This window comes from uncultured Paracoccus sp. (assembly GCF_937873615.1).
Lineage (GTDB): Bacteria > Pseudomonadota > Alphaproteobacteria > Rhodobacterales > Rhodobacteraceae > Paracoccus.
The window spans coordinates 55,000-109,086 of record NZ_CALMYP010000004.1 but is presented as its reverse complement, the minus strand read 5'-3'; the positions used below and the strand labels follow the sequence as shown (position 1 = coordinate 109,086).

The 54,087-nt window shown below is 63.6% G+C and carries 61 protein-coding genes, 1 tRNA gene, 4 pseudogenes and 1 other annotated feature (2 of these 67 cut by a window edge); of the genes and pseudogenes, 18 read left to right on the top strand and 48 right to left on the bottom strand.

The window, feature by feature from the left end; all coding sequences use genetic code 11:
- From Q0330_RS01415 to Q0330_RS01390, 6 genes are all read right to left on the bottom strand, one after another.
- Positions 1-374 carry the start of a sugar phosphate isomerase/epimerase gene (locus Q0330_RS01415; RefSeq protein ID WP_299473241.1) on the bottom strand. The gene continues 526 nt to the left of window position 1, outside the view, so the window shows 374 of its 900 coding nt (coding positions 1-374); it begins with the start codon at positions 372-374; its stop codon lies off the left edge, out of view.
- 186 nt (positions 375-560) lie between these two features.
- Entirely contained in the window at positions 561-1,334 is a 774-nt protein-coding gene (locus Q0330_RS01410; protein WP_366518280.1) for an ATP-binding cassette domain-containing protein, read from the bottom strand.
- Between the two features lie 67 nt (positions 1,335-1,401).
- Positions 1,402-2,478: an ABC transporter permease gene (locus tag Q0330_RS01405; RefSeq protein ID WP_299473235.1), complete on the bottom strand. Its 1,077-nt coding sequence runs from the start codon at positions 2,476-2,478 to the stop codon at positions 1,402-1,404.
- 89 nt (positions 2,479-2,567) lie between these two features.
- Positions 2,568-3,512, bottom strand: a complete 945-nt coding sequence (locus tag Q0330_RS01400; protein ID WP_299473232.1) for a sugar ABC transporter substrate-binding protein — start codon at positions 3,510-3,512, stop codon at positions 2,568-2,570.
- 221 nt (positions 3,513-3,733) lie between these two features.
- Positions 3,734-4,771: a LacI family DNA-binding transcriptional regulator gene (locus Q0330_RS01395; RefSeq protein WP_299473229.1), complete on the bottom strand. Its 1,038-nt coding sequence runs from the start codon at positions 4,769-4,771 to the stop codon at positions 3,734-3,736.
- Positions 4,772-4,842: 71 nt separating this feature from the next.
- Entirely contained in the window at positions 4,843-5,856 is a 1,014-nt protein-coding gene (locus Q0330_RS01390) for a LacI family DNA-binding transcriptional regulator (RefSeq protein ID WP_299473226.1), read from the bottom strand.
- Positions 5,857-5,959: 103 nt separating this feature from the next.
- On the opposite strand from Q0330_RS01390, the gene Q0330_RS01385 reads away from it, so the two are divergent.
- From Q0330_RS01385 to Q0330_RS01375, 3 genes and pseudogenes are all read left to right on the top strand, one after another.
- The gene (locus tag Q0330_RS01385; RefSeq protein ID WP_299473223.1) at positions 5,960-6,979 is read left to right on the top strand and encodes a Gfo/Idh/MocA family oxidoreductase; all 1,020 of its coding nucleotides are present in this window, start codon (positions 5,960-5,962) and stop codon (positions 6,977-6,979) included.
- 3 nt (positions 6,980-6,982) lie between these two features.
- Positions 6,983-7,894: a myo-inosose-2 dehydratase gene (gene iolE / locus Q0330_RS01380; protein ID WP_299473220.1), complete on the top strand. Its 912-nt coding sequence runs from the start codon at positions 6,983-6,985 to the stop codon at positions 7,892-7,894.
- Positions 7,891-8,682: pseudogene (locus Q0330_RS01375) on the top strand (Gfo/Idh/MocA family oxidoreductase); the annotation flags it as partial. The gene iolE and the pseudogene Q0330_RS01375, both read left to right, overlap by 4 nt.
- A 57-nt stretch (positions 8,683-8,739) precedes the next feature.
- On the opposite strand, the pseudogene Q0330_RS01370 reads toward Q0330_RS01375, so the two are convergent.
- Positions 8,740-9,203 (bottom strand): annotated as a pseudogene (locus tag Q0330_RS01370) (transposase); the annotation flags it as partial.
- Positions 8,839-8,955: a sequence feature (AL1L pseudoknot), on the bottom strand. (Overlaps the previous pseudogene by 117 nt.)
- Positions 9,204-9,219: 16 nt before the next feature.
- Here Q0330_RS01370 and Q0330_RS01365 point away from each other — a divergent pair.
- Positions 9,220-9,354, top strand: a pseudogene (locus Q0330_RS01365) (IS3 family transposase); the annotation flags it as partial.
- 702 nt (positions 9,355-10,056) lie between these two features.
- Here Q0330_RS01365 and Q0330_RS01360 read toward each other — a convergent pair.
- The 4 genes and pseudogenes from Q0330_RS01360 to Q0330_RS01345 form a co-directional block, all read right to left on the bottom strand.
- On the bottom strand, positions 10,057-10,989 hold the full coding sequence (locus Q0330_RS01360) for a cation diffusion facilitator family transporter (RefSeq protein ID WP_108483394.1): 933 nt from the start codon (positions 10,987-10,989) through the stop codon (positions 10,057-10,059).
- Between the two features lie 43 nt (positions 10,990-11,032).
- Positions 11,033-11,281, bottom strand: a pseudogene (locus Q0330_RS01355) (hypothetical protein); the annotation flags it as partial.
- Between the two features lie 152 nt (positions 11,282-11,433).
- Entirely contained in the window at positions 11,434-11,769 is a 336-nt protein-coding gene (locus Q0330_RS01350; protein ID WP_108483393.1) for a YnfA family protein, read from the bottom strand.
- Positions 11,766-12,200 (bottom strand): helix-turn-helix domain-containing protein, encoded by a 435-nt coding sequence (locus Q0330_RS01345; RefSeq protein ID WP_108483392.1) that lies wholly within the window; start codon positions 12,198-12,200, stop codon positions 11,766-11,768. Before Q0330_RS01345 ends, Q0330_RS01350 begins: the two co-directional genes overlap by 4 nt.
- Positions 12,201-12,291: 91 nt before the next feature.
- Here Q0330_RS01345 and Q0330_RS01340 point away from each other — a divergent pair, with 91 nt between their 5' ends.
- Positions 12,292-14,520 carry a heavy metal translocating P-type ATPase gene (locus tag Q0330_RS01340; RefSeq protein ID WP_299473208.1) on the top strand — a complete coding sequence of 743 codons (2,229 nt, stop codon included), beginning with the start codon at positions 12,292-12,294 and terminating at the stop codon, positions 14,518-14,520.
- A 23-nt stretch (positions 14,521-14,543) separates the two neighbouring features.
- Here Q0330_RS01340 and arsB read toward each other — a convergent pair whose 3' ends face one another.
- From arsB to Q0330_RS01260, 15 genes are all read right to left on the bottom strand, one after another.
- Positions 14,544-15,551, bottom strand: a complete 1,008-nt coding sequence (arsB, locus tag Q0330_RS01335) for an ACR3 family arsenite efflux transporter (protein ID WP_299473205.1) — start codon at positions 15,549-15,551, stop codon at positions 14,544-14,546.
- The gene (arsJ, locus tag Q0330_RS01330; RefSeq protein ID WP_299473202.1) at positions 15,548-16,816 is read right to left on the bottom strand and encodes an organoarsenical effux MFS transporter ArsJ; all 1,269 of its coding nucleotides are present in this window, start codon (positions 16,814-16,816) and stop codon (positions 15,548-15,550) included. The genes arsB and arsJ overlap by 4 nt, the downstream gene beginning before the upstream one ends.
- Entirely contained in the window at positions 16,813-17,811 is a 999-nt protein-coding gene (locus Q0330_RS01325) for an ArsJ-associated glyceraldehyde-3-phosphate dehydrogenase (protein WP_299473200.1), read from the bottom strand. Before Q0330_RS01325 ends, arsJ begins: the two co-directional genes overlap by 4 nt.
- Positions 17,808-18,653, bottom strand: coding sequence for a helix-turn-helix domain-containing protein (locus Q0330_RS01320; RefSeq protein WP_299473198.1), 846 nt, complete (start codon positions 18,651-18,653; stop codon positions 17,808-17,810). The genes Q0330_RS01325 and Q0330_RS01320 overlap by 4 nt, the downstream gene beginning before the upstream one ends.
- A gap of 221 nt (positions 18,654-18,874) precedes the next feature.
- Positions 18,875-19,132 carry a hypothetical protein gene (locus Q0330_RS01310; RefSeq protein WP_299473194.1) on the bottom strand — a complete coding sequence of 86 codons (258 nt, stop codon included), beginning with the start codon at positions 19,130-19,132 and terminating at the stop codon, positions 18,875-18,877.
- On the bottom strand, positions 19,129-19,803 hold the full coding sequence (locus tag Q0330_RS01305; protein WP_299473192.1) for a D-Ala-D-Ala carboxypeptidase family metallohydrolase: 675 nt from the start codon (positions 19,801-19,803) through the stop codon (positions 19,129-19,131). Before Q0330_RS01305 ends, Q0330_RS01310 begins: the two co-directional genes overlap by 4 nt.
- Positions 19,804-19,879: 76 nt before the next feature.
- On the bottom strand, positions 19,880-20,170 hold the full coding sequence (locus Q0330_RS01300; protein WP_299473190.1) for a DUF6127 family protein: 291 nt from the start codon (positions 20,168-20,170) through the stop codon (positions 19,880-19,882).
- A 15-nt stretch (positions 20,171-20,185) separates the two neighbouring features.
- Positions 20,186-20,518 (bottom strand): phage head closure protein, encoded by a 333-nt coding sequence (locus Q0330_RS01295; protein WP_299473188.1) that lies wholly within the window; start codon positions 20,516-20,518, stop codon positions 20,186-20,188.
- Positions 20,515-21,054 carry a head-tail connector protein gene (locus Q0330_RS01290; RefSeq protein WP_299473186.1) on the bottom strand — a complete coding sequence of 180 codons (540 nt, stop codon included), beginning with the start codon at positions 21,052-21,054 and terminating at the stop codon, positions 20,515-20,517. The genes Q0330_RS01295 and Q0330_RS01290 overlap by 4 nt, the downstream gene beginning before the upstream one ends.
- 52 nt (positions 21,055-21,106) lie before the next feature.
- Positions 21,107-21,547, bottom strand: a complete 441-nt coding sequence (locus Q0330_RS01285; RefSeq protein WP_299473184.1) for a hypothetical protein — start codon at positions 21,545-21,547, stop codon at positions 21,107-21,109.
- A 59-nt stretch (positions 21,548-21,606) separates the two neighbouring features.
- Positions 21,607-22,887 carry a phage major capsid protein gene (locus Q0330_RS01280; RefSeq protein ID WP_299473182.1) on the bottom strand — a complete coding sequence of 427 codons (1,281 nt, stop codon included), beginning with the start codon at positions 22,885-22,887 and terminating at the stop codon, positions 21,607-21,609.
- Positions 22,888-22,896: 9 nt separating this feature from the next.
- Positions 22,897-23,745 carry a head maturation protease, ClpP-related gene (locus Q0330_RS01275; protein WP_299473180.1) on the bottom strand — a complete coding sequence of 283 codons (849 nt, stop codon included), beginning with the start codon at positions 23,743-23,745 and terminating at the stop codon, positions 22,897-22,899.
- Positions 23,732-25,024 carry a phage portal protein gene (locus Q0330_RS01270; RefSeq protein ID WP_299473178.1) on the bottom strand — a complete coding sequence of 431 codons (1,293 nt, stop codon included), beginning with the start codon at positions 25,022-25,024 and terminating at the stop codon, positions 23,732-23,734. The genes Q0330_RS01275 and Q0330_RS01270 overlap by 14 nt, the downstream gene beginning before the upstream one ends.
- A gap of 30 nt (positions 25,025-25,054) precedes the next feature.
- The gene (locus Q0330_RS01265) at positions 25,055-26,722 is read right to left on the bottom strand and encodes a terminase TerL endonuclease subunit (protein ID WP_299473176.1); all 1,668 of its coding nucleotides are present in this window, start codon (positions 26,720-26,722) and stop codon (positions 25,055-25,057) included.
- A gap of 88 nt (positions 26,723-26,810) precedes the next feature.
- The gene (locus tag Q0330_RS01260; protein WP_299473383.1) at positions 26,811-27,242 is read right to left on the bottom strand and encodes a phage terminase small subunit P27 family; all 432 of its coding nucleotides are present in this window, start codon (positions 27,240-27,242) and stop codon (positions 26,811-26,813) included.
- A 245-nt stretch (positions 27,243-27,487) separates the two neighbouring features.
- Here Q0330_RS01260 and Q0330_RS01255 point away from each other — a divergent pair, with 245 nt between their 5' ends.
- The 3 genes from Q0330_RS01255 (at position 27,488) to Q0330_RS01245 (ending at position 28,336) form a co-directional block, all read left to right on the top strand.
- On the top strand, positions 27,488-27,694 hold the full coding sequence (locus tag Q0330_RS01255) for a cold-shock protein (RefSeq protein WP_011748352.1): 207 nt from the start codon (positions 27,488-27,490) through the stop codon (positions 27,692-27,694).
- 79 nt (positions 27,695-27,773) lie between these two features.
- Positions 27,774-28,079 carry a DUF982 domain-containing protein gene (locus tag Q0330_RS01250; protein WP_299473167.1) on the top strand — a complete coding sequence of 102 codons (306 nt, stop codon included), beginning with the start codon at positions 27,774-27,776 and terminating at the stop codon, positions 28,077-28,079.
- Between the two features lie 98 nt (positions 28,080-28,177).
- Positions 28,178-28,336 (top strand): hypothetical protein, encoded by a 159-nt coding sequence (locus Q0330_RS01245; protein WP_299473165.1) that lies wholly within the window; start codon positions 28,178-28,180, stop codon positions 28,334-28,336.
- Between the two features lie 12 nt (positions 28,337-28,348).
- Here Q0330_RS01245 and Q0330_RS01240 read toward each other — a convergent pair whose 3' ends face one another.
- The 17 genes from Q0330_RS01240 to Q0330_RS01160 all read right to left on the bottom strand — a co-directional run bounded on the left by Q0330_RS01240 (position 28,349) and on the right by Q0330_RS01160 (position 40,957).
- Positions 28,349-28,573, bottom strand: coding sequence for a hypothetical protein (locus Q0330_RS01240; RefSeq protein WP_299473163.1), 225 nt, complete (start codon positions 28,571-28,573; stop codon positions 28,349-28,351).
- Positions 28,570-29,931: a ParB N-terminal domain-containing protein gene (locus Q0330_RS01235; RefSeq protein WP_299473161.1), complete on the bottom strand. Its 1,362-nt coding sequence runs from the start codon at positions 29,929-29,931 to the stop codon at positions 28,570-28,572. Before Q0330_RS01235 ends, Q0330_RS01240 begins: the two co-directional genes overlap by 4 nt.
- Positions 29,932-30,065: 134 nt before the next feature.
- Positions 30,066-30,410, bottom strand: coding sequence for an HNH endonuclease signature motif containing protein (locus Q0330_RS01230; protein WP_299473159.1), 345 nt, complete (start codon positions 30,408-30,410; stop codon positions 30,066-30,068).
- A gap of 131 nt (positions 30,411-30,541) precedes the next feature.
- Positions 30,542-30,922, bottom strand: a complete 381-nt coding sequence (locus Q0330_RS01225; protein WP_299473157.1) for a DUF6362 family protein — start codon at positions 30,920-30,922, stop codon at positions 30,542-30,544.
- Positions 30,915-31,112 carry a hypothetical protein gene (locus tag Q0330_RS01220; RefSeq protein WP_299473155.1) on the bottom strand — a complete coding sequence of 66 codons (198 nt, stop codon included), beginning with the start codon at positions 31,110-31,112 and terminating at the stop codon, positions 30,915-30,917. Before Q0330_RS01220 ends, Q0330_RS01225 begins: the two co-directional genes overlap by 8 nt.
- Positions 31,109-31,579, bottom strand: a complete 471-nt coding sequence (locus Q0330_RS01215; protein ID WP_299473380.1) for a hypothetical protein — start codon at positions 31,577-31,579, stop codon at positions 31,109-31,111. Before Q0330_RS01215 ends, Q0330_RS01220 begins: the two co-directional genes overlap by 4 nt.
- Before the next feature lie 175 nt (positions 31,580-31,754).
- Entirely contained in the window at positions 31,755-34,709 is a 2,955-nt protein-coding gene (locus Q0330_RS01210) for a toprim domain-containing protein (RefSeq protein ID WP_299473153.1), read from the bottom strand.
- A gap of 11 nt (positions 34,710-34,720) precedes the next feature.
- Positions 34,721-36,004, bottom strand: coding sequence for an AAA family ATPase (locus tag Q0330_RS01205; RefSeq protein ID WP_299473151.1), 1,284 nt, complete (start codon positions 36,002-36,004; stop codon positions 34,721-34,723).
- Positions 36,001-36,774 (bottom strand): hypothetical protein, encoded by a 774-nt coding sequence (locus Q0330_RS01200; RefSeq protein WP_299473149.1) that lies wholly within the window; start codon positions 36,772-36,774, stop codon positions 36,001-36,003. The genes Q0330_RS01205 and Q0330_RS01200 overlap by 4 nt, the downstream gene beginning before the upstream one ends.
- Positions 36,775-36,787: 13 nt before the next feature.
- Positions 36,788-36,988 carry a DUF6511 domain-containing protein gene (locus Q0330_RS01195; RefSeq protein WP_299473377.1) on the bottom strand — a complete coding sequence of 67 codons (201 nt, stop codon included), beginning with the start codon at positions 36,986-36,988 and terminating at the stop codon, positions 36,788-36,790.
- A gap of 224 nt (positions 36,989-37,212) precedes the next feature.
- A complete protein-coding gene (locus Q0330_RS01190) occupies positions 37,213-37,446 on the bottom strand; it encodes a hypothetical protein (RefSeq protein WP_299473147.1) in 234 nt (77 codons plus the stop codon).
- Positions 37,443-38,126, bottom strand: coding sequence for a hypothetical protein (locus Q0330_RS01185; protein WP_299473145.1), 684 nt, complete (start codon positions 38,124-38,126; stop codon positions 37,443-37,445). Before Q0330_RS01185 ends, Q0330_RS01190 begins: the two co-directional genes overlap by 4 nt.
- A 5-nt stretch (positions 38,127-38,131) precedes the next feature.
- Positions 38,132-38,980: an ATP-binding protein gene (locus Q0330_RS01180; protein WP_299473143.1), complete on the bottom strand. Its 849-nt coding sequence runs from the start codon at positions 38,978-38,980 to the stop codon at positions 38,132-38,134.
- Complete coding sequence (locus Q0330_RS01175; protein ID WP_299473141.1) at positions 38,977-39,465, bottom strand: hypothetical protein; 489 nt, start codon at positions 39,463-39,465, stop codon at positions 38,977-38,979. Before Q0330_RS01175 ends, Q0330_RS01180 begins: the two co-directional genes overlap by 4 nt.
- A gap of 27 nt (positions 39,466-39,492) precedes the next feature.
- Positions 39,493-39,852, bottom strand: a complete 360-nt coding sequence (locus tag Q0330_RS01170; RefSeq protein WP_299473139.1) for a hypothetical protein — start codon at positions 39,850-39,852, stop codon at positions 39,493-39,495.
- On the bottom strand, positions 39,849-40,058 hold the full coding sequence (locus Q0330_RS01165; RefSeq protein ID WP_299473137.1) for a helix-turn-helix domain-containing protein: 210 nt from the start codon (positions 40,056-40,058) through the stop codon (positions 39,849-39,851). The genes Q0330_RS01170 and Q0330_RS01165 overlap by 4 nt, the downstream gene beginning before the upstream one ends.
- Before the next feature lie 215 nt (positions 40,059-40,273).
- Complete coding sequence (locus Q0330_RS01160) at positions 40,274-40,957, bottom strand: hypothetical protein (protein WP_299473135.1); 684 nt, start codon at positions 40,955-40,957, stop codon at positions 40,274-40,276.
- 108 nt (positions 40,958-41,065) lie between these two features.
- Between Q0330_RS01160 and Q0330_RS01155 the strand changes: the two genes are divergently transcribed.
- The 6 genes from Q0330_RS01155 (at position 41,066) to Q0330_RS01130 (ending at position 45,614) form a co-directional block, all read left to right on the top strand.
- Entirely contained in the window at positions 41,066-41,743 is a 678-nt protein-coding gene (locus Q0330_RS01155) for a LexA family transcriptional regulator (RefSeq protein ID WP_299473133.1), read from the top strand.
- A 1-nt stretch (position 41,744) separates the two neighbouring features.
- Positions 41,745-42,476 (top strand): hypothetical protein, encoded by a 732-nt coding sequence (locus Q0330_RS01150; RefSeq protein WP_299473131.1) that lies wholly within the window; start codon positions 41,745-41,747, stop codon positions 42,474-42,476.
- A gap of 358 nt (positions 42,477-42,834) precedes the next feature.
- Positions 42,835-43,335 carry a DUF2924 domain-containing protein gene (locus tag Q0330_RS01145; protein ID WP_299473129.1) on the top strand — a complete coding sequence of 167 codons (501 nt, stop codon included), beginning with the start codon at positions 42,835-42,837 and terminating at the stop codon, positions 43,333-43,335.
- Positions 43,335-44,660 (top strand): recombinase family protein, encoded by a 1,326-nt coding sequence (locus tag Q0330_RS01140; protein WP_299473374.1) that lies wholly within the window; start codon positions 43,335-43,337, stop codon positions 44,658-44,660. Before Q0330_RS01145 ends, Q0330_RS01140 begins: the two co-directional genes overlap by 1 nt.
- Positions 44,657-45,061, top strand: a complete 405-nt coding sequence (locus Q0330_RS01135; RefSeq protein ID WP_299473127.1) for a hypothetical protein — start codon at positions 44,657-44,659, stop codon at positions 45,059-45,061. The genes Q0330_RS01140 and Q0330_RS01135 overlap by 4 nt, the downstream gene beginning before the upstream one ends.
- A gap of 205 nt (positions 45,062-45,266) precedes the next feature.
- Positions 45,267-45,614, top strand: a complete 348-nt coding sequence (locus Q0330_RS01130) for an MliC family protein (RefSeq protein ID WP_299473125.1) — start codon at positions 45,267-45,269, stop codon at positions 45,612-45,614.
- 516 nt (positions 45,615-46,130) lie between these two features.
- On the opposite strand, the gene Q0330_RS01125 is transcribed toward Q0330_RS01130, so the two are convergent.
- On the bottom strand, positions 46,131-46,850 hold the full coding sequence (locus Q0330_RS01125) for a hypothetical protein (protein ID WP_299473123.1): 720 nt from the start codon (positions 46,848-46,850) through the stop codon (positions 46,131-46,133).
- Positions 46,851-47,006: 156 nt separating this feature from the next.
- Here Q0330_RS01125 and Q0330_RS01120 point away from each other — a divergent pair, with 156 nt between their 5' ends.
- Positions 47,007-47,867, top strand: coding sequence for a LysR family transcriptional regulator (locus Q0330_RS01120; protein ID WP_299473121.1), 861 nt, complete (start codon positions 47,007-47,009; stop codon positions 47,865-47,867).
- Positions 47,868-48,158: 291 nt separating this feature from the next.
- A complete protein-coding gene (gene map, locus Q0330_RS01115; protein WP_271114228.1) occupies positions 48,159-48,911 on the top strand; it encodes a type I methionyl aminopeptidase in 753 nt (250 codons plus the stop codon).
- 475 nt (positions 48,912-49,386) lie between these two features.
- On the opposite strand, the gene Q0330_RS01110 is transcribed toward map, so the two are convergent.
- The 4 genes from Q0330_RS01110 to phaC form a co-directional block, all read right to left on the bottom strand.
- A tRNA-Ser gene (locus Q0330_RS01110) sits at positions 49,387-49,476 on the bottom strand.
- A gap of 41 nt (positions 49,477-49,517) precedes the next feature.
- Positions 49,518-50,099, bottom strand: a complete 582-nt coding sequence (gene phaR / locus Q0330_RS01105) for a polyhydroxyalkanoate synthesis repressor PhaR (protein ID WP_299473117.1) — start codon at positions 50,097-50,099, stop codon at positions 49,518-49,520.
- A gap of 109 nt (positions 50,100-50,208) precedes the next feature.
- Complete coding sequence (locus Q0330_RS01100; protein WP_299473115.1) at positions 50,209-50,661, bottom strand: Phasin; 453 nt, start codon at positions 50,659-50,661, stop codon at positions 50,209-50,211.
- A gap of 167 nt (positions 50,662-50,828) precedes the next feature.
- Positions 50,829-52,565 carry a class I poly(R)-hydroxyalkanoic acid synthase gene (gene phaC / locus Q0330_RS01095; protein WP_299473113.1) on the bottom strand — a complete coding sequence of 579 codons (1,737 nt, stop codon included), beginning with the start codon at positions 52,563-52,565 and terminating at the stop codon, positions 50,829-50,831.
- Between the two features lie 97 nt (positions 52,566-52,662).
- Here phaC and Q0330_RS01090 point away from each other — a divergent pair, with 97 nt between their 5' ends.
- Both Q0330_RS01090 and phaZ read left to right on the top strand, forming a co-directional pair.
- Positions 52,663-53,097 (top strand): hypothetical protein, encoded by a 435-nt coding sequence (locus tag Q0330_RS01090; RefSeq protein ID WP_299473111.1) that lies wholly within the window; start codon positions 52,663-52,665, stop codon positions 53,095-53,097.
- 40 nt (positions 53,098-53,137) lie between these two features.
- Positions 53,138-54,087 carry the 5' portion of a polyhydroxyalkanoate depolymerase gene (gene phaZ, locus Q0330_RS01085; RefSeq protein WP_299473371.1) on the top strand. The gene runs 370 nt beyond the window's last position, so 950 of the gene's 1,320 nt are visible here — the first part of the coding sequence; it begins with the start codon at positions 53,138-53,140; its stop codon lies off the right edge, out of view.

Below are 54,087 nucleotides of genomic sequence, written 5' to 3'. Positions count from 1 at the left end.
GTATGGCAGCAATAACAGGTGCCCTTGTCGGGATGCGGGCCGCGCCCGAATTCGGAGTTCATGGTGTCCACGCCCATCTCGACCGCGATCTCGATGGCGCGTTTCCAGTGGCGGACGGCGGCCTGACGCTCATCCTCGTCATTCGAGGCCCAGCGATACATGGGCAGAAGCGTGGCGATGCCGACATTGGCGTCAGACAAAGCGCGCTTGAAGGATTTCACCCGGTCGGGGAACACGCGCGGCGCCTTGAACCATTCGAGGAAATCGGCGCGGGGGGAAAGTTCGATCCACTCATAGCCCAGTTCGGCCACTTTGGACGGCAGTTGTTTCAGCGTCAGATGACGATGCATGAACGGGTCGAGGGCGATTTTCATCGGTCTGTCCTTTCATCCGGCACAGCAGGGCCGGTGCGGTGGCGGCACCGCAGGAAATCGGGGGATCGGCGCGGGGGTCCGCGCCTATTGGTAATCGGCCATGTTGTCGCGGGTTTCGGCAAATGCCGGCGCGGCGGACAGAACCAGAAGCGCCGGGATGGTCAGAAGTTTCCGCATGATCCTCTCCTATGCCGCCGTATCGTATTCGGGCTGGGTCTTGGCGCCGGTGATATAGGCCACGACATCCTCGCCATCGGTGTCTTCCTTGCGCAGGTTGGCGCAGATGCGCCCGCGCCGCCAGACCACGATCCGGTCGCACAGATCCATGACCTGCCGCATGTTGTGGCTGATCAGGATCAGGGGCTCGCCCTGTTCCTTCAGTGCCCGGATGATGTTCTCGACCTGCGCGGTCTCCTGCACGCCAAGCGCCGCCGTGGGTTCGTCCATGATGGTCAGCTTGGAATGGAAGGTCGCGGTGCGGGCGATGGCGACGCATTGGCGCTGACCGCCCGACATGTTCTGGATGGTGTTGCGGATATTGGGGATCTTCACCCCGGTCTTTTCCAGCCCGTCGCGGGTCGCCTTGTGCATGGCCTTGTAATCGAGGATCGAGAACGGCCCGAGGTTGAACTTGCGCAATTCCCGCCCGAGGAACAGGTTGTCCGGCACATCGAGGTGATCGGCCAGCGCAAGGGTCTGGAACACCGTCTCGATCCCGGCTTCACGCGCGGCCAGCGGGCCGTCGAACTCGACATATTCGCCGTTGAACCAGACCTTGCCCGAGGTCCGCTGCTCGACCGCGGTGATCTGGCGCACGAAGGTCGATTTCCCGGCCCCGTTATCGCCCATGATCGCCACATGCTCGCCCTTGCGGATCTCGAAATTGCAGTCCACCAGCGCATGCACGCCGCCGTAATGCTTGGTCAGGCCCTCGGTGCGCAGGATCACATCGCCCGGCACGGTTTCGGAATGGTGCGCAGTCGCACCCGAGATATTGGTTTGCAGATCGCTAGCCATGATGTCCCCCTTACGACCTTGTGGACGAGCGGCTCTGCCGCCATTGGTCCAGCACCACGGCGCCGACGATGATCGCGCCCTTGACCATTTCCTGGTAATAGGCGTCCAGCCTCAGGAAGGTGAAACCCGAGATGATGACCCCGAAGATCAGCGCCCCCAGCACGGTCCCGAGGATGGTGCCGCGTCCCCCCGAGAGCGAGATCCCCCCGATCACCGCCATGGCGATGGCGTCGAGTTCGTACATCATCCCCATGCCGGCCTGCGCGGTCAGGTTCTTGGCGCTCAGCACGATGGCGGCGATGCCGGCCAGAAGGCCTGCGATGGTATAGACCAGCACCTTGTGGCGGGCGACATTGATGCCCGACATGCGCGCGGCGGCCTCGTTCGAGCCGATGGCATAGGTATGCTTGCCATAGACGGTGTATTTCAGGATCAGGTGAAACAGGATCGCCAGGCAGATGAAGATGATGACCGGGCGCATCCCTGCGCCGATGGCGGCATAGCTTTCGGTCGGGAACGAGACCGGCTGCCCCGCCGTCCACCATTTCGCCACGCCGCGCGCCGAGACCATCATCCCCAGCGTCGCGATGAAGGGCGGGATCCTGGTATAGGCGATGAACAGCCCGTTGATCAGCCCGGCGGCAATCCCGCAGACCAGACCAACGACGATCGGAACGATGACCGGCAGATCGACCCAGCCCCGGTCGAAGAAGACCGCGCGGGTATTGTCCATGCCGTTGACCTGACCCACCTGGGCGAAGCTCATGGCGATCATGGCGGTCATGCCGACGATGGAGCCGGAGCTCAGGTCGATGCCGCCGGTGATGATGACCTGGGTCACGCCGATGGCGATGATGCCGATAATGGACACCTGAAGAATGATGATCTGAAGCCGCGCCTGGTTGAAGATGCCCGGAACATTCTCACGCGTGTTGAACAGAAAGCTGTCATGCATCAGCAACCGTCCGAGCAGCTCGAATGCGACGACGATCAGAACGAGTGCGATGGCGACACCGGCTTCCGCCGGAAGGGCGCGCTTCGACGTGTCGAAGCTCAGCCCGCCGACACCGTGCGAACTATCTGACATGGTTCAAAACCTCCAAGGGGACGCGGCAGGTCTGCCGGTTGTGCCGGGCGGGACAATACGCCGCCCGGCCACTTGCCAAGGCCTTCGCCTCAGTTGCTGTGAGAGAACTCGGCCATGTTCTCGGGCGTCACCAGCTTGAAGGGCACATAGACCTTCTGCTCGACGGCCTCGCCCCGGGCCAGTTTCAGCGCCGCATCCAGCGCGCCCGAACCCTGCCCCGCCGCGTCCTGGAACACGGTCACGTCAAGCTCTCCGGCGGCCATGGCCAGAAGCGCGTCCTGGGTGGCGTCGATGCCGCCGACGACGACATCCTCCATGCTGATGCCCGCCGCCTTCATCGCCTGGATCGCGCCGATGGCCATCTCGTCATTGTTCGAGATCACGGCGTCGAAAGGCGCGCCGGTGGACAGCCAGTTGGTCATCAGGTCCTGCGCCTCGTTGCGCTGCCAGTTGGCGGTCTGCTCGTCGATGATGTTCAGCGTGACCGCGCATTTGCCGCCGTCGATGACATCGTGGATATCGGCCGTGCGCTGCACCGCCGCCTGGTTCGACAGCTCGCCCATCAGGACATAGACATTGGCCTCGGTCTTGCCGGCGGCAGCCAGCAGATCGCAGACCTGAACGGTTTCCAGCGTGCCGGATTCGCGCTCGTCCGAGGCGACGAAGGCCTGACCATCGGGCAGCGTGTCGACATTGGTCGGCTGGCGGTTCACGAAGACCAGCGGCACGCCCGCCGCCGAAGCCGCGTCGGTCATCGCCTGCGTGGCCGAGGTATCTACCGGGTTCACGATGATCGCATCGACGCCCGAGGCGATGAAGTTGTTGATCTGGTCAAGCTGCTTGGCCACATCGTTCTGGGCATCCTCGACCTGGACATCGACATCGTCCATGCCCTTCGCCAGGTCCTGAATGCCGTTGCGCAGCACGGTCAGGAAGTTGTCGTCGAACAGCGCCATGCTGACGCCGACATTCTCGGCGCTTGCGCCCCCGGCGAGACCCGCGACCAGAGCGGTCGACAGCAAAATCTTCTTCATTCTCTCCTCCTAGCGCGACGCATTCAGCGTCGCAGGTATCGCTTGACCAAGCCAAACCACCCGCCCGAAAGCGGTGTTGGTGCTGCGACTTTGAACAGATCGCGGCCGGGCCTCCTTACCCGTGCCGACGCCTCAAGATTCCCGATTTGGGTCAGCGGGTCAACGAAATGCAGACCCGGAACGCATCATTCATGAGGTAAAATCAACTGGAAATGATGTAATCACCTCATGAACTCGCTTTCCGGCGTCCAGACCTGCGCCGGGAAGAAGCGCTGACCGGGGGTTTCGGCCATGCCCTTGTCCGAGGTCACGATCATCATCGCAATCAGATCCTCGGCGATCTGGCGGACCGGCGTGGACAGCACCAGGCCCAGCGTCCGGTCCTGCAATCCGGCACGGCTCTCCGGGGTCAACTCGTTCACGATCAGGACCATGTCGCCAGGCCGGCGCATCTCGCGCACGGCCTCGATGGCGCCCTCCATGCCGCCGCCCGCGCAATAGAGCCCGACCAGATCGCGATGCCGCGACAGAAGGCTGACCGTCGCCTCATAGGTCAGTTGCCGGGTTTCCATGTTGATCTGGGTATCGAGCAGGTGAAAATCCGGGGCGTTCTCGCGGAAGAAGCTGCGAAACCCGGTCTCGCGCAATTCGTGGCCGTGATAGCGCGACCCGCCGATGAACAGCCCGACCTTGCCGGGACGCGGCGACAGCCCGGCAATGAACCAGCCCGCCATGCGACCGACCTTGATATTGTTGGTGCCGAAAAAGGTTTCGCGCACCCCTTGGGCAAAATCCGACAGCAGCGAATAGACCGGCACCCCGGCATCGCGCAGCTCCTGCACGGCCCGGGTGACGAGGTGGTGGTCGATGCCGGTCGCCGCCACCGCATCGGCGCGGCCCCGAAAACTGCGCAGGATCCCGGCCAGTTCCTCGGGCGTGCCGGTCTCGGTGAAGCGGGTCGATATCTCGACCTTGCACTGGGTGCAGGCGCGGGCCTCGGCCTCGAAAATCGCCTGCACATCCTGATAGAAGGCATGGCGCGGCTTTTGCAGCACCAGACCGAGGCGCAGCCGGGGCCGGTCCGCCAGCATCCGGTTCCGGATCGCATTGGCCCCGTGATAGCCGATCTCCTCGGCCGCCTGATGGACGCGGCGGACGGTTTCCTCGCGCACATTGGGCCGGCCGTTCAGCACCCGGTCGACGGTGGCGGTGCTGACGCCGGCCACGCGGGCCAGATCGGCGATGGTCGGTCGGGCCATGATGTTCTTACCTCAAGACGGATGATGCAGATCATCACCGCGATGAGGGCATATTGCAACCGGCGGCCCGGTCAGCAGTTCTCGCGCGTGAGGATGGTTACCGGGGTGACGGTCGGCCCCGGCGGCGGGTCCAGCCGGCCAAAGGCCCCGGCAATGGCGCGCAGCGCGGCTTCGATTTCAAGCTGCGGGTTCTGGTCGATCAGCACATCGACCGCGCCGGATTCCAGCAACGACCGGCGGTTCTCGGTCAACTCATGGGCGATGAAGACGACATCACCCTGCCGCCCGGCCCGGTGCAGGGCCTCGGCAATCGCGCCGACACCGGCGCAGGAATTGTAGATGCCGCCGATCCGCGGGCTCAGGCGCAGGGCGCGCCGCACCAGATCGCCCGCGACATGGCCGCGTTCGCCGCTTTCCCGCAGCGTGGTGACCTTGCAAAGCGGATGGCGTTCGCGCAGCACGTCGCGAAACCCGGCATGGCGTTCCTGCTGGCCGATCATGGCCAGAAGCCCGGCGATGACGATCACCTCGCCGCCCTGTCGCCCCAGCAACCGGCCCATCAATTCGCCCGCCAGACGGCCCGAGCGGTAATTGTCCGGGCCCACATAGATCGCGCCGGGACAACGGATATCGGTCGCCAGCGCCACCACCGGCATACCGGCGGCGATGAACCCGTCCAGCACCCGCGCCAGCCGGTCGTCATGGGCGGCGCAGACCATCAGCGCATCATGCGCCGCACCGACCTGCCGGACCAGTCGCGCGGCCTCGGTCGGGCGGGCGGGATCGACATGAAACACCCGGATCTGGATGTTGAACGGGTTCGGGCCCCGGTTCTCGCGCGCGATGGCGCGTTTCAGCGCGGCGTGAAACACATTCGCCGGCGGCTGGATGAAGGCGGCGACGCGCAGCGTGCGCGCCTCGCGCGGGTTCAGGGCACGGTCCAGCTTCAGCCGTCGCGCGGCGGCATAGACGCGCTGCTCCTTGGCCTTGCTGACCCCGCCGCGCCCGTTCAGCACCCGATCCACGGTCGAGGCCGAGACCCCGGCCTCTCGCGCGACATCCTCGGCGGTGGTCTTGCGCGCCATTGCCTCTCCTTTGAAGAAATTTCTTCAAGAATGCCGCTTGGCGGGCCGGGCCGCAATCGCAATTCTGGACCGGCGGCCATTGGGCCCGAGGAGGAGAGACATCATGACCAAGCTTGCCTGTTTCGGCGCCGGACGGATCGGCCAGATCCATGCCGTGAACGCAGCCCAACACCCCGATCTCGACCTGGTCTGCCTGGTCGATCCCATCGCCGGGCCGCAGCGCGAGCAATTGGCGGCCCGCACCGGCGCGACGCTGGTCGAAGCCGAGGATGTCTTCGCCGATGACAGCATCGGCGGCATCATCATCGCCAGTTCCACCGACAGCCATGCCGGGCTGCTGCTGAGCGCCGCCGAAACCGGCAAGGCGGTCTTCTGCGAAAAGCCGATCAGCCTCGATTTCGCGCTGACCGCCGAGGTGGCGCAGCAGGTCGAGGCGGCGGGCATCCCCTGCATGCTGGGCTTCCAGCGCCGCTATGATCGCAGTTTCCGAGCGCTGAAGGACCGCATCGCCTCGGGCGCGCCGGGGCGGCTGGAACAGGTGGTGATGTTCTCGCGCGATCCCGCACCGCCACCGCGATCCTATGTCGAGACCTCGGGCGGCATGTTCCGCGACAGCTCGATCCACGATGTCGACATGGCCCGGCACCTGCTGGAGGAAGACATTGCCCGTGTTTACGCGACCGGCGCCTGCCTGATTTCCGACGAGATCGGCGCGGCGGGCGACATCGACACGCTGATGATCACCCTGACCACGACCTCGGGCCGGATGGCGCAGATCGTGGCCTGCCGGCGCGGCCCGATGGGTTACGATCAGCGGCTGGAGGCGCTTTGCGCCAATGAGGTGTTGACGGTCGGCAACCAGCCGCAATCGACGCTGAGCATCTCGGACCCGCAGGGCTGCCGCGCCGCGCCGCCCGAGAATTATTTCCTCGAACGTTTCGCACAGGCTTACCGCGACGAGATGCAGGCCTTCGCCGCCCTGCTGCGCGACGGCACCCCGCCTTTGGCCGGCATCCGCGACGGGCTGGAAGCGCAACGTCTGGTCGAAGCCGCCGTGCAATCGGCCCAGAGCGGTCAGGCCATCGAATTCAGCCCCGACTGGACCCCGAAGGCGAAGGGATAGGCGATGGATTTCCTGCCCGATGGTGTGCGGCTGGCGGTCAGCCCGCTGTCCTGGACCAATGACGTTCTGGAGGATCTGGGCGGCACCACTCCGGTCGAGACCTGCCTTACCCAAGCCTCCGAGGCGGGTTATCAGGGGGTGGAACTGGGCCGGCTGTTCCCGCGCGAGGCCGCCGTGCTGAAGCCGCTGCTGGACGCGCCGGGACTGGCGCTGGCTTCGGGCTGGTATTCCGGCGAGCTGGCCGTGCGCGACCTGACCGAGGAACGCCGTGCCGTAAAACCCCATGCGGCGCTGCTGGCGGCGATGGGCTGCGAGGTCATGGTCTATGGCGAGGTCGCGATGATGGCGGGCGCGGCCCCGCTGGATGCGCCGATGTCGCAGCGCCTGACCATGGCGGACAGCAGCGCCTATGCCGCCCGGCTCGGCGAGTTCGCGGCCTGGTTGCTGGGCGAATACGGGCTGCGGCTGGCCTATCACCATCACCTGATGATGGTGGCCGAAACCCTGCCCGAGATCGCCGCCATCTTCGATGCCGCCGGGCCGGAACTGGGGCTGCTGCTGGATACCGGCCATGCGGCGGCGGCGGGTTTCGACTATGCCGCCCTGATCGAACGCTTCGGCGGGCGCATCGCCCATATCCATCTGAAGGACATCCGCCCCGAAATCATGCAGCGGGTCCGCGCCGAGGATGCCAGCTTCAATGCCGGGGTGCGCGCCGGCATGTTCACCGTGCCGGGCGATGGCGCGCTCGATTTCGCGCCCATCGCCCGCTTCGTCCGCGACAGCGGCTATCGCGGCTGGCTGGTGGTCGAGGCCGAACAGGATCCGGCGAACGCGCCGCCCCGGCCCGCCGTCAGGCGCGCCATGCGCCATGTCGAAACCACCTTCCGCCAGATCACCGGAGAAAGCTCATGACCGGCAAACGACTGAATATCGGCCTCATCGGATCGGGTTTCATGGGTCAGGCCCATGCCGATGCCTTCCGCCGCGCCGGGATGCTCTACAAGGACCTTCCAGCCGTGCCGCATCTTTACATGCTGGCCGATGCCACGGCGGAACTGGCCGCCGATGCCGCCGCGCGCTTCGGTTTCGAGACCTCGACCGGCGACTGGCGCGAGTTGGTCAATGACCCGAATGTCGATGTGGTCGACATCACCTCGCCCAATGCGCTGCATCACCAGATGGCGCTGGCTGCGATTGCGGCCGGCAAGCATGTCTATTGCGAAAAGCCGCTGTCGGTGACCGTGGCCGAGGCCGAGGAGATGACCGCCGCCGCCAAGGCCGCGGGCGTGAAGACCATGGTCGCCTTCAACAACGTCAAGACCCCCGCCGCCATGCTGGCGAAACAGATCGTCGACGCCGGAGAGATCGGCACCCCGACCCGGTTTCGCGGCTGGTTCGATCAGGGTTTCTTCAACGATCCCGACCTGCCCTTTTCCTGGCGCTGCACCCGCAAGGAGGCGGGATCAGGCGCGCTTGGCGATCTGGGCAGCCATGTGATCTCGGTCGCGCAATACCTGATGGGCGACATCGCCAGCACCATCGCCCAGACCCAGACCTGGTTCCCGACCCGCCCGGTCCCGCAGGGCGCCGCCGGCTACAGCGCCCGGGCCGATGCCGACGCGCCACGACGCGAGGTCGAGAACGAGGATCAGGTCCAGTCGATGATCCGCTTCGCCAGCGGCGCCGGCGGCACCATCGAGGCCTCTCGCATCGCAGCCGGCAAGGTCTTCGGCGTCTATTGGGAAATCTCGGGCACCGACGCGCTCGATCTCGGGTCGCAGGACCGCGTCGCGCCGGGCGCGATCCGACAACCGGGCCGGATCGGCACCCTTCGCCAGGTGATCGTAGTAGGTGGACGGGGCGATCGGCAGAACCCTGCAGATCGGCTCGACCCCGTGCGCATCACGATGCGCCTCAATGAAATCCACCATCACTTAGACCGGCGGTCGAGCTCCGCCATCGCAAAATACGCTGAGGCCTTACGCAAGATCTCCTTTGCCTGGCGCAGTTCCCGGTTCTCCCGCTCCAGCGCCTTCATTCTTTCGGCCATCTCGCTGGGAACGCCTGCGCGCTTGCCGCTGTCGACCTCGGCCTTCTTGACCCAGTCGTTCAACGTGTTCGCCGAGCAACCGATCTTCGCTGCGATCAATGTGATCGCCTGCCAGCGAGATCCGTGCTGACCCTCATTGAACCGCCCCGGGTTTACCGGAGAGTAAAACACTCAAAGGATGAGCCCTATGACAAAGCAGAGATTCCCCCCCGCCTATCCGGCCGAGCTTCGCGACCGCGGTGTTCGGCTTTTTCGAGAGAGCCGCGGCGATTACGCCAGCGACACGGCTGCCTACAAGGCGATTGCGCCGAAGCTTGGCTGCGTCATGCAAGGCAGATGCCAGCTCCGGCATCGTGATGTCACCGTCCTGCGCGATGATTTCCGCGAAGAAGCTACGATGCGGATCGAGCTTTCCCTTGCCCCTGGGCCGACCTTGACGTGCCGCGCGGGCCTGTCCGGTGTGACGGATCGCAAGCCCCCAACGCGCCCCGGTGGCAGGCGAAAGCTTCAAGCGCAGCGCCGCCGCGCGCCCGCTTAACCCTTCCTCAATCAACTTCTGAAACCGCGCCCGAAGCGCATCCGGCAAAGGTGCTGACATGAACCATCCTCCCAAACAGGACGAATCACAGATCAGGCCTCAAGGGAATCCCTACGATTCAGGTTTTCGGCGGAAGGCTTTAGAGCCTCTGGACTGACCGGGGGGCGGGAAAAGTCAAACCGTCCCCGATGTAGACCGGCGGCGGGCGTCACTTTCCTGCATGTGCAAAACCAAGGCAGTTTTCCGAAGCGGTCACGCACGCGAGGCTTCATGCCCCTATGTTCCCGCCCGTTCCCCCGCCTTCCGATTTCGGCAGGAGGGACAACTGGGGGGATAATTCCGAGGTAAAATCAGAAAATCTATAGAAAACAATATGATATGAAGGTGCAATGGCGGAGGGAATGGGCCTGAAAGACAACCTTCTCCACCCTAAGTCATTGTTTTCGTTATAGTGACATTGGGATCGTTACCACACTGCAGCTCGCATCAGTCCGCATCCTCCTTTCCTCCATGTCCATAGAGGCTAGCATTCTGGTGGGCCCGATCTTGTCGCTCGAACTCGAGCGTCGAGTGCGTGATGCCGAATTCGCTCTCAAGCGCCCGCTTCATCGCGTGCTTGATGTCCTCGAGGCGATCCCATGCAGTCACCTCGACCACCACATGTGTGTCGAGCGCAGCAGCATGCTCTTCCATCTGCCAGAAATGGGCGTGGTGGATGTCAGCCACCCCGTCGATGCCACGCATCGCGGCGACAACCGCGTCGTTGTCGATGTCCGGCGGGCTGCCGAGCATCAGGGTCCGGATCGGCCCACCGATCTCGGTCAAAGCCAAGTAGAGGATATAGAGCGCGATGCCGATGGTGATCGCCGGATCGACCCACCGCATGTCGTAAAGGATGATCAGCGCGCCACCCACGATCACGGCGACCGATGCCAGGGCGTCCGACAGGTTGTGCAGGAAAAGGGCACGGATGTTCACGCTGCCCTTCTGCATCGAATAGGTGAGCAGCGCCGTCAGCGTGTCCACCACCAGCGCGACACCGCCGAGGATGACCACGGTCCAGCCAGCGACCTGGGGCGGGTCGATCATCCGCATGCCGCCCTCGTAGATGAGATAGAAGCCAACGAGGATCAGCGTGGTGTAGTTGATCAGAGCGGCGACGATTTCGATGCGGCCGTAACCGAAGGTCATCCTCTCGTCAGCGGGCCGCCGCGCGATCTTGCGCGCAGCGAAGGCGATCACGAGCGACGCCATGTCGGAGAAGTTGTGCAGCGCATCGGCGATCAGGGCGAGGCTGCCGGACAGGATGCCACCGACGATCTGGGCGACCGTCAAAAGCGCGTTCGCCCAGATCGCAATGGAAACCCGTCGGTCGCCGGACTTGGGGTCGATATGTGCGTGGCCATGGTCGTGAGACATCGTGTTCTCGCTTAAGTCTTGCCGTCATCTTGATGGACCGCCTTAGCAGGAGCCCCCCCGACACGTTAGCGGCCGCACGCTTCCATTTGTCCGAACGAGACAGGGCGAAAAGGCTGATGGCGTACACGAAGCTGTCGGAGGTGTTGTCCAGACCGTTGGCGATCAGCGCACTGGAGTCGCCCAATGCACCTGTCGCAAAAAAGCCGATGGCGATGGCCGCATTCAGCAGCAGAACCGTCCAGAGCGTACGGCGCTGACGTTCATCCGGATCCTTTGGCAGTTCTTTGGTCATCAGGTTCGCCTCCGTTCGTGCCGGCCGTCGGATCAAGGCGGCCTCATCTGCCCTGCATGCGCAAGCCACTCGATCCTCGCCAGAAAAGAAGCAGGCCTGCTGCCCCAAGAATCGGCCGAGAGGCAGTTCTAATTCCTCTAGTCGCTAGAGGTTCAAGCGCCGCGCGGGGCGAGCAGGATCAGGGCCGCGCCCGCAAGGCAAACGACGCCGCCTGTGAGATCCCAGCGGTCTGGTCGCTCGCCTTCGGCCAGCCACATCCAGGCGACCGACGCCACGATGTAGACGCCCCCGTAGGCTGCGTAGGCGCGCCCGGCGAAGGCCGAGTCAATCTGCGCCAGGAGCCAGCCAAAGGCGATCAGGCTCGCAACGCCTGGAACCAGCCAAACCGCTGAGGCGCCGAGACGCCACCAAGCCCAGATCGCGAAACAGCCCGCAATTTCGGCCAGAGCCGCGGCGGCATAAATCGCCAGGGTCGGCAGCGCCGTCATTCGGCGGCCCCGGACGTCCTGTGGTCCTGCGCGCCGCGTGAATGATCGCTCAGCACCTCGATCACGCGGCAGTCGGCCACGGTGCCCTGTGCGCATTGCGTGATCATGCGCTCGAGCTCTGCCTTCAGCGCCGTCAGCCGCGCAATCCGGGCCTTGACGGCGGTAAGATGTTTCTTCGCAATGACGTCGGCGGCTGCGCAGGATTGATCGGGCTTGTCGGAGAGGCTGAGAAGGTCCCGGATAGCCTCCAGCGGAAACCCGAGCTCGCGCGCATGTCGGATGAACGCCAGCCGATCCAGTGCCGACTGCCCATAGAGCCGCTGGTTTCCGGCGCTGCGCTCCGGCTCCGGCAGGAGCCCGATCTGCTCGTAGTAGCGGATCGTCGGAACCTTTACGCCGGCCGCCTTACCCAATTTTCCGATGGTGAGCATCAGATTGCCTCTTGAAGCTATAGCTACTAGAGATCTTACATTCCCGACTCAGTAAATACAACGTCGCCCGCTGGGCGGGTGGAAGGGCGTGATGACAGCGAGCGACAGTGCAACCTACGAGTGGACGGTTTCCGGGATGGACTGTGCGTCCTGCGCCAACAAGGTCCGGGGTGCGGTCGAACGCTTGCCGGGCGTGAGGGACGTCGACGTGGCGCTTATGACTGAGCGGCTTCGGCTAACCCTCGACGAAGGGCAGACGCCGCGCGATCAGATTGAGGCGACCGTCAAGCGGCTCGGCTACGGGATCGCGACAAAAGGGTCGAGCCCCGACCGGAAACGCTTCGTGCTGCCGACGGGCGACCGGTCGTTGTCGCCAGACGGCGCGCAGGATGGCGCAGGACGCGAGCCCGACACTGCATCGACAGAGCCCGAGAGCCAACCCGCGCCCGGTTCCCGTTGGTATCGGACCGCGAAGGGCAGACTGGTGATCGGCACCGGGCTCCTCCTCGCGGCGGCATGGGCCGTGAAACTGCTCGCTTCCCAGGACGTGGCGACCTGGGCATTCGTCCTCGCCACGCTCATCGGGGTTGCGCCAATCGCGCGCCGCGCCGTGGCGTCCGCCCGAGCGGGTATGCCGTTCACGATCGAGATGCTGATGACCATCGCCGCCACCGGCGCGCTCGTCATCAATGCAGCAGAAGAAGCGGCGCTGGTCGTCTTCCTCTTCGCTGTTGGGGAGGTTCTCGAAGGCGTGGCGGCGAACAAGGCGCGCGACGGGATCCGGGCGCTCGCTCGCCTGGTGCCGAAGACTGCGCTCCTCGAGATCGGCGGCAGGACACGGGTGATACCGGCCGACCATTTGCAAGTGGACCAGATCGTTCTGGTGCGCCCGGGGGACCGGGTCCCGGCAGACGGCGAGGTGATCGAGGGCACTTCGGGCGTCGACGAGAGCGCCGTCACGGGGGAGAGTGTGCCGAAGCTGAAGGAGCCGGGGTCCCCGGTTTTTGCAGGCTCGATCAATTCCGAGGCGGCGCTGCGTGTCCGGGTCACGAAGTCGGCCGAGGACAACACCATCGCCCGGATCATTCGTCTGGTCGAGGAGGCAGAGAGTGCCCGCGCACCGACGGAGCGCTTCATCGATCGTTTCAGCCGTATCTACATGCCCGCAGTCGTCGGGGTTGCGGTGCTGGTGGCGATCATTCCGCCCCTCGCGTTCGCGCAAGCCTGGGATACGTGGATCTACCGCGCGCTCGCGCTCCTGCTCATCGGATGTCCCTGCGCGCTGGTGATCTCGGTGCCGGCTTCCATCGCCTCTGCGCTTTCTTCCGGCGCGCGGCGTGGGCTCCTGATGAAGGGAGGCGCCGTGATCGAGGCTGCGGCGGCGATCACTCATGTTGCGTTCGACAAGACGGGGACCCTGACCCACGGACGGCCGCGAGTCACGGACGTGGTGCCGATCTCGGTATCGGAGACGGAGGTGCTGGCGCTGGCTGCCGCCGTCGAAGCGGGGTCGAGCCATCCTTTGGCGGAGGCGATCCTGGCGCGCGCAGAAGCGGCGGAAATTGCGCCCTTGGTCGCATCGGCCGCCAAAACGCTCCCGGGCCGGGGGGCCGAGGCGGTCGTGGAGGGTGACCAGGCATGGGTGGGCTCGCCACGGTTCGCGGAGGAGCACGGTGTGCTCGACGGCAGCGCGCGGCGGAGGGCGGCGAGCCTTGAAGACGAGGGCAAGACGGTCGTCGCAGTCTTCCGCCGGAGCGAGCTTGTCGGGCTCATCGCGCTTCGGGATGAGCCTCGAGAGGATGCCGCCCGTGCGGTCCAGCAGCTGAAGGCGCTCGGCGTGAGTTCGGTGATGCTGACCGGTGACAACCGACGCACAGCGGCAGCCATATCAGACGGCCTCGGCATTGAGTACCGCGCCGAGTTGATGCCCGAAGACAAGGTCGCTGCGATCCGCGAGATGGCTGCCAAGGGCCAGGTCATGATGGTGGGTGACGGCATCAACGATGCCCCTGCGCTTGCCTCCGCCAATATTGGCGTGGCTATGGGCTCCGGTACGGATGTCGCGCTTGAGACTGCCGATGCCGCGATCCTCCGCAACCGGGTAACCGATGTGGCCGGCAAGATACGGCTTTCCCGGGTGACCATGGCCAACATCAGGCAGAACGTGGTGATCGCGCTCGGCCTCAAGGCGGTGTTCCTAGTGACGACCATCCTTGGCATCACCGGGCTCTGGATTGCAATCCTCGCCGATACCGGCGCGACGGTGCTCGTCACGCTGAACGCGCTGCGGCTTCTCGCTTTCGATCCGGAGGAGACCTGAGATGCTGTTTGGCAGGTCTGGGATCATGCGAAACCGGCCCGCGTACGGTTGGCGAAGGCGACGAGCGACAGCATGACCGGCACCTCGACGAGGACGCCGACCACCGTGGCGAGCGCCGCGCCGGAGTCCAGGCCGAACAGGCTGATGGCGACAGCGACGGCAAGCTCGAAGAAATTCGACGTGCCGATCAGCGCGCAGGGCGCCGCAATCCGGTGCGGCACGCGCAGCGCCCAGGCGGCGGCATAGGCCAGCGCGAAGATCCCGTAGGACTGGATCAGGATCGGCACGGCGATCAGCGCGATGACCTGCGGCCGATCGAGGATCACCTGGCCCTGAAGTCCGAACAGGATCACGACCGTCGCGATCAGACCCACGACGCCCCAGGGTTTCACCCGGTCGCGGAAGGCGACGATTCGCTTTGGAGAGCCCAGCTGTGCCCGTGTCCAGAGGCCGGCGGCAAGCGGCAGGGCGACGAACAGGACGACCGAAAGGACCAGTGTTTCCCACGGCACGGCGATGTCGGTCACGCCGAGAAGAAACGCCACAATGGGCGCGAAGGCGAAGACCATCACGACGTCGTTCACCGAGACCTGGAGGAGCGTGTAGCTCTCGTCGCCGCGCGTCAGCTGCGACCAGACAAAGACCATCGCGGTGCAGGGTGCCGCGCCCAGCAGGATCAGACCGGCAATGTACTGCTGGGCATCCTCCGGCGCGATGAGGTCGGCGAAGACCACCTCGAAGAACAGGACGCCGAGCGCGGCCATGGTGAAGGGCTTGATCAGCCAGTTTACGGCGAGCGTGATACCAAGGCCCTTCGGCTGCTTGACGACATCCCGCAGGCTGCGCGGGTCCACGCCGACCATCATCGGGTAGACCATCGCCCAGATCAGCACGGCGACGACGAGATTGACGCTGGCCACCTCCGCCGCGGCGATCGTCTCGACCAGGACGGGCGCCATGACCCCGATGGCGATGCCCGCCAGCATGGCCAGCGCGACCCAGAGGGTCAGGTACCGCTCGAAGACGCTCATGCCGGTGTGACCTCGGGCTCCGTCGCGGTCAGGCGCCCGGCGGCGAGCGCGGAGAGACAGACCATGAGCGTGGCAGTGCCGAGCATGAGGGGCAGCCCGCCGATCTGGTAGGTGAGCCCCGACAGGACCGTTCCCAGAAGCCGCCCGCCGGCGTTGGCCATATAGTAGAAGCCAACATCCATCGTGACGCGCTCGGCCTTGGTGAAGGCGAGGATCAGGTAAGAGTGAAGCGCGGAATTCACCGCGAAGATCGCGCCGAAGGTCAGGAGGCCGGCGACCAGCGACGCCGTGAGCCAGGGCTGCGGCTCGCCCGACGCGAGCGCCGCCGCGGTTAGCGCGGCTGGAACTGCTGCAAGCGTCCACGCCCAGCCGCGGGCCTTCAGCACGAGGTCGCGCTCGGGCGTGGTGGCTGCGCGCAGCAGCTTCGGCGCCGAGGCCTGCACCGCGCCGTAGAGGATGATCCAGAGCGCCATGAAGGTGCCGATCATGAAGAAGGCGGCGCGATTGCCCTCGGTCGTGCCGTCGGACAGGACGGCGTAGAAGTAGATCGGGATGCCGACGACGAACCAGATGTCTCGGGCGCCGAACAGGAACACGCGCGCCGCCGAGAGCCAGTTGACGTTGGCGGACTTGGAAAAGACCTCGGAGAACTTGGCGCCCTTGCGCCCCTTCGGCAAGCCCGGCGGCATGGCGATCAGCACCGCGACGAGGATTGCCGCCAGCACCGCCGCCATCGCGAGGACGGCCCAGACGAAGCCAACCGTGGCGAGGAGTGCCGCGCCTAGCAGGAAGCCCAGCCCCTTAACGGCGTTCTTCGAGCCCGTTAGGATCGCGACCCAGCGGAAGAGGCCGCCGTTTTCGGTCGGCGCGAGGATCTTCACCGCCGACTTCGAAGACATCTTGGCGAGGTCCTTCGCCACCCCGCTTGCGCCCTGCACGACCATGACGAAGGCGACCGAGGCCCCGATGGCCCAGCCCGGGTCGAGTTGCGCCAGCGCGATCAGCGCCACGATCTGAAGCCCGAGGCCCGCGTAGAGTGTCGATGTCAGCCCGAAGCGCGCCGCGATCCATCCCGCCGACAGGTTGGTCACCATGCCCGCGATCTCGTAGAGCACAAACAGATAGGCGAGCTGCACCGGCGTGAAGCCAAGAGTGTGAAAGTGCAGCAGCACCAGCATCCGCAGCGCGCCGTCCGTCAGCATGAACGCCCAATAGGACGCCGTGACCGCGATGTAGGCGGAGAGGCCTTCGGGACGCTGGCTCATGAGCCGGCCCCGACCATCATCGCGACATCGACGAGACGGTGCGCATACCCCATCTCATTGTCGTACCAGGCGTAGATCTTCACTTGCGTGCCGTTCACCACCATGGTCGAGGGCGCATCCACGATGCTCGACCGCGGGTCGTTCGTGTAGTCTGCCGACACCAGCGGCCGCTCCTCGTAGCCGAGGATGCCCTCGAGCGGCCCCTCGGCAGCGGCCTTGAACAGCGCGTTCACTTCTTCGACGGTCGTCTCCCGCTCGACCTCGAAGACGCAATCGGTGATCGAGGCGTTCAGGAGCGGCACCCGCACCGCATGGCCGTTCAGACGGCCTTCCAGCTCGGGATAGATCAGCGTGATCGCGGTGGCGCTGCCCGTGGTGGTGGGGATCAGGCTGTTCAGGGCAGAACGCGCGCGGCGGAGGTCCTTCGCCGGGCGGTCGACGATCGTCTGCGTGTTCGTCACGTCGTGGATCGTGGTGATCGACCCGTGGCGGATGCCGATCGCCTCATGGATGACCTTCACCACCGGCGCGAGGCAGTTCGTGGTGCAGCTGGCCGCAGTGACGATCCGGTGTCGCGCCGGGTCGTAGATATCGTGGTTCACCCCATAGACGATGTTGGCCGCGCCGCCGTCCTTCACCGGGGCCGAGACCACGACCTTCTTCACGCCCCCATCGAAGTATGGCGCCAGCTTCGCCTCGGTCTTGAAGACGCCCGTGCAGTCGATGACCACATCCACCCCGTCCAGTGGCAGCGCCGACGGGTCCCTTGTACCGATGAACGGCAGGCGCTTGCCGTCGATGGTCACGCTGTCGGCATCGTGCTCGAACGCGGCATCCCATCGCCCGTGGACGGTGTCGAACTCCATCAGGTGCGCATGCATCGCCGGATCGCCGATCGCGTCGTTGATCCAGGCGATCTGTGCGCCGCGCTCGAGAAGCGGCTTGAGCGCCAGCTTGCCGATCCGGCCGAGGCCGTTGAGGGCATAGACAGTCATGCGCGCGCACCGGCGTCGGCCTGGCCTATATCGTCCACCGCCTTCTGGAGTGAAATGCGATCAAGCGAGGCGATCGGCAGAGCCGTGAAGACCTTGATCCGGTTGTGCAGAGCCCCGTAGGCCTGATGAAAGGCGAGGCTCTTCTGTGCGTCGGTTCCTTCGGCCTTCACGGGATCCGGCATGCCCCAATGCGCGCTGACCGGCTGGCCGGTCCAGGCCGGGCACTCCTCGTTTGCAGCCTGGTTGCAGACCGTGAACACGAAGTCGAACTTCGGCGCACTCTCGCCCTGGAACTCGGCGATGTTCTTGGCGCGAAGAACCGAGATGTCATGGCCCTTCTGCTGCAGCACATCCAGCGCAAACGGGTTCAGTTCCGAGCGCGGCCTTGTGCCGGCAGAGTAAGCCTCGAAGCGGTCGCCCGCCTCCTTCCGGAGGATCGACTCCGCGAAGATCGAGCGGGCGGAATTGCCGGTGCAGATGAAGAGCACCTTGTACTTGTGGTCGGACATGAGCTGGTTTCCTGAAGCGGATGGGAGGGAGACGGGGGAACAGAACTCCGGCCGACCGCGACAGCAGTCGAGGAGCAGGTAATCGAAGGTGCGTCGCACCTCCGTCATGGCGATCTGGTAGCGCAGCGATGTCCCGACCCGCTCCTGGGAGACCAGCCCGGCCTGGCTCAGGGCCGAAAGGTATGCTGACAGCGTCGAGGCCTTGAGATCGAGCGCCTCCGCCAGTTCCCCCGCGGGCACGGGGTCCGGATAGCGGCGCATCAGAAGCCGGAAGACGGCCAGCCGATGCGGGTGACCGAGGATGGACAGGCGGGAGGGAATCAGTTCTTCCATATTTCATGGATATCAGAAATATGGCCTGAAGCAATCGCCGTCCCGCGTCGTTACAGAAGTTTCACCCGCACACCCGCGCTTGGTCCCGAAGGACGGCGTAGTCGGCGAGCATTGCGGCGATCGCCGACCCCTCAGGCAGCAGATCGAGCTCGTCAGCTGCGCGCGCCTGAAACTCCCTGCTGTATTCCACAACCGGCGGACACATGGCCACGCCGCCTGATTCAAAACCCGCCGTCGCGCAACCGGTCAACAAGCTCGTCGCGATTACGAGGACGGCGAGCCGCAGCCTCCAGCATCTTTCGCTGAACTTCATTGGCTTTCTCCCTGGTGTTGAGGCGTTCCGCGAGGCGACCGACACGCTCGCCGGAGCGGCGCAGGGCAAGCAGGAACAGAAGGATCGCGATGGCTGTGACGCCGTAGCGAAGCATTGCGCGTGCGCATGCCGATCCGACGAGCGCAGCGAGGAGGCCGCCGATCATCGCCGCCCCCGCTTCCAGTCGTCCAGCCGCGCGTAGATCGTGACTGCTATGCCCCCGAGCGCGACGGCGATGAACACCCAACGTAGCGTGTCGAGATACGGGACCAGCGGAAGGATGGCGGTCTGGGTCTCTGCCAGGACGCCTTGCGCCACCTCGACCCCGGCTGCGCCCAACGTTGCCACGCCAGCCGCGCCACCGCCCTTCATGGTGCGGCTGGCGGCCAGCACTTCGCGCGCGGGCGGAGTCTCAGCTGCAAATGCGGTCGCCCGTACCGGGAACCGCTCGCCCCATTGGCGCGTGGGGCCGAGATCGACATGCATGAACCCCGAGCGCGGATAAAATCCAAACCCGAGGAAACCAACCGCACGTGCCGCCGTCTCGAACGCCGCCGGGTCGTGGTTCGACATGGCAATATCAAAGGCAGCGCCGTCCATGTGTTTCGAGCGCACTGCCCCGCCAACCGCGCGATTATGCTCTGGACTGCGATAGGCAGAGCGGACAATCAACGGTTTGCCGAGCCGGTCACGCAGCGCCTGCAGCTTATCAAGCGCAAGCTCGTTGATCAGCAGCTTGCCGGTGCCCCGACAGGCAATTTCAGCGGGCGAAAAGTTTGGCCAGCGCCAACTGCCATCTGGCACGTCGCGCCAGTGATCATAAAACATCGTCGTCATGGGGGGGGGCTCCAAAACAAAAAAGCCCGCCTCGAGGGCGGGTGCAGTTTGACTGATGATGCGGGATGGTGAGCGGCTACGGGCTGCCGCCGAAGATTTTGATCTTGATCGCGATGCCGGCGAGCAGCGCCAGCATCAGGCCGGTGGTGATCATCCGCACGGCGGTTTGCATCGCGGTGCGACGCACCAGCCGGATACAGTCGAGCAAGGAGCGCAGGTCACGGATATCGAGCGCTGCCTCGTAGCCGTCCAGGCCGACGTCCGAGAGGGCCCGCTTTGCGCCTTCCTCGGCGGCGCGCGCGAGCATCGCCTCGAACTCCTGCCCTGACAAGCCATACGATTTACTCACATTTTGATCAGGCTGCATGGCGTGGCTCGCTTGTCAGGTCTGGTCGGCGCGGGCGCTGGCGGTGATCTCGATGGCCTTTCGCCGCCCGATTTCCTTGACGCCCGTGATGTTGTAATCGCGCCCCTCGCAGATGACGCGATCGAGCGGGCTGATGTCGGCGGCGAAGCTGGACCAGCGCAGACGCAGGCGGGATGTCACGGTCGCCTGCACCTGGGCGGCCTGCCATTTCTCACTGTCGCTGACATGGGTGAGCTGCACCCAGACCGGATCGCCATGATCCTCCCAGCGATAGACGGTGCCATAGCCGTCATCATATTCCTCATGGCGGCGAAACTGTGCGCGGCGATCATATCTACCGGCCGTCACAACCGAACCCTGCGATAAGGCGCCAGGAGCGCATCAACGGCCATGAGCATGGAGTATCCTGCCGCTCCCATTGTGACCGCCTCGCGGTTGTCATACCAATGGGCAATGAGCAGCAGCATCGCCTGGCGAATGGCTGCCGGCACATCGGCGGCAGACCCAAAGCCGGCAGTAAACGTGATCGCCACCGGACGACCGTGGCCTGAACTCGGCCGGAGCAGCAGACGCTGGTCCTGCAGCGCAAGATCATAGACCAGCGTGCCACCTGCAGCATCAGTATACACTGCATCATCGATGGTGCTGTCCGGAAACGGCAGCAGGATTGGCCCGGTGACAGCGTCGATACTCATCTGCCAGCTTTGGGTCACCAGGCAGCGCCCAAGCAACCCCGCCGGCCCATCGAGCAGCGAGGTGGCCGCGTCAATATAATGCTGGATCAGCAGATCTTCCTCATTGTGATCGACGCGGATTTGCGCCTTTGCCTCACTCAGCGTGATCGGGGCCTCCGCTGGGGCTGTGGTGCGAACAAGGGTGGTCATCAGCAATCTCCGCAAGAGAAGGCAGGCGACCATCGCCGCCCGCGCGTCAGCATCAGGCCTGTGCGGCCTGCGGGTTGATCTGGCCGTGACCCCGGATCACGACGCCTGCGATCGGCGTGCCGGTCCCATGGGTGCCTGAAAACGCCGCCAGCAGCTTCACGTATCGTTTGCCGCCGACATAGCCGAAGCGATAAACGTTGGCCGTTGCATGCGCCGCCACGAGTGCCTTGATGACACCACCGGTGCTGATTTCATCAACACCGAGCACATCGCCTTCGGTGACCGGTTCATAGCTTGCGTCGTCATCGGACTGCGTCAGCTTGAACTCGATCTTGTTGCTGGACGTGAACGTGATGCCGCCAGCGCCGATCGCCAGCACGATTTCAGCGGCGTCATAGCCGCGCAGGTCGATCGCTGTTGGCGTGCTGTCCGCCGTCAGCGTCGCCGCGTCGATGGCCGAGGCCACCGAGAGATCGGAATGCATGTCCTTCATCGAAGTGTCCTTTCAGGAATGGAGGTGTGGTACGGGCGAGCGACCCCGCCCGCACGGGCTCAGGAGGCCGCGATCTTCAGCAGCTTGATCGCCTCGAAGTTCTGCACCCCGCCGCCGACGCGCTTGGTGGTGTAGAAATGCACGTAGGGCTTGTTGGTATAGGGATCGCGCAGCACGCGAACGCCGAAGCGATCCACAATTAGATAGCCACGGCGGAAGTCGCCAAAAGCCACCGGGAACGTCCCCGCCCCAATATCGGGCATATTGTCGTCGTCGGTAATCGGATAGCCCAGCAGCGTGGCCGGTTGACCCGCCTGCACCGGGGGCTGCCACAGATAGAGCTCCTCAGTCTTGGACTTCAGCTTGCGCACCGTCGCCTGCAGCGACTTGTTCATCAGGAAACGGGCGTTCTGCCGGTATCCCTGCTTGATCGAATAAATCAGATCGATCAGCGCATCGACGCCATTGTGGCTGCTGTCGGTCAAGGCCGCGGCCACGCCGGAGGCGGTATAGCCGATCTTGCCCCAGGACTGGGATGCGTTGGCCACCGTGTCATAGGACAAGAGCCCGCGGGGCTGGTTGACCCCGTCACCGCTGATGAAGGCTGCACCCTCGGCTTCTGCAAAAGCGGTCGAGACCTCCTCGGCCAGCCAGGCCGCGATATCGACCCGGGCATCATCAAGCAATGTCTGGGTCGCCGCCGGATTGGCATAGATCTCTATGGCGGGAAACGACAGCTCCGCGAGTGTCGGAGTTGCGGTTTCCGGGCGCGCCTGGCGCTCACCGACCCAGCCTGCTCCGGCACCGCCCCGGTTGACCAGTTTCTTGTAGCTGGCCGCCGAGACCGACATGACACTGGCGATGGAGCGCATGGCCGAAACCGTGCCCAGCACCCGATCGATGGTCTGCTCCATCTGATCAGGCACGACATAGCCACCGTCGGGGTCGCTGTCGGTGCGCAGCGCGGCCTTCATCTCAAGCTCGCGCAAGCCCTCCTCGGTGCCACGCCGGAAGAACTGGTTGAAGGCGCGGGCATGGTCGCGCGCCTCGGTCGAGACCGCCGGGCCGTCACCAGCGCCGCCGAGCCTGGCCGCCGCCAGCTGGGCATTGGTGTCATCCAGCGCCGTCTGCAGCTTGCCGATCTCGGCATTGATGCGCTCGACCTTCTCGGCCTGCACAACGTCGGCAAACTTGGCGTTGATCCCTTTCAGCTCTTCCTGATGCTCGGTTTTGAACGCGGCAAAAGCCTTGTTCAATTCGGTGACGATGGCGTTCGCATCGCTGGTCTCTGCGCGCACGCGCACGGCCCCGCGGATGCGGGGTTTGGTCATGTCGGTCATGACAGCCTCCTAGGCTTGAAGTGTGTCGAGAAGCTGCCGCAGGGCAGCAGGGTCAAAGCCAGCGTCATGCGTGGCAGGTTCGGCAGCGTTGCGCGTGCCGGTAATCTGTTTCAGCATCGCGCGCCGCTCGCTGCGGGGGATGCCTTGCTGCGCCAGAGCCGCATCTATGCGGCGTTTGGCTTGAATGTCGGGACGGGACTGCGCAGCAGCGTGGGACGCGTATGTGGAAGCGTCGGCCCCGCCCGCGATGGTATCCGCTATACCGGCGGCCACCGCCTCCTCAGCCGTCAGAAACGTCTCGGCATCCAGCAGCGCGGCAATCTCAGATCGCGCCATGCCACTGCGCGCCGCGTAAATATCCGCCAGCGCGCCATCAAAACGCTCGAACAGTGCCGCAGCCTCGGCCATGTCGTGGCGATTACCAATCACCACGCCCCAGGCGTTGTGCAGCATCAAAAAGCTGCTCCGCGCCATGCGGATATTGTCGCCTGCCATCGCAATAATCGAGGCCGCTGATGCCGCGATGCCCAGCACCTCGATACTCACCGCGGCCGGATGCGCCCGCAGCAGGTTGTAAATGGCGATGCCTTCAAACATGTCCCCGCCCGGCGAGTTGATCTGCACTGTGACATCACGCTTGCCGATCGCGCGCAGCGCCGCCGCGATCCGCTTTGCGCTCACGCCACCGCCAATGCCGTCGTCGCCGATGACGTCCAGTACCGTGACCGTGGTGTTGTCGCTGGCCGTCGCCGCGCTCGGCATGTCAGCCCATTTCGCCAGCGCATCGGACGGCGTATCAAACTGATAGGCAGCAGGCCGTTGAAACTCCGGTCCAGCCGGGAGGTCACGCAGGCTCATCGGTATCCCTTTCCGTTGTTTGCGAAGGTCCGGGCATCGGCGCAGAAGGATCGTCCTTCGGGCCTTCGGCATCCGCCGTCATGTTTGGCGGCGGATAATAGATATCACCGCCATCGCGCGGGTTCTGGTCTTCCAGCGCCCGGATTTCATTGGGGCTGTAGACGCCCCATTGCAGGCCTTTGACATAGGCCTCCCAGCGGGCCTTGATGTCGCCCTTGACCAAGGCGGCGCGGTTAAAGCGCGCATAGAGCGTATCGTCAGCTCCGATCAGATCGCGATCGATCGCCTCCTCCCACATCGTCAGGTGATCCTCGAGCGTATAGGCGACGAACCCGATCGACTGCTGCTCGATGCCGGTGCCCCAGCTGGTGGACTTCTCGGTGTCGCCAATCATGTGCGGCGGCACCCCGAAGAACATGGCGATATCGGTGCGGCTGAACTTGCGGCTTTCGATCCATTGCGCGTCCTCGGCGGTCATGGCGATACGGGAATAATCCATGCCTTCCTCGAGGATCAGGTTCTTGCCGTCCTGCTCGCCACCGGCGCGGAACGCGTCCAGACCGGCCTTGAGATTGGCCACCGCCTCGGGGCCGAGCTTTTGCGGGTGTTTTAGCACCCCGCTGACCCGGGCCCCGTTGCGGAACGTCGTGGCCCCGTGATCCTCCATCGCCAGCGCCAGACCGATGGTCTCGCGGGCATAGGCAATAGCCGAGACCCCGTGCACACCGTCCAGCGTCAGCCCGACCAGATGCAGCACCTCGTCCTGTTCCAGCGACACCCGCTGCCCATCCATCCGGGTATAGACGTAGGCCAGAGTAAGATCATCGCCCTGCGTGACCGCGACTCGGTCAGGGTGCAGCGGGATCAGTTCGCGGACTTCGCCGCGCGAGCGCACGATCATCGCATAGCCATTGCCGCGCAGCAGCAGATGCGCCTGCATCATGCGGCGGAACTGCGATGGTGTCTGCCAGCGGTTCGGCCGCCGTCGCAACACCCGCCAAATCGGCGCGTCCGAGGCATCCTCGCGGGTGCGCGCATCGACCCGGCGCTTGATGTGCAGCGGCAGCGTGGCCACCGCCCCGGAAATGATACGCACGCAGGCATAGACCGCCGCCACCCGCATGGCGCTGTCCGGCGTCACCGAGGCCCCAGAGGCGCTCAGCGCCCCGGCGCGCAGCGCCGCGTCCAGCTCGCTTGCGGTCGTGATGGCCAGACCACCACCAGCGTCCTGGACAGAGGCACGCGGCGACGGTGCCGCAGGCGCTTTGCCTGCGAACAAGCGGGACCATAAAGACATGTGGCGTTGCTCTTAAAGGATCAGGATGCCGCGATTGTCATAGACCGAGCGGCCGGCATTGACGTCGCGCAGCAGCGCCCGGCCGAGGGCGTTGCAGGTGGCGACGATACCATCGATACGCTCGCTGGAGCGCTCCTTGTCGGGCTTGATATTGCCCGCCGGATCGTGGCGCACCGCCACGTTGGAGGCGTTCCAGCGCAGCACCGGATGGCCGCCATGCCAAAGCATGCGCGAGACCGAAAGCCGCTCCAGTTCCGCCGTCGGTGCCGCCATGCTCAAAAAGCCCTGCCCAAACTGCACCAGGTTCAGCCCCTCATCCTGCAGATGCTGGACGATCTCACCCGCGAAGGTGCGATCATAGGCCAACTCGCGCAGATCAAACCGCGCAGAGAGATCGATGATCTCGGCCTCGACGAAGGCAAAATCCGTGGCATTGCCAGGGGTGGCGGTCAGGAAGCCCTGATCACGCCAGGTGGCGTAAGGCACCCGGTCGCGCTTGCCCCGGCGCAGAATATCCTCCTCGGGCACCCAGAATCGGCAGAGGGTGATCCATTTATCCGCCAGCGCCCCGAGGGCCGGATCCCCGGTAGGTGGAAAGAGCAGCACAAAGGCCGAGAGATCATTGACCCGGGCCAGATCCAGCCCGCCATAACATTCGCGCCCGAGCAGCTTCTGCTCCACGTCTGCAAGGTCATTGCGCACTATCTGCCAATCGGCGGCAGGTGGCGGGCCGCCCTCGGCCCAGACATCCATGTCGAGCCAGCGGGTGACCTGTTCGGTCCATTCATTCAGCCGCAGCCGCCGGATCGCGTTCTGCTGGGCGGGCATTTCCCGCGCCTCGTCGATCTGCCGCTTCAGATCGTCCATCTTCACCGTCACGCCGAGGCTGGGGTTGGCCTTTGCCCAGACCGCCTCGTCGGTCCAGTCATCGCCCTCATCGATGGTGGCGATATAGGCAAACCAGCTGTCGGCCGTCTCATGCGGCACCGTGCCCTCCAGCGCCTTGACCGAGAACTCGTGATGCTGGCGGCAGACAGAATGACGGTCATACCCCGCCGTGGTGATCTCGACGATCAGCGGCTGGCGGCGCGCGCCGGTGGCGGTGTTGAGCTTTTGAATGATCTCCGGCCCAGGATGCTCATGCACCTCATCCACCGCGGCGAGATGCACATTGAGCCCGTCCATCTTGCTGGCATCCGCCGAGAGCGGCCGAAACCACGACGCGGTCGGCAGCACCGCGAGGTTGTTCACGGTGCGAGTCACCCGCGCTGACAATGCCGGACTCGCCGCCACCATGCGCTCGGCCTCCCCGAACACGATGCGCGCCTGATCGCGGGTGGTGGCCGCGGCATAGACATGCGCGCCAGGCTCACCATCAGCAATAAGCGCGTAGAGCGCGATCCCAGCCAGCAGTGCCGATTTTCCGTTCTTGCGCGCCACCTCGACATAGGCTGTGCGGAACCGGCGCAGCCCATCGGCGCGTTTCCAGCCGAACACCGCGCCGACGACGAAGGCTTGCCACGGCTGCAGCACGAAGGGCTGCCCGGCCCACTCTCCGGTCGAGTGCCGCAGATGGGTGAAGAACTCGATCGCGTGCAGCGCCGCCGTGCGGTCCCAGGAGAGGCCGCGGCTCTTGCCGGTCTTCAGGTCCTCCAGGTGCCGCGCGCAGGCGAGCTTCACCAGCCGGCCAGCGGTGATCGTTCCGCCGGTGACTGCCTTTGCGTAGGCTGTGACCGGACAGGACGGCAACTTCCGCCCGGTGCCGGTTTTACGCCTTGCTGACACGGTTCAGATAATCCTCGAATGGATCGCGACTGTCAGTGGGTTCGGCCATGCGTACCCGGCTGCGGCTGGAGGGCGTCATCCCGAATTCAGCTTCGATCTGTCCCATCTGTGCCAGGCATTTGTTGGCCACCGCCAGAAACGGGTTCTGGATGATATTGCCACCCACGGTCTTGACCACCGGGCCGCGGCGCTTGACTTCGGCCTCGGCCTCGAGCCAACGCCGCCAGATGACCACGTAGCGCGCCAGCGCCCCCACATCGAGCTCGGTCATCACCCCGTGGCGGGCCAGCAGCCCCGCCATCTCGGTGAACTTCGCGGCCGCCGCCGCCTCGAGGTGATCGGGTGGCGGTGGTGTTGCCACAACCGGCTTCGGCTCATCGGCGTTGATCCGGTGCGGCCGTGCGGTGCCTTTCACCAGCTTCAACTGCGTCGGCAAGGGTTTGCGACCGGGCATGGCAGGTTCTTCCGCATCTTCTCCAATGCAACGGGCACGAAGAATACGAAACTCGACGTCGACCCCTCGCAAATCGCACGAGCGGACCCCATATGCAGTCAGCAACACTTGATTTCGAATCTGCTCCTTTTCCGGCTCAGCTCTCGATCGTCAGCTTTGCCGGGTCGTTGCGTTGTGCGAACGACATACAGACAAGGAGTATCACGATGGCCAATGGCACCGTGAAATGGTTCAATTCCGCCAAGGGTTTCGGCTTCATCCAGCCAGAGAGCGGCTCGAAGGACATCTTCGTCCACATCTCTGCGGTCGAGCGGGCTGGCATCCACCAGCTGAATGACGGTCAGGCCGTTTCATTCGATCTGGAGCGCGACCGTAACGGTCGGGACTCGGCAACGAATCTCGTTCTCGCCTGAGCGAAACATCCATCATGAAGGCTGGGCGGCGGCTTGGCGCGCCTTCCTTCACCCAGCACCGGGTGCATAGCGTTCCCCGGTGCCGAACTTCCTGAAAGAACTGACTTTGATAGAAATCCACTGGGGCAAACCTTTGTCCTTTGTCGTTTCGTCTGCGGGCGAGATACAGAACTTCTCCACAGCCGAACAGGTCCGCTACTGGTTGCGAAAGAAATGGCCCGTCACCGACCAGGCGCGTGATCGTGCGCTTCACCAGGTGGAAGCTGCCATGGACTGCATGGCATCGGTCGCGACTGCGCGCCGCGCCTTCATCGTGGCGGCCAGATCGGCCGGCTTCGTATCGCGGCACCTCGCAAGTCAACCAGAGCACCGCGTCAACGCGTGATACACGACAATGACCACCGGACCGGCGGGACGGTCCTTGCGCGGCGCCGACAATGATACGACCGCGGTGAAGCAACCCCGCTCGCGAAAGGAAAGCCGATGCCCAACTCCGAGGACCGAACCGACGCAGATCTCGCATTTCTGATCCTGCAGAACTGCCACGACCTTGGGGTTGGCGACGGCCCTGCACAGGCGATGGTTGAGCGGGTGCTGAAAAACCGCCGAATGGCGCGGGCACCGAAGACCGCAGTCGAGTGACCGCGCGGTGTTTCATTGTGCACGCCGCATCCGGATCGCCTCGAACACCCTCCGCAAGGCGAAGGGACGGGCAATCGACATGACCGTGAATGCGGCGCCGATCTTCAGGTTCTGCGCCAGCGTGGTGTGCAGGCCGAAGATGGGAAAGATCAGGATCTGCGTGACAACCGCGACGCCGTAGCCGACGATCACGTTGGCGACGGACTCGGCCAGCGACATGAGACGGGATTGTTTCATGCCGCCTTGCTCCGGCTGCGCCGCTTGCGGGCGGAGGCATCACCGTCAGCGTCGCCATCCGCCTCCGCATCCGTGCCTGCGTGTTCACCAAGCCGCTCGGCCTTCACCTCGGTGAAGGTCCGTCCGTCGCCGTCGAGGATCACATCGCGGCCGGTCTCGGCCTGCCACCGTTCGACGGCGACATCGACATAGGCCGGGCTGATCTCCATCGCGAAGACGCGCCGACCGTTGACCTCGCCGGCCATGATCTGCGACCCGGAGCCGCAGAAGGGCTCATAGCAAAGCCCGCCGCGCGCGACGTGCTGGCGCATTGGGATGCCGAAGGCATCGAGCGGCTTCGGGGTCGGGTGATCGGGGCGCTCGTCCCTGGCGAAGGACGGCATCTCCCAGGTCGAGGGCAGCGTCTGATCGGCGACCTTGGGCGGCCGGTTCGGGCGACGCCAGCCCATGAAGCAAGGTTCGTGCTTCCAGAGATAATGCGACCGGGTGAGAACACCGCGGTCCTTCACCCAGATGATCTGCTGATGCACAAACGCCCCGGCCTTTTCCCAGCAGGCTTCCAGCATCGCCTGGCGGCGCGAAGCGTGCCAGCAATACCAGGCGGCGTCCTCGGTGATCGCCTCTGCGATGGCCGCGCCGATGAAGCCGTCGTAGAGTTCTGCGCCTTGGCTGCTGTCGTCCCAGGTCGTGCCGTAGGACGCCGACCAGTCCTTGTTGCGGGTCGGATGGTTCGAGCCGTCGTAATCGACCAGATAGGGCGGGTCGGTCGCAAATAGCACGGCGCGCTCGCCGTTCATCAACCGGCGCACGTCGTCATGGGACGTCGCGTCGCCGCAGAGCAGCCGGTGGGCGCCGAGCAACCACAGATCGCCGGTGCGCGAGGCCGGGTGACGCGGAGGCTCGGGGATAATGACGGGTGGCGTCGACGTCTCGTCCTCCGCTTCCGCGCCGGCCAGCAGTCGGTCCAGTTCGCCGTCCTCAAAGCCCATGATCCCGAGATCGAAACCCGCCTCCTTCAGGTCGGACAGTTCCAGCGCCAGCAGCGCCTCGTCCCAGCCCGCATTCAGCGCGATGCGGTTGTCGGCCAGCACCAGCGCCCGGCGCTGGCTCTCGGTCAGGCCGGTCAGCCTGATGGAGGGCACGGCGTCCATGCCAAGCAGGCGCGCGGCCAGTACGCGACCATGGCCGGCGATGATGGTGCCGTCCTCGGCGATCAGCACCGGGTTCACGAACCCGAACGCGCGGATCGAGCCGGCGATCTCGGCCAGCTGCGCCTCGGAATGGGTACGGGCGTTGCGCGCGTAAGGCACGAGGCGATCAAGCGCACGATATTCGATGACAAGTTCGCGATCGGACACGGCTGTATTTCCTTGTTGCATGGGCCGCTACCCCCCCCTCGCCATTTTGGCCGCGGATGCAGAAAGCTTGGCGCCCGGTCCGGGGCTGAAAGGCCCCAGAGATTTGACCTCCCCCGGGGGGGGATGGCGTTGGTTTATGATCGGCGGCGGGCGTTGCCAAAGCCGCCATCCTCGGCGGCGGTCTTGCGACTGTGACAGCTCGCACAGAGCGCCTGCCAACCGTTCGGGTCCCAGAACCGCTCTGTGTCGCCGCGGTGCGGGATGATGTGATCGACGGTGTTGGCCGCGCTCACGCGCCCCTGGCGCTCGCATTCGGCGCAGAGCGGGTGCTGCGCCAGGAAGTGTCGCCGGGCGCGCTGCCACCGGGCAGAGGCGTAAAGCGCGCGAATGGCTGGATCACGCCTGCGGGCGTAGTCCCGGTCAGCCTCACGTTTGTCGCGTCGCCCCACCGGGCGATGGATGGGCGGGCGAACAGCCATGGTGCCTCGCAAGTACGAAAGGGATGAGAAACGACCGGGGGCGTTCTTGACGCTCTTCTCCCGATCATATCCTGTTTATAGCACCAATCTGTTGCATGTGTCGAACACAAAAGTGTTGCAACACTTTGGAATCACGCCGCATTCAGCCGCGCCGCGATCTTGGTGAGCGCAAGCTGCCAGCGCCGCCACGCGGTGGTGCGATCGCATCCCAGCTCGCAGCTGATCTGTTTCCACGGCACGCGGGCCGCGCGAGACCAAATCAGCTTGCGCTCTGCTGTCTCGATCCAGAGGACCCAATCGAAGGTCTGCTCGAGCCGGGTGATGGCGGCGGCCGAGGGGCAGACCCGCATCGGTTGCGGCTCCATCGCCGCGATCTCGCGGCTGGTCCGCACGATGTCGGGCCAGGTGTTGAAGTAGCCCTGCGCCTTGACCGGCGGCAGCTTGCGCAGGGTGCGGAACGCTTCCTCGAAATGCTCTGCGACGTCATCAGCGGTCCAGTTACGTTCAGCCATGGCGCACCTCCTCCGTGGGCCGGGGCCCGTAAAGCTTGGTCCCCAGCTGTTCGACCAGTTCACGCTCCGGCCAGGTCAGACGGTGATCATCGATGCTGACGGCCAGCACACCCAGTTCCCGCCAACCATCGCGTTTGACGAGGTCGGGCTCGCGGCGCTGGCCACCGTAGCCGTGTGGATACCACCTCATGCGACACCTCCCCGGGTTTCAATCGCCCAGAGCAGGATGGCGATCGCGTCAGCCTCATTATCGTCGACGGGGCTGAACCCTCGGTCCCGTGCAGCGGTGATCATCGCCTCCTTGTTCGCGTTGCCCTTGCCGGTGGCATGTTTTTTGATCGTGCCGACGGGGACACCCTCGTAGGGCACGCCGCGCATCTCAGCCCATGCGCTCAGCGTGGCCATCAAGCCGCCGTAGACATGGGCCGCATCGGTGCCCATGTGGCGGCGCACCTCTTCGAAATAGATCGCTTCGATCGGTCCGGACAGGCGGTCAATCTCGGTCAGCCAATTTGTGAACCGCAAGTAACGCATGCCGCCGCCGTCAAAGCGACCGGGGCGGAACGACACGGTGCCGCTGGTGATCAGACGGTCGGCGCCATGCAGCGCCCAGCCGGTGGTGGTGCCCAGATCAAGGCCGATAATCGCGCGGCCCATCTCAGACCGCTCGGGCATTTTCGGGATTGCGCCTGCGTTGGCGCTGGTCAGAGTCAGGTCAGCCATGGGTGGTCTCCTTTTTTGGGTTGGCGACTCGGGTGGAAGACGACGGCGGTCATGTGCTTGGCGGTACCGGCCGCCGTCGTCGGATGAAGCGATGAGATCGGCTGTGGGCTCATGGGTCGAGTTCCTTCAGCCAATCGGGGATCGGGGAAGGTTGTGAACCTTCGCTTTGAGGTTCACACAGAAGTTCACAACCTGAAGCCATTGAATTCACTGTCGTTTGTGAACATTGTGAACATTGTGAACATTGTGAACCTATTCCGGGCCCATTCCCCTCATATGCGCGCGCGTGTGCGCGCGTGCGTGAAAGGGCGGAAAAACGTTCACCATGTTCACGATGTTCACATTTGCCTTCTGGATCAGTGGGTTGCTTGTGTGAACATCGGTTTTGAATGTTCACAGGACCTCCCCAACGTTCACAAGCGTCCGCACCCGCAGGTTGATCAGATGTGCCCTGACACTCCTCAACAAGCTCAAGCTTCCACTTAGCAGCTCGTTGATATGTTCCAGCCGACCGAAGGCGGACACTCACAGTTTCAATCCGGAATATCCGATCACGCATGCGCGAAATCGCCTTGCCGAACGCGGTTTTCTGCGCGCGCTCTGTGGAACCAGATATCGGAGGTCCCGGATCGCAAAACGCTGCCACATCAAACAGGTCAGCGGACAGCACGGAGGCCGTCCCGAACCGATCCCACCAGGCGGCGATGAACGTGCTCCAGCCTGCACCCTCGCTATCGGACGCGGCCATCATCTCCTCCAGATTGCCGAGAAAGCCGGGGATGCCCGCGGTCTCGAGCACGCCGCCGATCACCTGCGCCCAGTTTTCATAGGAGCCGATGGTCTTGCTGCCCCGCGGCTTGCCTGCGGCAACCCAGGCCTGGCACAGCGTCAGGCAGGCAGCGACGATGCGCGCGCGGTTGGCGCGGATCCAGACCATCAGATCCGGATGGCGAAAGCCTGCCCGCTGCCAGGGGCGCTCGACATTGGCATCAAGCCGGATGCGCACCAGTCGCCGCGCCATTTCATTGGAGAACTCGGGATTGTTGCCGGTCGCGATCCAGAGACAGCGGATCGGCAGTCGGGTCATTTCCGAGGCGCCGAGAACCCGGTCCTCCCAGAAGGGAGCCGTCAACGCGGCCGCCACGGCCGAGCTGTCAAGCTTGGCGCGCAGGTTGTCGATCAGGATGATCGAGGGGATCTGGCGCAGCTTGGCGGTGACGCGCTTGCGCCATTCCTCGTCATCGCGCCCCTCGGTCATCACGCTGGCACCCGTGCCGGTGAGTATCGTGGCCACGGCATCGACCATCAGCGTGGCTCCGGTGCCGGGCGTCGGCTTTTCGATGAGATGCAGCGGTGTCGGCCCGTCGATCATGCCGCGCAGGAAGCCGAGCAGCAGGAGCGCCACCACATGGGCGCGCTCGGCCTCGCTGGTGAACGGGAAATCGCCAAAGAGGTCCTCGCAGATTAGCGCGCGCGCCGCGTCGATCTCCGCCTGTGAGGGCTTGGCGGGAATGTCCGGAACGCTGAACCCCGGTGCCGGAATGTAGAGCAGCCGAGCATCAGGGTGGTAGCCGGGCGTCGTGATCAGCGTGCCGGAGCGGCCGAAGACCGGCGTGTTGACGATGCCGGTCAGCACGGGCAGCGCCGGGTCGGGTGTCGCCAGGACCGATTTGACCACCGGCAAGGGCGGCGGCGCTGGCAGCAGTTCACCCTTGGCATTCTCGCGGACCCAGCGGGCGAGCCGCGCGAGCATATGGCGCAGGCGTTCCTCATTGAGCATGGTAGCCACCGGGCGGCCCTCATCGTCCGGGACGACCCATGTGGGCAGCCCGGCGAAGCGAAACACCCATGGCGTCCGGTTCGAGGCCATGAGTACGCTCCAGACCTGTGCCACCGCGCGCCCCAGATCACCCTCGTCGGCCCGCAGGGTCGGAACGCTCTCGCCTGAGCCCTGATAGTTGAGCGGACGATGCTGGCCGGTCTGAAGGACGGTATCGGCCTCGGTGATGGCCTCCGCATCGGCGATCAGCGCCGCGACGGCAGCAGGACCGTCGCCGAGCAGCAGGTCATTAAAGTCCTGGCCTTCTTCGGGCGGCACGGCGATGGCGACATCACGCCCTTGCGCGCGCAGGCGGCGGGCGCAGGCTTCGGCGGCCCGCAGTCCTGCCCCGGATGCATCATGATCGGCCAGGATCAGCACCCGCTGCGCCGCGGGCGGGAGATCGATCTGTTCGAGGCCGGAGGTCGAGAGCGTGGCCCAGACCGGCAGATCGGGACAGGCGGTCATGACCGCGAGCCCGGTCTCGATACCTTCTGACAGCGCCAGCCGGTCAGCGGTCCCGAGCGGTGCGAGCCGCACGGCACCGCCGGCGATGCGCCCGAGCATCATCTTGGGCTTCGAGACCGGCGCTTTGCGCACCCCGTTGCCGTCTTCAACGATGTAGGTGCGATGCAGTCCGATCACCTCGCCGCTGCGATCGCGCACCTGCCCGAGCAGAGCGGCATAGCCGGTCTTCGTCTCCCAATGCGTCAGATCCGGATGAAACAGCAGATCACTCTGGTCTGGCACCGTCAGGGCACGGCCCGCGAGATAGGCCGCGGCGGGCGTGCCCGCGATCGGCTCGGCTCTGGACAGGATATGGGCGATATCCTGTGTGGCGTCGCGTTTTGGTGCAGGCTTGGCGGCGGGCATTTTGCGGATCGGCGCTCCGGAGGACACACCGGTCATCTCTGCCGCCTCGATGATGACCTCACGCCCCGACAGGTCCGTGCCTTCTCCGATCGTGCTGATCGGGCCACCACCCTCATTGCCGTCGAAGTCGACCCAGTCACCTGCATGCGGTCCACGCAGGCTGATGACGCAAGAGCCGGTGTTGCGCGGCGCGTCTCCGCGGATATTGGCAAGGCGCCATTCATCGCCTACGCGCTTGCCGTTCGGAAAGAGACGCGGCACCCAGCTCTCTGCCGTCTCGCGCAAGCGCTGCACGATCAGGTCCAGATCATAACGCGCGGGCTGCATATGCGCCGGAGCGATATCGTTGAGATCGATGACAACTGCATTCATGGCAGGCTCCTTCATGACAGGATCAGCAGGCCGCGTTCGGCCCGGGTAATGGCGGTGTAGAGCCAGCGTTTGCGGTCGTCGGCCGTGCGGCCAAAACCGTCATCGAAGACCACGACGTTTTCCCATTGCGAGCCTTGGGCTTTGTGGCAGGTGATCGCGTAGCCCCAGCTCGACTGGATCAGCCCACGGCTGGCCAGCCATTCATGGCGATGCCGATCCGGATCGAAGCACACATGGTCATCGAATTCGCCGCGCCAGAAGTCATGCATGCCCGCGAGAGGCGTTGCGTCATCCGTCTGCACGCTGGCGCGAAAAGCCCGGTCGTTATGCGGATGGGCCTGCACATTCGTGAGCGTCAGGAACATGCCATTGATCAGCCCGAGATCGTGGCGGTTCTTGAGGCAGATGATCTTCTCGCCGTGGCCTGTCGGATAGTCAGCCTCGAAACCGGCCGCGTTCTTCATTGCACGATTGAGCCTGCGTCTCGTTGCGTGCGTGCCGCAAATGACCTGGCCACCGCGCAGCATTTGCGCCGGATCGACCTCGCGCCGCGACATCTTCCAGACCTGATCGTCAAAAGCACCGAAAGGGATATCATGGCCCTGCCGCGCCATGGTCGCGAGACGCAGGATCGGGCTGTCTGCTGCCTGCCGATGCACCTCGGTCAGCATCACGTCAGGGACAGCCTCGGTAAAGAACCCTGTGTCCTTGACTGGCGGCAGCTGGCCCGGATCGCCCAGAACCAGGATCGGCTTGCCGAAGGCAAGCAGGTCTTGCGCCATCTCTGCGCCGACCATTGATACCTCGTCGAGCACCAGCAGATCGGCATCGCGGAGATCCGATTGCGGGTTTAGGATGAATTGCAGCTCATGGATATGATCGAGACGAAGGTTCAGTTGGGCAATCTGTGCCTCGGCAAAGCTGCGCTCGGCCACTCCCATCCGCGGCAGGTCCCCTTTCAGGACCGCCAACTCCTCGGTCACCCGCTCGATCTCCTCCGGCGTCGCCTCGGAGACGCGGTAGATCAGGCTGTGGATGGTCTGCGCGGGGGTGCCCTTTTGTGTCATCACGTGAACGGCTTTGCCGGTAAAGGCGGCAAAGAGCACACCGCCAAGCCCACCCGGTGTCATCGGCTCGAGCCCCAACGCCTTGATCGCCTTGCCGGTGATCGTGGTTTTGCCGGTTCCCGCATAACCGAAGACCCGAAACACCTGCTGCGTATCTGTCCGATGCAGATACCAGTCGCGAATGGCGGCGATGGCGCGCATCTGTACTTGCGAGAGATCGATGCTCATGGCTGGCCTGCCTTCCAACACCGCGCCGAGAACGGGCAGAACCGGCAGAGATAGAAGTCGGGGTTGGTTGCAATCCGGGCCAACAGCTCGCCCGCATCCGCAGCGCGCAGCACATCGACCGCCTTGTCCGAGAGTGCCTGCGCAGCATTCGGATCAAACGGCACATGCTCATGGTAGAGCTCGCAGGTATCCTTGTTCAGCGCGGAAAAGAGCGCAGAGCCGAGGCCCATATAGGCCATGTAGATCTGCATCTGCCCGAAATAGATGGGCTTCGAGAGCTGCACGCCCTTCGTAGCGGTGTCCGACCACGAGGACGCCTTCAGCGCCTTGTGCTCCCAGAGTACCGGCCAGTCGAGCCCCAGATCCGGACCGCCGACGATCACGCCATCCACATGGCCACGGATGCGCCCACCAGCAGTCTCAAAGCCGAACTGCCCGCCACCTGGCTGTTCGGTACGCAGATCAAACCCTGCGGCCCGCAGCCAGCGGATCGCCAGATCCTCGAAGACTTCACCGGCCTCAAAGATACGCAATGTACGCCCTGCAAACTCCTTTCCGGGATCGACGGGCGTCTTGGTGAACTCATAAACGAGCCGCCGCGCGCAGGGCTCGCCAATGCGGCTGGCCCCGAGATAGTCACGCGGGTGCTGGCCTTCGCGCTCGGCTTCCAATGCAGCATCGATGGACATGTTGATCCGCGCGCCGAGAGGTGCGGGATCAGTGGGCGCGCGGCCATAGACAAAGCCGGATTTGTGGTTGAGATCGACCATGCTGTCCTCCGGCTCAAAAAGGCACTTCGCCGGCATCGGACTGGCGCTGCAACGAGGCTTGGAACCCGTCGACGCAGGCTTCGATCACGCGATCGATATCCGCCGCAGGCCGGTCAAAGAACGGAGCCATCAGCCCCATCTCGGTCAGCGCTTCAGCAAGCATCCTGCGCGCCTCGCAGATCGCGCGGGTTTCCATGTCAGTCTTGTCAATCATTCCAAAATTCCTCCGGGCGATGGCGCTGCCAGTGGTGAGGCAGGCCATCGAGCAAAAACGGTGATGGGGATGGCGATCCCATTGCAGCTGATGGCAGTAGCCAAATCCGCGCGCCTCCCGACCGCACAGCGCACAAGGGACGCGACGACCAAGCTGGGACCGAGATAAAGGGCTTCGCCCGTTCGCGGCTGAAACGCTCCCCCGGAGCGTTTCCGAGACGCCGCTCACCCCATGAGCAGCAGATCGAGCATGTCGCGTTCCTCCGGATCCGGGGCCTGTGTCCGCCGTTTTGAGGCGAGAACGACGAACCGGCTGATCGCGTTTGACGCCATGCATTCGAGGTCCTTTCGCGTGAGAGTGGCGATGGGGCGGTCGAGCCGCCCCCGCGCTTCGAGCCAGCGCCCCATCGCAAGGGCTGCCTCCGTCGTGACATGCGCCTGCCATTCATCCGGGCTCACGGGTTCAGCCAGGCCGGGCCGTTACCGGGGGCAGCGGCAGGCGGCGTTTGGGGGACGGGCTCGGCGGCCGGTTGCGGCTGGCCCCAGGACGGGGCCACGGGCTGCGCAGGCGCGGCAGCGGGACGGGGCTTGTTCGATGGCTGCGTGGGCACCGTCTCGCCATCCATCACCTTCTGCCATTCAGGTGCCGTCGGCAGCACGACATGATCGAGCTTGTTGGCGTCCTTGTAGGCCGGGTTGCGGTTCGGCTCGATCTGGATCTTCGCGACGAAGGTGATGCCGTCGAGATCGGCGAGCCCGCGCAGCACCCGCTTGGCTTTCGCGCCCTCGCTCATGTCCTCGGGGTTCAACCCCAGCGCGCTGTCGATCATCGCGCGGAACTGGCTCTTGGAGATTTTCCAGCCGATCGATTGGCCCTGCTCGTCGAGCTTTCCGCCCTGCACGGTGAAGTTCTGCCAGAACTTGCGCCGCGCATGCGGGCCCTCGGCCACGGTAAATTCGGCATCCACCATCAGCACATCGCTGCCGGGCTGGCTCGAGGGCTTCAGAAGGCCGCGATCCACTTCGCTCGTCCCGTCCGTGCCGCCCTTGCGGATCGACATCGTCACCTTGGCAAAGGTGCCGTCGGGGATCAGGTCGCCGGATTGCTGCGGCGCAACATCATTCATATCGAAGGTCATCTCGATTATCCTTTCGGGGTCTGGTTGATCTTGGTGAGGAGCGCGCCGAGATCGGCGGGCTCAGTGAGGTCGAGTTTTCCGCTGCGGTCCTTGGCCGGCAGGCCCCAGGGATTTCCGGAGCGGCAAACAAGGCGGCGTGCGGTGCCCTTGTCGGGATCGTGCCGCCAGGCCTTGATGCCGTCCTTGCCGCTTTCCTGCGTAAACAGGCTGAGCGTCAAAACCTGGTCGACAATGCCGGGCAATTCGCGCGCGGCCTTGCTGCCTTCCATCTGCGGCTGCCAGCTCGCCCGGTTCATGTCATCGATGACCTTCTCGAGGATGCCGACGAAGATGACCGTGCGCCCCGGCGCGTGCTGGAGATGTTTCAGCAGCCCAATGACCTCGCGCGCCAGCAGCCCATAGGCGCCGCGCGTGTCCGGTTTGCCGGTCCGCTCCGACAGCGCCTCGGGCCGGGTCTTGGCCCATGCCATCGCCTGGCGCGTAAGGTCGGTGATGCTGTCGACAAAGATGATACGCTTGGTATCGATCTTCCTGGCCAGTTCAGGATGCTTGGTGCGCAGATGGTTATGATGCGCTTCCGAGAAATGCTCATCCTTCTGGGCGGCCGGGTTTGCACCACCGATCAGGCAGGCGATATCAACCGCATCGGAAAACCGCCGGATCGGGATACTGTCGCCCGGCCAGTCCTGGACCGATTTCAGGCCCGCCTCCAGATCGATGCAAAGCGTCTCGGCGGGCGGCAGGGTCTTGAGCAGCGTGGTCTTGCCCACACCGCTCGGCCCGAACAATGCCATGGTGGTCTTGCCCTGTGCCTCGCGCAGCCGGTCATCGGCAGTGATAATGCGCAGGGTCATTGATCGTCCCCCTGCGGCCGGAACTCGATCTTGAGCGCGCCGGGCCTGACGGTGCGCGCAGGCTCGAAGCCCTGGCGGATGGCATCGGGCCAAGCTGCGTATTTGCGCTCCGGCACCTTGAAGGTGATGTCGACATACTCAGCCGGGTCGTCTCCGGCCGCCCGAATGCGCTCGACCATGATCGCGAGGCTCTCCTGATCCCAATCGACCCGTTTCGGCAGATCCGCGACCACGGTGAAGTCTCCGTCATCCATGCGGACGATGCCGGTGTCCTTGCCAGCAATCTGACGTTCCTCGGCGGCGCGGGCGGCATAGCGAACATCCAGTGCCGCATTGAACCGAGCGGCGACGGCACGCATCTGGCGGCTGGCCTCGGTGATCTCGTGTTGCATGGCAGCGAGCAGTTCGACCGGCAGTTGGGCGATCTCTCCGGTCGGCAGGTTGAGCATCTCATCGATGCTCGGCGTGTTCTTCGGGTATGACATAATTGATCTCCAGTTGGGGAATTGGGGTCAGGCAGCGGCGCGCAGCCGCAGGGAATGAGCCGCTCCAGGCGGGTCAGGCTTCGGACGGGCGATGGCGAGGTAGGCGAACTGTGCGGGGCCGATCCTCGTCTGAACGAGATGGATGAGGCTTTGCTCAGCGGCATGCAGAGCGGCGTCTGCAATCCGGCGCAAAACGCGCTGCCGGTCTGCAGTCAGGCGCGACCGACCTCTGGTAACATCGAGCGCAAGGAACCCGCGGTGATAGACCAAGGTCTCACCGGGTTGGGCTTGCGCGATCCAGGCACTGAACTTGATCTCGTCCAGATCGGAAGTGGCGCAGAATGGCAGCACCTGGTTGATCGCAGTATCAGTGAGCCGGACCATCATCTGGCACCAGCCTGTGCATCCATGCCGGTGCTGCGGCGGAGCTGCGCCTGCTCGAATGCGGTGACATCCTCCATGCGGTAGATCACACGGCCGCCCAGCTTCATGAATTGCGGGCCTTCACCCGTCCACCGCCACCGCTCAAGTGTGCGGTGCGAGATGTTCCAGCGCCGGGCCAGTTCTTTTTGGCTGAAATGTTTGAGCTGCATCTGTGTCTCCTGTCGCTCGCTGCGTTGGGAGGAAGATGCAAAATCCTGCTGATGGATGTCGTCGGGATCGCGGTGGGATGCGGAGTGGGATCAGTTTATGCCTTGTATTTCAGCGGCAAAGAGACTGGAGGGGGATCAGCATCCCACAGCGATCCCCCTTTGCATCCCACTGCGGCGGCGCGAGGACCGACGCGTGGCTGCACGGTGACTCAGCCTCAGTCGAGGTTCAGGCGGTAGTTGCCACGCCCATTTGATTCGATCAGGGAGCGCCATTGCTTTTGGGATTTGAACACGTCGGACATCTTCAGGCTTTTCGAGCCCGCGGCTGACAGGATCGCCTTGCCGCTCTGCCACGGTTCACCGCGCCGCGCGGCGTCATGGAGCACGCGGACGACCTGTGCCTGGATTGGCCCCAAGCGGAATTGGTGCTCACCGCAAGTCACATCCTGATAGTCAGGTGATGCGCTGAATGCGGTGCGCTGCGCCCCGGCTTTTACGCCAGAAAACCCTGTCTCTGCTTCAAAACGATCGCGTTCTTCGCGTCGCAGCAGCAGATCGCCGATCATCACAAGGACTGACCTGTTCTCATCGTAGAGCGTTGCGTATTCCGCGCCCGGCATGCGGAAATCGCTGATATGGATCTCGCTGCAGCGGAAGAGCTCAAAGACATCCCGTGCATGCAAATCTAGAAGACCGTTGAACCAGCTCCGCTCACTCGGGATTCGAAAATGCTGGCCCTCGCGAGGTTCCTCGTAGTCGCCCAGCTCCAGCGGCACCCCAAAGACACGCACCGAAAGGCGCAGCTTGTCGTTCTCCGCCAGATAGACCAGATCCGCCTCAGAGATAGACCAGCGCTCAAGGACCTCCGGGAGAGTAAAATACGCCTTTTCGATTTCCATCTGTCCCCCGATTCACACCGCCGAATGTTCGATCTCTGTTCTAAATCCTTGACGGCCTCTGTTCAATCCTGTTTTATCCTATTTAATCCACAGTCCCTTGGGGAAAACATGACCGAGCACCACACGCTCCCTGATCGCCTGCGCGCCCGCGCGCAACAACTCGGGCTCAGCCCAGCCCATGTCGCCGAGATGGCCGGCGTGAACCGGTCCTTCGTCTACGACATCCTTCGCGGACGCTCGACGCGGCCCGGGATCGACAAACTGTCAGAGGTCGCCCGCGTGCTAAAGGTAGAGCGGGAATGGCTCATCCACGGCATCGGCGATGTTGAGGGCACGCCGCCCTTCATCGAAAACCCGGATGAGACCTTCGTGGCGATCGCGCATGCCAGTCCTCGCCCATCAATGGGGGGCGGCGCGGTGGTCCAGGAGCATGAGGATCCTGCCGGTCGCGCCTACCACTTCCGCCGCTCGTGGATAAAAGGCAATCTCAAATCCAGCCCGTCGCAGCTACGCATCATGCATGTGGAAGGCGACAGCATGGCGCCGACCCTGCTGGATGGGGATACCGTGCTGGTCGACATGACCCGCCGCGCGCCGAACCCACCCGGTATATTCGTACTGGATGACGGCATGGGACTGGTGGCAAAGCGGCTCGAGCATGTGCCTAACAGCGATCCGCCAGCCGTACGGGTCATCTCGGACAACAGCTTCTACAGCCCATACGAGCGCAGCGCCGAGGAAATCCATATCATCGGCCGCATCCGCTGGTTCGCGCGGGAGGTTTGACGTGATTAAATTCCGTCCTGTCGACGACAATGAGCCTGCGCTGGCTTTCTCACCGCTCTTGCGCGGGGTTCAAAAGACCTTCGCCTATACCGAGGAGCATGGCTCAATCGGCCTCACCCCGTCAAAAGCCTTCAAGCGCAATTTCGTGCATTGGGCTGCTGCCGAGTTCGACTGGCCCGGACATACCGAGGCAGACCTCTTCGCCGTCAACAAGGTGCTCAACGAACATGATTTCATGCCGCTCGGGGATATCCACTTCCTGCTGACCACGCTGAAGATGGGGCGGCATTACAAGGGAGCTTTCAGGCTGACAAAATCAGGAAAGCAGCTGATCAATCAGCCTGGCCGCCTGTTCGGGATCATTACCCCGTTCTATCTCCTTGAACTCGATCATTCGAGTTGGTCGCGGAGCCCGGATCAATCGCCTCTAGGCAATTGGGACGTGTTCCTGAATGTTCTCAACGTCGAGACCGAGGATGGGGCAACGGGTCAGCATCTGCGGCAGGTCCTATACGGTGCCCCCGATCCCAGTCCTTTTCCGCGCTATGATGACATGATGGGCAGCCTTTACACGCAAGTGCTGCGCCCCCTCGTCTGGACCGGTCTGCTTCAGGAAACCCAGGCTGATCGCTCATTTCGCGCGCAGGACAGCCTGTTCACCAAGACCCCGCTTTGGAAGGCCGCTCTGAAACTCGACACAGATTCGATGGTCCAATCGGCGACACGGCATTAACACGCCACAGGCTGCAAACCCGATCCTACACGCAGCATCCCGCACACCCCCCACAAACCATTGTTTTAACTTGTATACCAGCGCCGTCTGACGCCCAGATAGGGTAACAACCCGAAAGGCGCTCCCATGATGGATCAAAGCTCATCCCCGGTTTCGGGGCCAAATCCTCTATGCCCGGACAAGATGTCCGCCCGCGCGCGCGTTGAGGAAATCGGCCGCATCCTGGCCGCAGGCCTCATTCGACTGAATGCCGCACAGTCCAGCTCTTTATCTGCCGAAGACGGAGACAGTTTCGTGGACTTACCGCCCCGAAAGAGCGGTGGTCGTCGTGCAAAACACATCCGCATTGGAGGCATTGATGAAGCACCACGGTAAAATAACACCACCCGCGCCAGGCGAGGACGCCAGCCTGGACCAGAGCGTCCTGTCACGCCTTGCAGCGCTGAAGGCCCTGTCGGTCAGAGAACTGAAGGCTGAGTGGGAAACCCTGATGGGAAGCTCAGCGCCAAACAACAGCCGCACCTTTCTGGAAACCCGGATTGCCTATCGCATTCAGGAGCTGAGCTATGGCGGCCCCGATAGGGATACGCGCCGCATGCTGGATATGCTGGCCGATGAGGTCGAGGGCCATACCCGGCGCCAACACCAGATCGCGGATCCCCGCAACCCCGTGACCGGCACGAAGCTGCTGCGCGAATGGGACGGCGTCGAGCACACGGTCACCGTGCTGAAGGACGGCTTCGACTGGCAGGGCCGGAAATACAAATCGCTTTCGGCGGTGGCCCGCGCCATCACCGGGACGCGCTGGAATGGCTATCGCTTCTTCGGGCTGCGTGAGCGTAAGCGGGAGGACACATGATGGAAACTAACAGCCGCCCGAACCGTCGCCTGCGCTGCGCCATCTACACCCGCAAATCGAGTGAGGAAGGGCTGGAGCAGGAGTTCAACAGCCTCGATGCGCAGCGCGAGGCCTGTGAGTCCTATATCGCCAGCCAGCGCTCCGAAGGCTGGGCCTGTCTGCGCGAGCGCTATGATGATGGCGGGTTTTCCGGCGGCAATCTCGAACGGCCCGGCCTCCAGCAATTGCTGGCGGATGTCGAGGACGGGCTGATCGATGTGATCGTCGTCTACAAGATCGACCGCCTGAGCCGCTCACTGATGGATTTCTCCAAGCTGGTCGCGCTCTTTGACCGGCACGGCGTCACCTTCGTATCCGTGACGCAGAGCTTCAACACCACCACGTCGATGGGGCGTCTGACGCTGAACATCCTGCTGTCCTTCGCCCAGTTCGAACGCGAGGTCACCGCCGAAAGGATCCGCGACAAAGTCGCCGCTTCGAAGAAGAAGGGCATGTGGATGGGCGGCTATGTGCCCCTCGGATATGACGTAGTCGACCGCAAGCTGGTGGTGAACGAGGATGAAGCGGCGCGGGTCCATGGCATCTTCGAGCGGTTCGTCGAGCTTGGCTCCGCCACCGTGCTGGCGCGGGAGCTGCGCTGGGACGGTGTCCGCAACAAGCAGGGCACGCTGATCGACAAAGGCTATTTGTACCGGCTGCTGAGCAATCGAGTGTATCGAGGAGAAGTCGTCCACAAGGGCACGGCCTATCCCGGCGAGCACGAGGCCATCATCGGCAATGATCTCTGGGATCAGGCCCACGCCATCCTGCAGGAGAGCCCCCGCAAACGGGCCAATAACAGCCGGTCGCGGACGCCTGCGCTGCTGAAGGGTTTGATCTTCAGTGACAGCGGCGTGGCGATGACGCCCACCAGCACCAGAAAAGGTGCGAAGCTCTATCGCTATTATGTGTCGATGGACGTGATCAAGAACCGAGAGGCCGCAGATGACACTGCGCCGACGCGACTTGCGGCCGGCATGGTCGAGGACGCGGTCGTGACCGAGATCCGGCGCATCCTGCAAACACCGGAGATTGTCACGCAGGTCTTGTCTGCGCTCAAAACCAACGCTGCCGATATCTCCGAAGCCGACGCCTTGGGCGCACTGCACCAGTTCAGCGCGCTGTGGGCGCAGCTGTTTCCCGCCGAGCAGGCGCGGATCATCCAGCTGCTGGTCCAACGCGTCACTGTCACCGCCGCCGGGCTCGAAGTCGACATCCGCCGCGAAGGCGTCGCGGGCGTCATTCGCGAAATGATCGCGCCGCGCGACATGGAGGCCGCCGAATGACCCGAGCCAACGACACGATCCGCGTGCTGATCCCCCTGAAGCTGCGCAAGAAGAACGGGCGGCCTAAGATCATGCCGCCCGCCGATTACAGTCCGAGCGAGGATCAGGCGCAGGACCCGCACATCCTGCGCGCCATCGGCCGGGCATGGGGCTGGCGGCGGCGCATGGAGGCAGGCGAGTTCGCCACGATCCAGGAACTGGCCGAGGCCGTCGGTCTGGCCGAACGTCATGTCAGCCGTCAGCTGCGGTTGGCATATCTTGCACCGCAGGTGCTGAAGCGACTGACCTGCGGGCGAGAGGCGTCGGCGGTCAGCCTGTACGACTTGTGCTTTTTGGCGGGCGAGGCGTGGGCGGTACAGGTGGCGCGGGCAGTTGGCGACGGTGCAGCGAAATCGACGTGATCGGCCCTGACCTGCCGTTCAGTCCCTTGCCGATCGCCGCGGTGCAGCTTCACTAGGCCGGCCATTCGTCCATCGCGCAGCATCATCGGAGGATGAAGGTCGGCAGGGCGGACTTTTCTGCCGTTGTAGGAGCCATACAGTCGGAGTAGGATCGTGGACAACGGCTGTTACTAAGGCCGTCTCTGACAAACAGGAAGGATATTTTATGCGCTTTGTGTCAAGTATTGCGATAACTGTCGCATTAGCTTCGGCCGCGTCGGCGGACGTCTCGTTTTCGCTCGGCTTTGATACCGAAGACATGGCGATACGCACGATAGAATACGAATGCGACGAAGGGCAACCGTTCGTCGTGCACTATTTCACTTCAGAATCCGACGTGCTGGCACTGGTGCCAGTGGATGACGATCATCGTGTATTCGTCAACGTGGTCTCCGCCTCAGGCGCCCGTTACGTGTCTGGGCGGTACGAATGGTGGACAAAGGGTGAGAATGTCACGCTGACCGATACGATCAAGGAAGAGTCCCTGCTGCAATGCACACCAAACAATGAGTGAAGCTAGGAGACAAAGAGGCGCGGCGGGCATCAATAACTGGCTTGGTCCCGGCGTACTCATCAACGCCAGGACGGTCATTACGTAAAATGTCCGGGTTTCAATTAGCATCAGTTGGCGCCCTTCCGTTCCCCCTCACTCTTACACTCAACGAAACTTTTCACAATTTGAACCGCCCCGGCTTGCCCGGAGGGGCGTTTCGTTCAGCGCGGAAAGCTGGAATTGGCTCGAAGCGGTCATGCGCCGTCGCAGCAGTCTAGGCAAGCCTCCAGGACGGGGCATATGGCGCTCGCGGCCCGAACCTGCTGTTCGCCTGTGCCACCAACGCCGTGGCGCGGCTTCCCCAAACCGGCCATCTGTGGCACCGCGCAGCATAGTCCAGAGCCCCAAGGTCGGCAGTGCGGACAAAGCGCTAATTCGCTGCAGTTACTCGAACGACCGCTTCACGGTGAATCTAAATTCGTTCGGCAAAGCGCCTGATGCGTTGCACCAGGCGCCTCTTGTTCCTGTCACATCACGTTACTTGATGGCGAGGATGTCGAAGTTGTGGACGTTAGCGACCACACCGTCGTCCCACCCGCCAGCGACCAACTCCGCTGCCCGTTCGTTCAGCAGCCCGGCGACTTGACCGGCAAAGTGTGCTTCACGGCCAGCATTGTTGGTGAAGATGTCGAAGATTGCGAAGGATGTTTCGTCAATCTGCAGCGCCGCCCAGAACAATGTGCCGGGTTCGGTTTCTCCGACGATGGGACCAGCTGCGGTCAGCAAGGCTGCCAATTCCGGCCCTCTGCCGGGTGCTGCTTCGAGCGTGATGTACGTGGCTGTCGTGGCCGAGTAGAGATCAACCGGTTCCCTCATCGACAGGACATCGGAATTGTTGATATTCGCGACAACACCATCGTCCCAGCCCCCGGCGACCAGCGCATCGGCATTTTGGTTCAAAGCCGCGGCCACAGCGCCGGAGAAATGCGCATTGCGCGCTTCTTCATCCACGAAGATATCAAAGATCGCGAGCGTATCGTCGTCTTGTAAGGCAAACCAAAGCACGGTGCCCGGTTCGGTGTCCGCGACAATCGGGGCGGCTCCGGCCAGAAATTCGGCGAATGCTTTGGTCTGGCCTTCAGCAGCGGGCATGGCGATGTAGCTGGCAGTGTGATTTTCCATTGGGGTTTCCTGTGCGGCTGCAGATGTCGTGATCAAGGCCAAAGCGGCAAGTGTCTTGAGAATTTGGGCTTTCATGGTCGCCTCCTGATCGACAGGTCGTCGTGGTTGGTTTCGATGCACCCTTTTCCCATGCCGAATGCCTCAGGCACCAATCCCGAACTTCTATTCTTTGATAGACATGTGCTATGGTGAACCTCATGGCGGAAAGTGACGGAGACTGTGGCAGTGGAGATGAACCAGATCAGGTATTTTTTGGCTGTCTGCCAGCATCGCAACTTCACCCATGCCGCTAGCGCCTCAAATGTTTCCCAACCGTCCTTGACGACCGCGATCAAGAAACTTGAACACGAGCTCGGGGGTGATCTGTTTGTCAGGGACCGCGCGGGATGCAGGTTGACGGCACTCGGAAAACTCATGCAGCCAAGGCTACAGAAAGCGCATGACGAAACGCAGGCAGCTAAGGCAGAAGCCGTCCGCCACACGCGACTAGAGCGGGTTCCTATTTCTGTCGGTGTTGGCGAGACGATTGGTCACAACCGGATTTCAGCCGCCGTGGAACGCTTCCGTACACGATTGCCGCAAGCCGAAATAGAGTTGATCGTGGCGTCTGCCTCCAAGCTTCTGGCCGGATTGCGAGAGGGTGAATTTGACGTCGTTGTCACAGCGGCGACGGTCAGTGAAGACCTCTATCGAATAGACCAGCTCTATGACGAGTCCTACAAGGTTGTGGTGTCCAAGTCGCACCCGTTGTCTGAACGAGACGCTGTTTCTCTTTCGACACTCGCTGAAACTGACATGCTCGATCGACCCAATTGCGAAATGCGGGATGCGTTGCATCGGGCATGTGCAGACCAAGGTCTCGAACTCTACGCGGCCTATCGGTCAAATCGCGTGGATTGGTTAGTCGAACTCGCGCGGCAGGGATTAGGCGCGGTGATTTTGCCAACCACGGCAATTCCAGCAGACAGGGGCCTCGTTTCGATACCCATCGACGGCCTTGAAATTTCGCGAACTGTTTCTGCTCTTCGTTATCGGCACCAAACGACGAGGCCAGAGACAAATGATCTGATCCGTGAGATTGCGCGTGTGTAGGCGTAGTATCATTGATGGCCGACATTCGCGCATAGTGCAGTAACTGGTACTTTGGGCTCGGAGCGGTCATGCCGTGACGCAGCGGGTCGTGTGTCTGGCAGGCAGCGGCGGCCGTCGTTCCCGGCCCAAAGCGGCCTTCCATCCAGCACGCCGATGCCGCGCCGCAGCTTCACCAGACCGGCCATTCGTCCGTGATGCAGCATTTTCCGAGGACGAAGGTCCGCTGAGCGGGACAAAGCTGCCTCCCGGTGTTAATGCCCTGAGGCTCCGACACCGCTGATGAGACACAAGATGACGATCACGCACCAAGATGAACTGGAAGGCTTAAAGAAGATTGGCCGGATTGTCGCCAACACCATGCATTCCATGGCAGCGGCCATGGAGCCCGGCATGACAACGCGCGAGCTCGACAGCATCGGCCACGAGTTGCTGGAACGGGAGGGAGCCGTCTCGGCACCTCAGGCCACGTATGATTTTCCGGGCACGACTTGCATCAGCGTCAACGAGGAGATCGCCCATGGCATCCCCGGCGAGCGTAGGCTTGCAACCGGGGATCTGGTCAACATCGACGTGTCCGCGTCTTTCAATGGCTACTTTGCTGACACCGGGGCGACCTTTGGCCTCGGCCCGCTTCAAACGTCCCTTGACCAGCTCTGTCGCGACGGAAAGCGCGCCATGCAGATCGGCATCGCGCAGGTCGGGCATGACAAGCCGCTGGCCGGGATCGGCAAAGCCATCGGCACCTTCGCCACCAAGCGCGGCTATACACTGATCCGGAACCTGGCCAGCCACGGAATTGGCAAAGCTCTGCATGAGGCTCCCGAAGAGGTTCCGACCTGGCCTACCAAGGGAGACAAGCGCCGGATGCACAACGGCCTCGTGCTGACCGTTGAGCCGTTCCTTTCGCGCGGCGGAAGGTGGGCAACGTCAGGCGCCGATGACGATTGGACCCTCTACAGCGAGCCAGCCGCGCCAGTTGTACAATATGAGCATACCGTTGTGGCGACCCGTCGCGGCGCAATCATCGTCACGTTGCCGGGCTGACGTGTGACCGGCAGCTAAGGGCTCACTGCCGACCTTCGCTGCAGATGCACCCCGAAAAATATTGTGCGTTGGCCCCGAGCGGCCGCTTTGATCAGCTTGTCAATTTTGGTTTGCGGGCGCAGCGAACGGCCGCAATCCGCCCGTTGCGACCGCGGGCCTCTTGACCAGCTTCCCGCTGACATGCGCACGATCTCGCACAACCACGCCGCCTTCGGGTGTCTCTGTTCGCACCGAGAGCACACGAACCTGCTTCAACTGCGGCGCATTTTGATTTCGCCAACATGCTGAAATCGCGTGATCTTTTAAATCCGTCTCGATTTTGGTGAAGGGCGGATGGAAAGAGACGCGGGGCGTTCAGAGACCGATCTCGCGCGGCAGGCCAGTCTCCAAAGGGCGGGTGGTCCTTGCAAACCCCTTTGGCACATAAAGAAAAAGGCCCCGCGAGGGACCTGTTTTCGGGTTTGCAATGTGCAAGTGGCGGACGGTGAGGGATTCGAACCCTCGAGACGGTTCCCCGCCTACACACTTTCCAGGCGTGCGCCTTCGACCACTCGGCCAACCGTCCGTGCCGCGCTAGTTAGCCGCTTCAACGGCGCTCTGCAAGGCTCAGAGTTTGGAAATGCGGTCCTGCAGCGCGGCGAGTTGGCGGCGGATCTCGTCCATGTCGCGCTTGTCGTCGGTGCCGGCTTCCTCGGCGTCGTCTTCGGCATCGGGCGCGGGTCCCGAGGCACCGCCGCGCCAGCCGCCCATCATCGCCTTCAGGAAGCTCTGCTGCTGGCGCTGCAACTGCTCGAAACCCGGCATCTTCGACATCGGGCTGGAGGAGGACATCGCCGCCATGTTCTCCATGATCTTCGACTGGCCTTCGCGCAGCATCTCGAAGCTGGCAGCAAGGAATTGCGGCACCACGGTCTGCGCCTGGCTGGTATAGCTGCGCACCAGATCGGTCAGCACATCGACCGGCAGCACGCTTTCGCCCCGGCTTTCATGTTCGGCGATGATCTGCAGAAGATATTGCCGGGTCAGGTCGTCGCCGGTCTTCAGATCGACGATCTTCACCTCGCGGCCTTCATGGACGAAGCGCGCAATGTCTTCGAGCGTGACATAATCGCTGGTTTCGGTGTTATACAGTCGCCGGCTGGCGTAACGCTTGATCAGCAATGGCGCGGCGGCATCGGTCGTGGCCATCGGGCTACCTCGTTAATGCATTCGCAGCATTCTGCGTCCAATCCGCAGCAATTGCAAAGAAAAAGGGGCGGTGCCATGCACCACCCCTTTCCGCTCGATCGAAGCGAGATCAGGCCTTGGCGGCCGTGGTCGCTTTCTTGACAGCGTCCTGGGCCTGCTTGGTGGCCTTTTCAGCGGTCTTCTGGGCGTCGTCGGCCAGATCCTTGCCGGCGGCCATCATCAGGTCGACGGTTTCCATCTGCAGCTTCTTCGCCACTTCGGCGAAAGCCGACATATGTTCGGCAGCGGTTTCAGCCGAAGCCGAAGCGAAATCCGAGAACGCTTTCGCATAGGCCGAAGCGTCGTCTTTCTTGGCGGTCAGTTCGCCAACGCGGGCGATGGTGTCCTTGGCCCACTGGGCCGAAATCTCGGTCGAACGCTCGGCAGCCGAGAGGGCCACTTTCGACAGTTTCTCGTTCAGCGCCGACTGGGTCTTGAACGCATCCTGCATCGAGGAGGTGTCGACCGGGAAGTTCGCCATCAGGTCTTGCATGGTCTTGGTGAAATCGGGGGCCTTGGCCATATGTCTTCTCCTTGTTTGGCAGCTTGAGAGGGGAGGAGCGCTGCCGGTTCAAACGATACGGTCTAAATAGATGCTGCGGCGCAGCATTGCAACCATAATTTCTGCATTGCAGCAAAAATTCGCCGAAAGCCCCCTGCCCCGGATCGACTGCCCCGGATCAGCGCCCCTCAGTGACGCTCATGGACATAGCTGCCGGGCGCCGGGCCGAAGCCTTCCTCGGGCTGGCGCGCCGGAACCATGTCACCGGACCGCTCGGCCAGCCAGGCCTCCCATGTCGGCCACCAACTGCCGGCGGCGAATTTCGACCCCTCGCGCCAGGCATCCGGGCCATGGGCGAAGTCGCTGCTGCCGGTGTAATGGCCGTATTTCTTCTTCGAGGGCGGGTTCACGATCCCGGCGATATGGCCCGATTCCGACAGGATGAAACGCTTGTCCTTCGAGGCCATCTGCGCCACGCCGCGCCAGCTGTATTTCCACGGCGCGATATGGTCGGTCTCGCAGCCGATGGCGCAAAGCGGCAGGGTGACATCCTTGACCGAGACATTGTGGCCATGCACCGGGAAACCGTCGCCGATCAGCAGGTTCTGCTGACAGAGGCCGCGCAGGTAATCCACCGTCATCTTGCCGGGCAGGTTGGTGGCATCGCCGTTCCAATAGAGCAGATCGAAGGCCGGCGGCGCCTCGCCCATCATGTAGGACCGGATCGCCGGCCCCCAGACCAGATCGTTGGCGCGCAGGAAGCTCATGGTGCGGGTCATCAGTTGCGAGGCGAAGATGCCGTTGCGGGCAACCTCGGCAGTGATCCCCTCGACGAAATCGTCCTGCAGGAAGGGGGTGAATTCGCCCTGCTCGCTGAAATCGGTCAGCGTGGTGAAGAAGGTCGCTGACTCGACCCGGTCATCGCCGCGCTGCGCCATCAGCCCCAGCGTCAGCGTCAGCGTCGTGCCGCCGATGCAATAGCCGACCGCGTTCAGCTTCGGCTGGGCGGTGATCTCCTCGACCGCATCCATGGCCGAAAGATAGGCGCTGACATAATCCTCCAGGCTGGTCTCGGCATAGCTGGCATCGGGGTTCTTCCAGGAGACCACGAAAAGCGTATAGCCCTGATCCACGATCCAGCGAATCATGCTGTTCTCGGGTTTCAGGTCGAGAATGTAGAACTTGTTGATCCAGGGCGGGAACAGCACGATCGGCGTGGCATGGACCGATTCGGTCGAGGGCGAGAACTGGATCAGCTCGTAAAGCGGGGCCTGACGCACGACCCGGCCCGGCGCGGTGCCGATATTCTCGCCCACCGCGAAGGCGCTGCGGTCGGCCAGCGACACCACCAGCTCGCCGCCATTGGTTTCGACATCGCGCACCAGGTTTTCCAGCCCCTTGACCAGGCTTTCGCCCTCGGTCTCCAGCGCGCGCTCGATGGCATCGGGATTGGTGGCGAAGAAATTCGTCGGCGCGAACATGTCGATGATCTGGTTGGTCAGCCAGCCCAGCCGGTGCTGATCGACCTCGCTGGCCATGTCCAGCCCCGCCGCCGCCTCGCGCATCGCCTGGGCGTTGATCTGATACTGGGTCTTGACCAGGTTGAAATAGGGGTGGCTCTGCCAGAGCGGGTTCTTGAAGCGCTTGTCCTTTTCCGGCTCTTCATCCGCAGGTGCGGTCAGCTTGCCCTTGGCCAGTTGCGACTGCATCTCTGCGTAATGGGCGAAGGTGGCGCCCCAGAATTTCACCTGCTGCTCCAGAATGCGGGCCGGCTGTTCGGCCCACATCTTGGCCATCGCCATGCCGGCATTCACCATCAGATCGGCACCCGGCCCTTCGACACCGGGATCGTGCATCGGCCGGCGCGACAGCGCGGCGGCAAGCCTTTGGGTGAGCGATTCGATCCGCTCCAGGTTCTCGGTCATCTGGCCGGTCGCGCGCGGCTTCGCACCGTTTTCACCGGCAGCCTGTTCGGGACCAGCGGCAACCGTGCTTGCCCGGGCCGCATCACGCGCCAGATCATTGGCAGCCGAAGCCAGCGTCGGCGTCGCAGCCTCAGCCGGCTTGGCGCGCGCGACGGGCGCTGCTTTTGCCGCGGGCTTGGTGGCCGGTTTGGCAACGCGACGTGCAGGCTTTGCTGCCGATTTCGGCTTTGCAGCTGCCGTCTTCGGGGCCTTGGCCGACGCGGCTTTTGCGGCCTTGGTCACATCTGCGCCCGCCGCAGCCTTGGACCGCGCAGGCGCTTTTCGCGCGGGCTTCTCGGTCACCTTGCCTGTCGCAGTCTTGTCGGCCTTCATCTGCGCCGCTTCATTCTGCACTGCAGCATTCGCGCCACGGGCCGGAGATTTCCGCGTGTCCTTGCTTGCCATGACCGTTCATCCCCCCTACTGTTGCCACCTGATCTTAGCCTTCCGGGCAGGTTTGAAAAAGGGGCTGTTTCCATCAGGAAACGTGTAAATCTATAGACGTGAACGGGGTAAGAATGGGCAAGCAACCGCTGAAGGGGCTGATCTCCTATGATATGATGGAGACGATGCGCAACACCAGTGAATGGATGGGTGCCTCGGCGCGCGCCATTGCCTCCTACCCGGCCTTCGCCATGATCCCGCATCCGATGTTCCGCGTCATGAGCGCCTGGGGCCGGGTCACCGAACGCAGCTTCGCGCGCATGGTCATCAAGCCCGACTGGAATATTCCGCCCATCGCCGGACCCGACGGTCAGGACCACATCGTCTATATCGAGCCTGAGATTAAGCGCGATTTCGGCGATCTCGTGCATTTCCGCGTCGCCCGCCGCGAGCCCCTGGCGCGCAAGATCCTGCTGGTCGCGCCGATGTCGGGCCATTACGCGACGCTGCTGCGCTCGACCGTGAGCTCGCTTCTGCCCGATGCCGAGGTTTATGTCACCGATTGGCACAATGCCCGCGACATCCCGGTCTCCAAGGGCAAGTTCGATATCGAGGATTACACCCAGTATCTCGTCGATTTCATGCGCCATCTCGGCCCGGACATCAACGTGATCGCGGTCTGTCAGCCGGCACCCCTGGCGCTTGCCGCGACCGCGCTTCTGGCCGAGGAAGACCCCAAGGCCCAGCCCCGCACCCTGACCCTGATCGGCGGCCCCATCGACCCCGATGCGGCAGCGACCGAGGTCACCGATTTCGGCAACCGCATGACCATGGGAGAGCTGGAATATCTCGTGATCCAGCAGGTCGGCTTCAAATACAAGGGCGCCGGTCGCATGGTCTATCCGGGCCTTGCGCAGCTGTCCTCGTTCATCGCCATGAATGCCGACACCCATGCCAAGGCCTTCATCGACAAGATCTTCGCCGAGGCGCGCCATGTCGGCTCGGAAGGCGACAAGCACAACAAGTTCTACGACGAATATCTGGCGGTGATGGACATGACCGCCGAATTCTACCTCTCGACGGTCGAGCGCATCTTCAA

Bases quoted from the DNA above. Each gene is read 5' to 3' on its own strand.
- Q0330_RS01145 (WP_299473129.1), top strand. From the start codon at position 42,835: ATGAAGCACCACGGTAAAATAACACCACCCGCGCCAGGCGAGGACGCC.
- Q0330_RS01230 (WP_299473159.1), bottom strand. From the start codon at position 30,410: ATGGCTGTTCGCCCGCCCATCCATCGCCCGGTGGGGCGACGCGACAAA.
- Q0330_RS01345 (WP_108483392.1), bottom strand. From the start codon at position 12,200: ATGCTCACCATCGGAAAATTGGGTAAGGCGGCCGGCGTAAAGGTTCCG.
- map (WP_271114228.1), top strand. From the start codon at position 48,159: ATGACGATCACGCACCAAGATGAACTGGAAGGCTTAAAGAAGATTGGC.
- Q0330_RS01140 (WP_299473374.1), top strand. From the start codon at position 43,335: ATGGAAACTAACAGCCGCCCGAACCGTCGCCTGCGCTGCGCCATCTAC.
- Q0330_RS01175 (WP_299473141.1), bottom strand. From the start codon at position 39,465: ATGTCATACCCGAAGAACACGCCGAGCATCGATGAGATGCTCAACCTG.
- phaR (WP_299473117.1), bottom strand. From the start codon at position 50,099: ATGGCCACGACCGATGCCGCCGCGCCATTGCTGATCAAGCGTTACGCC.
- Q0330_RS01400 (WP_299473232.1), bottom strand. From the start codon at position 3,512: ATGAAGAAGATTTTGCTGTCGACCGCTCTGGTCGCGGGTCTCGCCGGG.
- Q0330_RS01125 (WP_299473123.1), bottom strand. From the start codon at position 46,850: ATGAAAGCCCAAATTCTCAAGACACTTGCCGCTTTGGCCTTGATCACG.
- Q0330_RS01360 (WP_108483394.1), bottom strand. From the start codon at position 10,989: ATGTCTCACGACCATGGCCACGCACATATCGACCCCAAGTCCGGCGAC.
- Q0330_RS01280 (WP_299473182.1), bottom strand. From the start codon at position 22,887: ATGACCGACATGACCAAACCCCGCATCCGCGGGGCCGTGCGCGTGCGC.
- arsJ (WP_299473202.1), bottom strand. From the start codon at position 16,816: ATGAGCCAGCGTCCCGAAGGCCTCTCCGCCTACATCGCGGTCACGGCG.
- Q0330_RS01225 (WP_299473157.1), bottom strand. From the start codon at position 30,922: ATGGCTGAACGTAACTGGACCGCTGATGACGTCGCAGAGCATTTCGAG.
- Q0330_RS01350 (WP_108483393.1), bottom strand. From the start codon at position 11,769: ATGACGGCGCTGCCGACCCTGGCGATTTATGCCGCCGCGGCTCTGGCC.
- Q0330_RS01210 (WP_299473153.1), bottom strand. From the start codon at position 34,709: ATGAATGCAGTTGTCATCGATCTCAACGATATCGCTCCGGCGCATATG.
- Q0330_RS01405 (WP_299473235.1), bottom strand. From the start codon at position 2,478: ATGTCAGATAGTTCGCACGGTGTCGGCGGGCTGAGCTTCGACACGTCG.
- Q0330_RS01220 (WP_299473155.1), bottom strand. From the start codon at position 31,112: ATGAGGTGGTATCCACACGGCTACGGTGGCCAGCGCCGCGAGCCCGAC.
- Q0330_RS01130 (WP_299473125.1), top strand. From the start codon at position 45,267: ATGCGCTTTGTGTCAAGTATTGCGATAACTGTCGCATTAGCTTCGGCC.
- Q0330_RS01215 (WP_299473380.1), bottom strand. From the start codon at position 31,579: ATGGGCCGCGCGATTATCGGCCTTGATCTGGGCACCACCACCGGCTGG.
- Q0330_RS01155 (WP_299473133.1), top strand. From the start codon at position 41,066: ATGACCGAGCACCACACGCTCCCTGATCGCCTGCGCGCCCGCGCGCAA.
- Q0330_RS01340 (WP_299473208.1), top strand. From the start codon at position 12,292: ATGACAGCGAGCGACAGTGCAACCTACGAGTGGACGGTTTCCGGGATG.
- Q0330_RS01245 (WP_299473165.1), top strand. From the start codon at position 28,178: ATGCCCAACTCCGAGGACCGAACCGACGCAGATCTCGCATTTCTGATC.
- Q0330_RS01100 (WP_299473115.1), bottom strand. From the start codon at position 50,661: ATGGCCAAGGCCCCCGATTTCACCAAGACCATGCAAGACCTGATGGCG.
- Q0330_RS01160 (WP_299473135.1), bottom strand. From the start codon at position 40,957: ATGGAAATCGAAAAGGCGTATTTTACTCTCCCGGAGGTCCTTGAGCGC.
- phaC (WP_299473113.1), bottom strand. From the start codon at position 52,565: ATGACCGAGAACCTGGAGCGGATCGAATCGCTCACCCAAAGGCTTGCC.
- Q0330_RS01310 (WP_299473194.1), bottom strand. From the start codon at position 19,132: ATGATCGGCGGCCTCCTCGCTGCGCTCGTCGGATCGGCATGCGCACGC.
- Q0330_RS01385 (WP_299473223.1), top strand. From the start codon at position 5,960: ATGACCAAGCTTGCCTGTTTCGGCGCCGGACGGATCGGCCAGATCCAT.
- Q0330_RS01275 (WP_299473180.1), bottom strand. From the start codon at position 23,745: ATGAGCCTGCGTGACCTCCCGGCTGGACCGGAGTTTCAACGGCCTGCT.
- Q0330_RS01120 (WP_299473121.1), top strand. From the start codon at position 47,007: ATGAACCAGATCAGGTATTTTTTGGCTGTCTGCCAGCATCGCAACTTC.
- Q0330_RS01205 (WP_299473151.1), bottom strand. From the start codon at position 36,004: ATGAGCATCGATCTCTCGCAAGTACAGATGCGCGCCATCGCCGCCATT.
- Q0330_RS01390 (WP_299473226.1), bottom strand. From the start codon at position 5,856: ATGGCGCGCAAGACCACCGCCGAGGATGTCGCGCGAGAGGCCGGGGTC.
- Q0330_RS01305 (WP_299473192.1), bottom strand. From the start codon at position 19,803: ATGACGACGATGTTTTATGATCACTGGCGCGACGTGCCAGATGGCAGT.
- Q0330_RS01165 (WP_299473137.1), bottom strand. From the start codon at position 40,058: ATGCAGCTCAAACATTTCAGCCAAAAAGAACTGGCCCGGCGCTGGAAC.
- Q0330_RS01135 (WP_299473127.1), top strand. From the start codon at position 44,657: ATGACCCGAGCCAACGACACGATCCGCGTGCTGATCCCCCTGAAGCTG.
- iolE (WP_299473220.1), top strand. From the start codon at position 6,983: ATGGATTTCCTGCCCGATGGTGTGCGGCTGGCGGTCAGCCCGCTGTCC.
- Q0330_RS01255 (WP_011748352.1), top strand. From the start codon at position 27,488: ATGGCCAATGGCACCGTGAAATGGTTCAATTCCGCCAAGGGTTTCGGC.
- Q0330_RS01300 (WP_299473190.1), bottom strand. From the start codon at position 20,170: ATGCAGCCTGATCAAAATGTGAGTAAATCGTATGGCTTGTCAGGGCAG.
- Q0330_RS01325 (WP_299473200.1), bottom strand. From the start codon at position 17,811: ATGACTGTCTATGCCCTCAACGGCCTCGGCCGGATCGGCAAGCTGGCG.
- arsB (WP_299473205.1), bottom strand. From the start codon at position 15,551: ATGAGCGTCTTCGAGCGGTACCTGACCCTCTGGGTCGCGCTGGCCATG.
- Q0330_RS01320 (WP_299473198.1), bottom strand. From the start codon at position 18,653: ATGGAAGAACTGATTCCCTCCCGCCTGTCCATCCTCGGTCACCCGCAT.
- Q0330_RS01200 (WP_299473149.1), bottom strand. From the start codon at position 36,774: ATGGTCGATCTCAACCACAAATCCGGCTTTGTCTATGGCCGCGCGCCC.
- Q0330_RS01185 (WP_299473145.1), bottom strand. From the start codon at position 38,126: ATGACCTTCGATATGAATGATGTTGCGCCGCAGCAATCCGGCGACCTG.
- Q0330_RS01290 (WP_299473186.1), bottom strand. From the start codon at position 21,054: ATGACCACCCTTGTTCGCACCACAGCCCCAGCGGAGGCCCCGATCACG.
- Q0330_RS01395 (WP_299473229.1), bottom strand. From the start codon at position 4,771: ATGGCCCGACCGACCATCGCCGATCTGGCCCGCGTGGCCGGCGTCAGC.
- Q0330_RS01285 (WP_299473184.1), bottom strand. From the start codon at position 21,547: ATGAAGGACATGCATTCCGATCTCTCGGTGGCCTCGGCCATCGACGCG.
- Q0330_RS01180 (WP_299473143.1), bottom strand. From the start codon at position 38,980: ATGACCCTGCGCATTATCACTGCCGATGACCGGCTGCGCGAGGCACAG.
- Q0330_RS01240 (WP_299473163.1), bottom strand. From the start codon at position 28,573: ATGAAACAATCCCGTCTCATGTCGCTGGCCGAGTCCGTCGCCAACGTG.
- Q0330_RS01170 (WP_299473139.1), bottom strand. From the start codon at position 39,852: ATGATGGTCCGGCTCACTGATACTGCGATCAACCAGGTGCTGCCATTC.
- Q0330_RS01195 (WP_299473377.1), bottom strand. From the start codon at position 36,988: ATGATTGACAAGACTGACATGGAAACCCGCGCGATCTGCGAGGCGCGC.